Raw genomic sequence first — 57,671 nt, forward strand, 5'->3', positions numbered from 1 at the left:
CGCAGGATTTCCACCCGCCACGACGTTATCTGGTACATCCTTTGTGACAACTGCACCCGAAGCGATTACAACATTATTGCCGATTTTTACCCCTGGGTTAATAACAGCTCTCCCGCCAATCCAGACATTATGACCGATTATGACTGGAATTCCGTATTCCGCTCCCGATATTCTTGTATGTGCATGGAGCGGGTGAGTCGCAGTATAAATATGAACTCCTGGTGCAATAAAACAGTTATCCCCTATTCGAATCTCATGAACGTCAAGAAACACACAATCAAAATTAGCAAAGAAATTTTCTCCAACGTGTATGTTGTAGCCATAATCACAACGAAATGTCGGCTCTACGTAAACATGTTCCCCAGTAGAACCAAACAATTCTTTTAATAAACGGGTTCTTTTCTTGCTATCCGTTTCAAGTGAATCATTAAAAATTCTAGTTAATCTTCTAGCATTCATTCTTTCAATTCTTAATTCAGGGTCGTCTGCGTTGTAAAGTTCGCCATCTAACATTTTTTGCTTTTCAGTTTTCATGATGTAATCTCCTTAGCCTTTTCACTATTCATACTGCTATATTCTAACTTGTATATACAAGTTAGTTCAAGTTTTCAGAGTACCGATAACATGTTTTTTATGCTCAAGCCTCTCCTTGATCTGCTTATTAAACGTCTCAGCTGTTCTGGCAAATCCAAAAATATAAACATAAAAAACCATACCGATAATACTTGGTATGGTTTCTTTAAGTAGGCCACCTAAGAGAGGGCCTATCTCAATATTACTTTTGATCCGAAGTTAATTGCATTTGTAACCGACAGGGCCGTCTGAACCTGTGTACACATATGTGTCAGAAACATATCCAATATTCACGATCCCCCGGGAATCTTTCCACTGGATTTGGTCCCAAATATTACTCGTTCCATACTTCCCAGTAACAGTCGTTCCATAAGCGTAACAATAGTAAGGAACACGCGAGCCGCTAGGAATGGAAAGCATAATAGGATAGTTTGTACCTGGACCGCTGCGCATATTTACAGGCGCACCGCTGCTTGTTGAAACAGTAAAGTACTGAACGGCAAGTGCTTGACTGGAAAAAATGAATAATGATGCAATCATAACGGTTAACATACTCAGCATTTTCAGTTTAGTCAATGTCATCCCTCTTTCTTCAATTCCTTCATTTTAAGAATGATAGAACATATGCTACCAGCTGCATTTAGGAACAACCGGACCGTCTGAGCCTGTATACATATATGTATCAGAGACAAATCCAGGAACGATCTCCCCGCTGGCAAGCGTCCGCTCTGTGTAATTCCAAATATTACTCGTTCCATACTTTCCAGTTACAGTTGTACCGGTTTTGTAGCAATAGATCGGGATGCGGGTTCCGCTCGGAATAGTCGTTACGATCCCCCAACTTGTACCTGGGCCGCTGCGCATATTTACAGGCGCACCGCTGCTTGTTGAGACCGTATAATACTGAGCGGCAAGTGCATGGCTAGAAAAAATGAGCAATGATGCAATCATCACCGTTAGTGTACTTAGCGTTTTTAATGTCTTCACCTTATATCCTCCCCCTTAAATGTCGTGCGTTTGACTTTCTTACATCCAGTTAAGGAAAAACCGCGCCCCCTCTCTCTGCCATATATTTATCAATGTACCATAAACTAGATCTTTCAAAAGTGGAATTATTCCTATGTTTTCGACAAAAAACTCGTGACATCGTGCATTTTCAAAATTTGCAAATATGACCTATCCATTTTTAATGAGACAAGGCAGTAAATCACTTTTTTGTGATCATTTCATTAAATGTACAACAGAAGCTGTTTAATTAGAAACGAGGATAAACGTCACTGCGTAAAAGCGCTTTGTGTGTTTGATGAGAATAAAGCGACTTGTGACCATTCCGAATATGCCATTTTTATCGGAGAAAAGTTCTTTCTGTATGCTTCATCTTATTTTCGGGAAATGTAACGTTGATTAAAGGAGGGTAATTAAAGATGGATCATCAAACATTAGCTGCTCACGAGGCTGTAGACTTACATGAAATCGTTAACTTTAAAACACTTTGTGTAGCGAAATCGAAATTAATGCAGGGACTTGTGTTTGACCAAGACCTTAAGGACTTGATGCAAAAAGATGTGCAGCAATCCATTCAAGACCTTACTGATTTACAAGCGGTTTATGAGCGTGCGCCATTTCAAGCCCCCGTCCCTCAAAGCCGTCCAACGCCAATCATCAATTGAAAGGAAGGTAAGCCCCTTTGAATCATGATCACTTAGACCCAATTAATTCGCTAAATGTGCCTGAACTTGCAGATACCACATTTGCGATGGATTTTCTTATTCGAGCAAAAGAAGGCGTGAGGAATACTGCTGTTGCCTTGACTGAAACCGCATCACCAGATGTAAGAGCTTTGTTGCGGAAGCAGCTGATGCAAGGAATCGCGATGCACCAAGAAATTACGGAACTGATGATAAGCAAAAAATGGTTCCATCCATATGAACTAAGCGAACAGTATAAGTTGGATCAGCTCTCTGCAAAAAACACGATCATGGTCGGCAACATGAACCTCTTTCCTGAGGACACAAATCGAAAAGGGATGTTTGACCGGACACCTGATGAACACTAACACTGGAGGTTTTACAGCATGAAGGCAGTAACGTATCAAGGCATTAAAAATGTTGTTGTCAAAGATGTGCCAGATCCAAAGATTGAAAAGTCCGATGACATGATTATAAAAGTCACAAGTACAGCCATTTGCGGATCAGATTTACATTTAATCCATGGATTGATTCCTAATCTGCAAGAAGACTATGTTATCGGCCATGAACCGATGGGAATCGTGGAAGAAGTTGGACCAGGGGTTACACAGGTGAAAAAAGGTGACCGCGTCATTATTCCTTTTACTATCGCCTGCGGTGAATGCTTTTTTTGTAAAAACCAACTGGAAAGCCAATGTGATCAATCTAATGACAATGGAGAAATGGGCGCCTATTTCGGCTATTCAGGGCATACCGGCGGTTATCCAGGCGGGCAGGCAGAATATTTAAGAGTGCCGTTTGCGAATTTTACCCATTTTAAAATTCCTGAAACCTGCGAGGAACCCGATGAAAAATTAAGCGTAATTGCGGATGCCATGACCACCGGCTTTTGGAGTGTTGACAATGCCGGGGTAAAAGACGGCGATACAGTTATCGTTCTCGGCTGCGGACCAGTCGGCCTGTTTGCTCAAAAGTTTTGTTGGCTAAAGGGCGCAAAACGCGTCATAGCAGTTGACTATGTAAACTATCGCTTACTGCATGCGAAACGAACAAACAAAGTAGAAATCGTTAATTTTGAAGACCATAAGAATACAGGGAGTTACTTGAAGGAAATCACCAAAGGCGGAGCGGACGTTGTCATTGACGCTGTTGGGATGGATGGGAAAATGAGCGACCTCGAGTTCCTTGCCAGCGGATTAAAGCTTCATGGCGGAACGATGAGTGCATTGGTCATTGCTTCCCAGGCCGTTCGAAAAGGAGGAACGATACAAATTACAGGTGTGTATGGCGGCAGATATAACGGTTTTCCATTAGGTGATATTATGCAGCGAAACGTCAATATACGCTCTGGACAAGCCCCAGTGATCCACTATATGCCATACATGTTTGAATTAGTGTCGACAGGTAAAATTGATCCGGGAGACGTTGTAAGTCATGTCCTGCCGCTCAGTGAAGCCAAGCACGGCTATGACATTTTTGATACCAAAATGGATGATTGTATAAAAGTTGTGTTAAAACCTTAAGAAAACGGAGGTGACGGGAATGGAATACGCCTTACACGAAGTGCTAGAAGTCCAAGAAATGACTGCATTTAAGACACTTTGTTTAACGAAATCCAAAACAATGAAGGCGCTGGTGTCTGATCCGAAGCTTAAAGCAATCATGCAGCAAGACGTTGACATCACCACACGGCAGCTGCAGGAATTTGCCTCTATTTTATCTAATGCAAAGCATGAATGAGGAGATGAGTGAATAATGAATCCTATCATTGAATATCTGACCGGCATGAATGTTCTAACAGACCAAATCATCGCCATGGACTTATTGATTGCAGCAAAAAACGGAGTCAGAAATTATGCGATGGCCGCAACGGAAGCGGGAACGCCTGAAGTGAAAGAGATCCTTATCCGTCATTTAGAGGAAGCCCTCGATATGCACGAACAAATCTCAAGCTATATGATGGAAAAGGGCTGGTACCACCCTTGGAATACAGACGAACAAGTCAAGCTGAATTTACAAAATATTGATACGGCGATTCAATTGCCAACCCTTTAACGGACAATGATTGATTTGCTGAGGAACAGTCTTGATTGACCATAACTGTGCCTCAGCTTCTGTATGGTAAAAGTTGAATCGTAATGAGACTGGCAATAATAAGGCATCATTTTCATCAGTTTTTGTAACAGTTCCTTTAGTTTTTTCGGCTTCTTCTTCTTTTGGGAACCGTTTTTTTAACTCTTCGTGAACCCGCTTCTTCCCAGCTGGTCTTCTATCGTTTGCAAGGCCTGTTCCTCGTCAATCCCTTCAGCTCTGATTTGAATGTGAGTTCCAGGTGTAATGCCTAATGACATCACATCAATAAGGGACTTTGGCGGTTTTTTCAGATTAACGCATTTCTTCTGATGTAGAAGAAATACGTGAGAATGAAACTTGCAGGCTGCACGAACCAGCAAGGTTGCTGCACGGGCAAACCCTGTACTTGCAATAATTGTATACTGTTTTTCAATCATGCTCCCATGCTCCTTATCCCCATAGTAACGGCATTTTAATGGTGGCCGACTATCGGATGGGGTACATATGGTTCTTCTAAAAGCGCGATTTCTTCAGATGTTAACTTAACAGATAGAGCTCTGACAGCATCTTCGAGGTGGGACATTTTCGTAGCACCAATAATAGGAGCTGTTACTGGTTCCTTCTGCAGCAGCCAAGCAAGCGCGATATGGGTTCGGGAAACTCCGTGTTTTTCTGCGATTGCCGCAAGCCGCTCCACGACCAGCCAGTCAGCATCAGCAGTCGCATCGTATTTGGATTTCTGGATTTGATCGGTTTCGGAGCGATGCGTTGTTTCAGACCATTCACGTGTCAATCTTCCAGATGCGAGCGGGCTGTACGGAGTCACTCCCATTTTTTCTTCTTTGCAAAGCGGCAGCATTTCCCTCTCCTCTTCTCGGTATATCAGGTTTAAGTGATTCTGCATCGACACAAATTTGGTCCATCCATTCTTCTCTGCAACATGTAACGCCTTCTGGAACTGCCACGCATACATCGCAGAAGCGCCAATATACCTTGTCTTCCCGGCCTTCACCACATCATGCAATGCTTCCATCGTTTCTTCAATGGGTGTATGGTAATCCCAGCGGTGGATGATGTAAAGGTCTACATAGTCTGTTCCCAGTCTCTTAAGACTTTTATCAATTTCACTCATGATCGCCTTCCGTGAGAGGCCGGCACCATTTGGGCCCTCATGCATTCGCTGATGGACCTTCGTCGCAAGCACGATTTCATCTCGATTGGCATAATCCTTTAACGCTCTGCCAAGTATTTCTTCACTTGCTCCCATTGAATACACATTCGCCGTATCAAAAAAATTGATGCCAAGCTCAAGTGCTTTTTTGATGATGGGGCGGCTCTTTTCTTCATCGAGTACCCATTGATGAACCCACTTTTCTGCTGCACCAAAGCTCATACACCCCAGACAAAGCCTGGAGACATCTAAACCCGAATGTCCAAGTTTTACATAATCCATTTCTTGAGTCCCCTCTTTCCTTTTATCTGCTTCTCATTATGCAATGAATGCAAAAGCAGCCGTTATCCCATTTGTATCAAATGATTGCCTAATCCTCTCACAGCCAATGACACCACTTGCAAACAAGCATTATAATGAAAAATATCAAGTGAAGGAGAATGACGTATGTCTGTACGAATAGCCCAACAACAGGAAGAGCTTGCCGAACTCATTGAACGTTATTCATGCCGGGACGGTGTTCACAAGACTGCTGTTCCGTCTTTATTTTTCATCAGTGAATCTCATGCTTCCGAACCGGTTTATAGCGTTTACAAGCCATCATTTTGTGTGATTGTTCAAGGTGAAAAAGAAGTATTACTTGCAAAGGAGCGCATGAGGTACAGCCCTGCTGATTACCTTGTTGCATCTGTTAACTTGCCGGTTGCCGGGCAAGTGATAAAAGCCTCATGTGATGAGCCTTATTTGGCTCTTAAGCTAGAATTTACTCCGAGCCAAGTCTTAGAGGTTTTAAGTGATTCTGACTTTCAAGCAGGGCCAAAAAAACACACGGAGAGGGCAATGTTTGTCAGTAAAATAGAGCCAGCTTTGCTGGATGCAGTTCTCAGGTTAGCCTTTTTGCTGGACACCCCGAAAGACATCCCGGTACTTGCCCCTATATTTACAAAGGAAATTCTCTATAGGGTTCTGCAAGGGCCGCACGGACGAACTCTGGAGCAAATTGCGATTGAGGAGAGCTATACCTATCGAATCAAAGATGTCATCGAACACATCATGAGGGAATTTGACCGGCCCCTTCGAACTGAGGAGCTTGCAGATATAGCGAATATGAGTGTTTCCTCCCTGCACAGGCACTTTAAAACTGTGACAGCTATGAGCCCGATTCAGTTCCAAAAACAGCTGAGACTGCAGGAAGCCAGACGCCTGTTATTAACGAAGTCAACAGATGCCGCAGATGCTGCATTCCGGGTCGGCTATGAAAGCCCATCACAATTCAGCCGTGAATACTCCCGCATGTTTGGTTTTCCGCCTAAAGAAGATATTAAACGGCTGAGGGGAAGATCTGACTAAATGAGCAACGGGGATTTATATTTTTTAAAGACCATACTAACTGTTTTTTTGATAGCTAAAGTAAGTTTTCGACTTAACGTCAAATATAAAAGCTGCTTTCCTCCTCATTCCTAAACAATAAAGGCTGAAGAGATTTTTTATTTTTAAAAATCACCTTCAGCCTTAAACCATTTGTTTTTATGGCTTTCCCTCTTCATTTGGATAAAGGACAAACTCATATTGATCCCCCTTTATCTGGTCCTTGTAGAATTCAATCTTACGGTTTAATACATGCAGGTTTTGCTGTAAAGCTTGAATTTCTAATTCTACAAAGTGCTTACGCTTTTCAAGTAAATGCATCCTATCATGAATCGTTTCATCACCCATTGCTCGCCATGTTGTATATTGTTTTAGCTCTGTCATCGACATTCCTGAATCTTTCAAATGGAGCAAAAACCGCACCCAGCCGATATCATGATCCGTAAATTCCCGTATATTATTCTCATTTCGATGAGGAGTCAGGAGCCCTTCCTTTTCATAATACCTGAGGGTACTTGTTGTCACACCGATGATGTTTGCAAATTCTCCAATGGAATAAGGAATCGTAACCACCTCTTTTGGTATGATTTCTTGCGGGGTAAATTTTTATTTTTATCCTGCCCCCTCGGACGCAAAGAATGCTATCTTGGGTCACTTATCCTGAAGACTTTCCGTTTTTGGCCTGCTTTTGAGCCGAGCCTCATTTTCACGCAATTTCCCATCATAATCTTCAATTTTTGTATCTAATCTTTTAATTGTTTCATCAATTTCTTTTCGCTTCTCTATCAGCCGCTGTCTTTCATCAGCCAGGATATTTTTGCGGGCTTTTACCGTACGATCTCCTTCAGTAAATAACGTTGTATATTCAATTAACGCTTCTATTGATAGGCCCGCATTTCGCATGCATTTAATGAATTCAATCCATTTGATATCTTCTTCATCATAATCGCGAATGCCGCTTTCTTTTCGTTTTACCGGCGGGATCAATCCGACACGTTCGTAATATCTGAGTGTCGCCGCTGTCAGGCCAAACTGCTTGGCTACCTGCGCAATATTCATACTCTTCACCTCACTGTCCTGTATGTTTTGAAGGTAACACTTAAAGTTAACTTTAAGTCAAGCATCAAACAAGTTTTAGCTGCTGAACTTTTTTCAAAAACCAGAACTTGCCTTAAAGCACACTTTAAGCTCTATACTTCTCCATGCAATAAAAACAGTTTAGACGGAGGGATTATTGTATGGCAAAAAAACAAACTGCTGGACGAGATATACTAGGAGAATTTGCGCCAAAGTTTGCTGAACTTAACGATGATGTCCTGTTCGGTGCCATTTGGGCAAGAGAGGAAGAATTGTCTCCGCGCGATCGCAGCATGATTACAGTTTCTGCGTTAATTGCTGGAGGAAACATCGAACAATTAACTCCGCACCTTCAAAAAGCGAAGGAAAACGGATTAACAAAAGAGGAAATTGCAGAAATCATCACTCACCTCTCGTTCTATGCCGGATGGCCCAAAGCTTGGTCAGCATTTCATATCGCAAAAGAAATCTTTAAAAATGAAAAGAAAGAAGGTCAACTGATGACATTTGATCAATTAAGCAACAGCACAATCTTTCCGTTAGGTGAAAAAATTGAAGCGAACTTTATCGGGGATGCATATTTACAAATGATATTTACCGATGAGACGCCCCTCAATGCCTCAATCGGGAATGTCACTTTTGCTCCGGGAGCCCGCAATCACTGGCATTCTCATAAAGTTGGGCAAGTTTTGTTAGTGACAGGCGGTGAAGGCTGGTATCAAGAAGAAGGAAAATCAGCTCAATTACTCAAAACTGGAGATGTCATCAATATTCCGCCCCGTGTAAAACATTGGCACGGTGCGACGAAAGACAGATGGTTTGTGCACTTAGCCATTACGCCGGGGGAAACGGATTGGTTAGAGCCTGTTCATGATGAGCTGTATCATACCTTATAAAATTGTTCTCGTTTTGCGTTCAGCAATTGAGATGAAGTTTTTTCAAAAAACCCCTTGCCTTAAAGCGGACTTTAAGATTTATCGTTATGTTGAAGACACCATAAAACATAAATTAGTGCATGTTTTTTATTTACATCACTTATGTTGAAGAAAGGATAGGTTCATATGTGTAATCAACATCAAACCCGTGTATTACGCGTATCACATGCAAAAGCTAAATTTGAACAAACAACGATTGAGCGAAGAGAATTACGGCCGCATGACGTTTTAATCGATATTCAATTCAGCGGTATTTGCCATTCCGACATCCATAGTGCATTTGATGAATGGGGCGGTGGCATCTTCCCAATGGTGCCCGGGCATGAAATTGCCGGGGTTGTCGCAGCTGTTGGGACAGAAGTGACGAAGTTTGCTGTCGGGGACCGCGTCGGTGTCGGCTGTTTTGTTGACTCCTGCGGAGAATGCGAATACTGTCTCAGCGGTGAGGAACAGTTCTGCACAAAGGGTGTTGTTCAAACTTACAACTCACTAGACTACGATGGAAATCCGACGTATGGCGGGTACAGCCAAAAAATCGTAGTCACTGACAGATTTGTTGTTAGAATTCCAGACAGTTTGGAAATGGATGTTGCCAGTCCGCTATTGTGTGCAGGCATCACAACTTATTCCCCGCTGAAACACTGGAATGTTGGGCCTGGTAAAAAGGTTGCCATCGTAGGCGTGGGCGGTCTTGGACATTTGGCAATTCAATTTGCACATGCAATGGGTGCAGAGGTAACCGTCCTGAGCCGTTCCATGAATAAGAAAGAGGAAGCTCTGGAACTTGGGACAGATCATTACTTTGCAACAAGTGACCCAGCTACATTCACTGCATTAGCCGGGCGGTTTGACGTAATCTTAAATACAGTATCCGCGAATCTTGATGTAGATGCCTATTTATCAATGCTTCGTATAGACGGAACACTTGTAAATGTCGGTGCACCTGCCGAGCAGGACACATACAGTGTGTTTTCCTTAATCATGGGCCGCCGCAGCCTAGCAGGTTCTCTTGTCGGCGGAATTTCAGAAACTCAAGAGATGCTGGATTTCGCCGCTGAGCATGGCATCGCACCTAAAATCGAAGTGATCCGCGCTGACCAAGTGGACGAAGCATACGAACGTATCCTCCGAAGCGATGTCAGGTATCGGTTTGTGATTGATATTTCCACATTATAAGTCTAAAAAATGGGTTAGTCCTTCCATGGGCTGACCCGTTTTTATTTAATGGACCTCACAGAAAAAGATCTCCTTAAGCAAATGTTTTGAAGGCCGGTCAATCTATCTGTTATCCTATAGGCATAGAGAGGTTATAGGAGGGTTTTTATATGAGCAAAAAAATTGCAGTTCTCGTTACAGACCAATTCGAAGATATCGAATATACAAGTCCGGTAAAAGCATACGAGGAAGCTGGCTACAGTGTCGTAGCTATCGATTTAGAAGCAGAAAAAGAAGTTACCGGGAAGCATGGCGAGAAAGTAAAGATCGACAAAGCAATCTCTGATGTGGATGCTAGTGAATTTGATGCACTTTTAATTCCTGGGGGATTCTCTCCGGATTTGCTTCGTGCAGATGACCGTCCGGGTGAATTTGCTAAAGCCTTTGTCGAAAATGAAAAACCTGTTTTCGCTATTTGCCACGGCCCGCAAGTATTGATTGATACGGATCTTCTGAAAGGCAAAGATATCACAGGCTACCGCAGCATCCGCAAAGATTTAATCAATGCCGGCGCAAACTACAAAGATGCAGAAGTAGTCGTCAGCCACAACATTGTCACAAGCAGAACACCTGATGATTTGGAAGCATTTAACCGCGAATCATTGAATTTGTTGAAATAATGAGAAGGCACAGACCGTTTGGGTCTGTGCCTTTTTTCAAGAGAAAATGTTGCAAGTCAGGGAATTGAACTTGATATGTCACATGAAAATCCCCCTATTTTAGGACCCCTTGTTTACATTCTGAAAGACAGCAGTCGCATCCCACACATTCAAGCCAAATTGACCTTCTGAGAATGTGGAATCATTTGCATCGATCACAAGACGATCATCTAAATAGATTTTAAAGTGACCGCCTTGTGCTTCAGTTTTCAGATGATACTTTTTATTTACGTCTATCGGCGTTTTGTATTCGGCAATGACAGAAGCAACACCGTTCTCAAATTTAAAGAATTTCACCAGGTCATGCTTCGCATCCACGTTGGCAAGATAACCGTTTTTGGCATCTTTGTCAGAGCGGAACATAAGCGCTCCTGCCCCTCTTCCGTTTCCATCCTTAATGGTGATATCAGATTCATAGGTGAAGTCTGATCCGGATGCTGAAGACAAGATAAAGGAATCGCCGTCCGACCTCCCTTGTTTCCCCTCAATTGTGTCGGCCCACGTGCCATTTACAGTCGTCCAGCCAGTCAAATTAGAGATAAAAGGCGACGTTCCCCACACCTTTTTTAAAGGATATATCGTTAAAGATTTTAGCTTTACACCTCCATTTTCAGCATATAATTCAAGACCTTTGCTTGATCTATCCGGGAGAATGATATCGGTTATGACCTGCTGTCCGTCATTCCCAAATACCTCAACTGAAGAGCGGTCGACAAAAATGCGCATCTTTATGTTTCCATTTACCGGCTTTAGCGGAGCTGTTTGTATCCCAGTGTTAAATGTTGGATTAAAGGTGACGTTTCCCGATTCGCTCCGGTCAACGAACAGTTTGGTGTTCTTTCGGTCATAGCCGACTTTCGTGAATTGATTTTCGCCTGTTCGAACCTTAAAACCAAATTCAGGAGCTGAACCTGGAGATACTTGAAATTCTGCATGTAATTCATACGCATCTCCAGACAGGCCTGCTAACACATTTTGGCTTGCGGGCGATATGGTCTGATTCTTCCACTTCTTAGAGGTCCCGCGAATGGTTTGCAGCTCTTTTACTGGTGTTTGGACGACCCTAACTCCCCCGGTAAGCGTTTTCAATTTTAACTCTCTTGGAATGGACGCTGCACTTCTCCATGGGGATGTAGGAACATCATTCGCATATTGCCAATTGCTCATCCAGCCTAACCAAAGCCGCCGGCCGTCTGAGGACGGAATATCGGACCAGGATACAGCCGCATAAAAGTCTTTGCCGTAATCTGTCCAGAGAACTTTGTCTGACGGATTTTCGTTTTTAAAATGTGTTCCATCAAAGTCCCCTACGAAATACTGCATGCCTGATCCTCCCGAGACTGCTCCGTTTCCTACACTGACCTGCATCACCCATTTTTTTTGATTCGGGTTTCCGTCTACCGGAAGCTCAAACAAATCTGGGCATTCCCATACTCCCCCATGGCTTCCTTGTCCCTGGCCAAACTCACTTGCATAAGTCCACTGCTTCAGATTTTTGGATGTATAAATAAGGATTCGGTCACCGGCCGCAAGCAGCATCACCCACTTATTTTCTTTTTCATACCAAAAGACTTTTGGATCGCGAAAATCTTTTTTTCCCGGGTTCGGAATGACAGGGTTGCCTGCGTATTTCGTCCATGTTCTTCCTTTGTCATTGCTATAAGCAATGCTTTGCACTTGATGGCCTTCCCGATCCTGTGTATAAATGGCCACAAGCGGCTTCTCTTCGCCTGTCTGAAAACCGCTTGTGTTATTCCTATCTACAACTGCGCTTCCGGAAAAGATCGTGCCTTTTTCATCCGGATACAGCGCAACAGGAAGGTGCTTCCACGTAACCAAATCTTTGCTCACGGCATGCCCCCAATGCATGGGGCCCCACTGCATACCGTATGGATGGTATTGATAGAACAAATGATATTCTCCAGCATAATAGACCATTCCGTTTGGATCATTCATCCAGTTTGCCTCCGGCGTGAAATGATATTGAGGACGATAATCCTCATCATAGTAGCTTGAATCGGCTGCCTCAGCTGGAAATGCCAAAGTGAACAGCAGGGTGAACATGATGACGACTTGAATAAGTCTTTTTTTCATTTGTTTCTTCGCTCCTCTCTTCATGTTTGAACAATTTCAAGAGAGACTGCTGCGCAAGTTGATCCGTTTCTGGCACTCTTTCTCTGTTTCGCTGCTATCTGAATGATTCATATATGAAAAGACGCCTGCAGTTTCCCTCTTCTTTCTTACGTCACACAGCTTATGCTAAGAATCCAGCCCAATACCCAAGAATCCCGATGATAAAGATGCCGCATATAATGAGAAGAGGATTCACCCCTTTGCGCAGCATCCACGCCACCAATAACGTTAATCCGAGAGGCAGCGCACCCGGCATGATGCTGTCTAATATATTTTGTACGGTTTGAACATCCACTTTTCCGCTTTCATCCTTAATCCTGGACACAACGATTGGAATGTTGATGGTGGTCCATTTGGAAACGAGAGCTCCCATTACAAATAATCCGAGAATCGAAGCACCTTCTGTAAGCTTTTGAATGCGATTCCCCGCTAAATCCTGAAGAATCTCCATTCCCTTTACATAGCCATACTTTAATCCATAATATTTTGTGCTTAACCTTATGGCATTCAGCAAGAAGAAGAATAGCAAAGGGCCGGCAATGTTTCCTCCTAAAGCAAGTGATGCCCCTAACGCTGCTAAGACCGGACGAATCGTTCCCCAGAAGATCGGGTCGCCTACACCCGCTATCGGGCCCATCAAACCGATTTTCATTCCGCTTATTGCTTTTCCATCAATTCCTTTATTGTTCGCCATTTCTTCTTCCATGGCTGCCGTCACGCCAAATATAGGCGCTGTCAGCCACGGATGTGTATTAAACCATTCCAAATGCCGCTGCAATGCTTCATTTCTTTTCGCTCCGGGACCGTACAATTTTTTGATCGCCGGTATCATGACATAGCAATATCCCATGGCCTGCACACGTTCGAAGTTAAAGGAGCCGAGCAAAAAATTTGAACGAATAAACATGCTGAAAATTTCTTTTTTCGTTAATCGTTTTTCTTTCTCCATCTTTTCATCACCCCTCATTGTTTAGGCATCAAGATCGTCATCATCGTCATCATAAACAGCAACATTCCCACTGTCTGAAGCGGCGGCCACCGCTCCGTGCGCGTTATGTCTTTGCATCACCTGCTGGTATAAAAGCGCCAGACAGAGACCAAGTGCTCCAAATCCTACTAAGTTGAAATCGGTAAACGCCGCTAATAAAAATCCAATATAGAAAAATGGCTTTAAGTAAGGGATATTCATCATATTGATCACCATGGCATATCCGACTACAACGATAATGCCTCCGCCTATTTGCAGCCCTTTTGTAATGACATCTGGAATATTTCCAAGGAACGCCTGAACAGCGCTGACACTAATCAAAGCTACAATCAATGTAGGAATCATGACGCGCAGCGCTTGAAACACCATCGCGGTAATATGCATAATTTCAATTCCTTTTATATTCCCTTCTTTTGCATATCGATCAGCGCGATGAATGAAAAAGACAGTGATCGTCCGCACAAAAATAGTCAGCGCCTGACCCGCAGCTGCCAAAGCAACAGCGACAGCAATGCCTTCGCCAATTCCCTGATCAGCGGTAATGACTAAAATGGTTGAGATGACAGAGGCGATCGCTGTATCAGGCGCCATGGCAAGGCCGACGTTCATCCAGCCCAGCGCCATCAGCTCTAGTGTGCCTCCGAGAATAATGCCTGTTTTTAAATCCCCAAGCACCAAACCGACTAGCGTGCAGGCCACAAGCGGCCGGTGTGTCTGCCCTTCATCCAATACACTTGCGATGCCGGTGATTGCTGCAATGATTAACAACAAAATAATTTGTAATGAAGACATATTCTCATCCCCTTGATTATTTTGTTACGTTCCGTAAAATCTGTACAAAGTCCTCGCTGGCATCTGAAGGCAGCTGCCTCAATTCCAGTTTCACACCCAGGTCACTTAATGTTTCAAACGCCTTTATGTCTTGTTCTGTGACACTGACTGATTTTGTAATTTGCCTGCGATGATTTTCAAAACGCATTCCCCCGACGTTTACGGTTTTGATCGGCACGCCTGCTTCTATAAGCGATACAATATCGGATGGATTTTCAAACAAGAGCATTGCCGTTACCCCTTCATAGCGCGGACTATGAAACGCTTTTGCCATTTTTGAAACCGAAACGGCACTCGCCTTTACATTTGAAGGCGCAACAGAAAGGATCAGCGTTTTTCTCATTTCGTCCTGTGCAACATCATCGGAGACAACGATGATTCGGTCTGCCGCATGGACTTTAATCCACCTTGTCAGGATTTGGCCGTGAATAAAGCGGTCATCAATTCTTGCTAACACAATGTTCATCACAATTCATCCTCTCTTGTTTCTTGATTGGCTGTTTTCACTTTTTCTAAATGTTCACTGCACACTTGAAAGCTTTGCTGACTCATTGTTTTTAAGTTGTTCAGCAAATCTTTGAGAGTCACATGTTCTCTCAGGCTTAATACCTCCAGCAGAATCGGCAGGTTTACGCCGGCTGCCATATCCATTCTTTGATCCTCAGCAATGAAGGAAGCTGCCGCGTTATATGGGGTCCCTCCAAAAATATCAACTAAAAATAGCACTTCATTTTCTTCCGGAATGTCTTTGAGCGCCTGATGATATTTTTCTTGCAGCGTTTGAATGCCTTCTCCTTTAAAAAACGGCACTGCGATCAGATTATTTTCTTCACCGAATATCATCCCTGAAGATTCTTTTAATGCTATGGGAAAATCTCCATGGCCACTGATAATAACTGAAATCATATCCATTGCTCCTTTCTTTGTTTTGTACATCCATTTATAATGCAAGGATCGTGCCAACATAGTTGTGTTAAGCGTTTTCATTTAAATTTCAGCCAATGACAGTCTGCTGTTGAAACACTTGAGATCAAAAAAATAAACCTGTATTAAAATGGCGTTCCATTTAATACAGGTTCACTTGAAAAAACCGCTTTTAAAACAGCTGGCCATGCACTTCTTCAGCGAATATGGCGGCAATAAATAATTTTTCATCATCACTTATGCGAAGTCCAAGCTTTTGTTCATATGGGGCTAATGTCCGCTCTGTCACGTTAAACATTTCTTTCAGCTGATCATTTATTTCTTCTTCCTCTGAGAAAGCAATCGGATTCTGCTTAATTACCCTTTCAAAAGCGAAAGCCGTATGCATGATGACTTTGATCAAAACTGCATTATTGAAAATGACTCCCAGCTCATCCTGAACGGTTTGCAGCCACTCTAATAACATTTCAATAATATGGTGAGGGTTCAAGAAGACAAGATACTTTTTCAAGCTATCCTCGCAAAGCTCCCTGACAATGATATTTGCTCCGTTTAATCCGCTGCTTAACGGAATGCTGACTTTTGTAATCGCCTGTTGAATCAGCTTCTCTCCCTCCCCTTCAATTAACACTTCTAAAGATACATGCGGAGCATTGATTTTAGGGTCTTTCGTTCCGACTGTCGCAAGGATCTCATACTCTTTTTCAATTTCTTTAATGCTGTTTGCCAATTTAATGGATGAAACGGTCAGTATGTGAATCGGGGTATCGGAGGCCTTGTTGACGATCGTTGTCAGGATGTCTTCCAGCTTTTTGGCCGTTCCGCTGCCTGTCGTGCAGATGGAGACCAATGCCTTCTGTTTGCCGGATGCCGCTGGCTGCCGCTCCCATAACTCGATAAAATCTTTCGTGACCGATTGATATATTGCATGCAAATTTAAATTCAAATAGTTCACCTTTCTGACGGCATCCAGCACCATTGAGGTTGTAACATTGCTGATTGTTTTGACGGCAATGCCTGTCTTTTCCTCCAGCTTGCTTTCCAGCATTGCAAGTGACCCCATGTCTACCAGCATTAAAACACCTTCGCCTTCATCAACGTGTTTCATTTTTTCCGCCAAGCATTCGATAATTTCCGAAGGTGAAACAGTAAGCGGCATATCAACTGCTGCGATTGGAGTGCTGCCTAACAGTTCTGTTGCGACTTCCACCATTGAACTCGCCGTGCTGTTTCCATGAGCAGCCACGATAATCCCCACTCTTTTGTTCTCTTTTAACGATTTGATGGAATGAATCAGCATCGTTAAGTAGATGACTTCTATTTCCGGAATGGCGACTTTAAAATATTCCTGAATTTTATCTTTAAAAATCATCGCCACCCGATATTCTTTCACATGAGTCTCACGGATTTCATCAGTCTCCTGTGTATTTAAAACATCAATTTGCTTTCCACGCTTTAAAAAAGCGTCAATATGCATACTCAAAAAATAAATAAATTTACGGTCAAATGAGCAATCAAGCTCATGTTCAGCTATTTCTTTTAATTGTTTTGTCATTTGAATCACGTCGTCTTCAACGAATGTCAGCAGGCTGTCCTTTTGAAACGCCCGGTGTTGAAAAAAACTTCTGACATGCAAATGGACATCAGTCAAGATGTATTGGTTAATATCCTTTTTAGATAATCCTTCTTTCATGAGGGTTTTCACTTTTTCCTCGATCAAATGATACAAGTTAAATGAGAGGTCTTCGTCAATTTTTGTTGTTTCATCTTCTACAATCGGAGATATAATCGTTGTAATATTGACATATTCAGAAATGGCTTTGCTTCTTTGCATGTTTTTGCTGCTGGACATCCATTCTTGCTTGATTTCATCTGGCAGATCCCGGACAGTCAGTTCAATAACCTCATCTCGGTCAAGGTTGTGCAAAAATCCGTGTGCGCAAACTAACTGGACATTTGATTTCAGCTGCCCCACATTCCCAAATTTTGCAGAATGAATAAGCGCATTATAGACATCTATGTGCACACTCAGATTTTTCTTAATTCGCTCTGCTTCTTTCCCTAATAAAAACGTCGTCAGATCCACTCTTTCTTTAAGCGATCGTTCTTCAAGCGAAGGAATATGAATGGTCATTGGGATTCTTCGCAAAAATGTTTTCAATAGTGCAGAACTCGGATTTTCTGTAGTAGCGCAAATAAACAATACGTTCGATGTTCGTTTATGTTCAGATTCTCCAAGCCGGTTATAAGAACCGCTGTCAATAAAATAAAACAGCATTTCTTGTCCCTCAGGAGGAAGACGGTGGATTTCATCCATAAAAAGAATGCCCCCATTGGCCTGTTCGACTAAACCAGCCTTATCCTCCCCTGCGCCTGTAAATGAACCTTTTTTGTGCCCGAATAATTGAGAAAGCAATAATTGAGGATTGTTGTAGTAATCTGCACAGTTAAATGTAATAAACGGTGCGCCCGCCTTCAAAATGTCAGAGTAAATGGCAAACTGGTAAATCCGGTTCGCAAAAAGGGATTTACCGGAACCTGTAGGCCCTAAGAGGAGCATATGCAGACCGTTTGGCGGATAAAAGACAGCTGCTTTTGCCTGGGAAATTGCTTTCTTCAAACTGCCTTTTGCCCCAATCATAAGTTCTAGAGGATTCGTGGAAATATGTTGATGATTCTGTTTTGGATTCCCGGAAAACGGCTCAAGGTCTTTCACTTCCATCATCTCTGTATCCCATTTCTTGTTACATAACCTTTCCGCTATTTCGACTGGGATGTATCGTACAGGAAACGTTTTAATTTTTATGACCTTTTTGGACCGAACGAGATTGTTCAATTCAAAACTGACATTGGACCGCTCCATTTTCAGCTGCTCAGCAATTTCCTTTGCTGAATTCCCCTGTACTTTTAAAAGATGATCTAAGCTGGAGTCATGAAAATTATGCATGAGCTGAAGGTATATTTTATCTATTCTTTTCACGTCTATCATCCTTTGTCCTTATTAGATAAGCCCTTAACAAGAATATTCCGAATTTTTATGGCGGACAGCCTTGAAATTATCTATTGATACACTTCCAGAAAGGTCTTTATAGCAGATTGACATACTGACCTTTTATGCCTATGTGTTTATCACTTCGAATCATTTATATTTCATATTAGTATTTTAGATTCGCAGTTCTTCAAGCCTGCGCCCCTTCCAAAGTAATAATCAGTAAACAGTTTATCATTCTTCTGGAACGTAATGATGGCAAAATCATGAATGACAAAAAACAAAACTTATGAACCAGGACAAACTTCCCAAAATACATTCCCATCCATGACATCAATTGAATAACAAAAAAAGGCAGACACTTTATGTGTCCGCCACAGTGATTCACAATAAAAAATCAGGATTCAGCAGCTGCTCGATCTTTCTCTTTTCATTGTGCAAAACTTCTCCATCCTTACAATACATCTGGAAGGTCAATGAATCTGTAAACATAAAAACTTTATCTCCATCAGCAAAGAATAAATAATGATAATTCCTTGCAGCCATCTTGCCCAGGATTGAAAAATCACCGATATGATCGATTTGATATCCCCTGCAGTTTTCAATCAAAGTGGGCGTAAGACCATATAATCCGTTACCTATTAAAAAAGCCTTGTACGCTTTATAAGCATCAGCAAACTCATCATCCATTATATCGTCCAGATGACATTCTCCCTCCCAGTCATTACTTAGAAATGGCGTAACAATCGTTAGTCTGAAAGTTGATAGATAAGGAGATATCCATTGAAAAAATAGATCCTCCATATGGACCCACTGTTTTTTTGAGATTTTTATGTTTGAATACGGATTCTCGACTGAGTCAAAACCGAATGATTGATTAAAATCTTTTATGATAAGCATATTCTCCGGGAAACCAATCATGATGCGATGTTTATTATTCTCATGATGCTCCCAATCAAAAAACTGGTATTCAGATAAGATAGTCAATAGCTGTGCTGTTTGTAATTTCATTCTACGCCCTGCCTCGTGTCATACATTTCGCCTGTATCCTTATAAATGAGCTGGCCCTCATAAGTATACTGTCATCATATATCCTAGCAAAACAAAAAAGACACCGTCAAAACGATGTCTTTTTGATTGGTTTCCTCCTTTCTGGCTAAGAATACTTTACATTTTTTCAATATGCACAACACTGATGATTTTCATGTTTTTCTACTATTCAATATAACTGGCAAGTAATAATAGAAAGTAAAAGGCATTTAACAGCTTTACGAACAAGGAAAATTTATTTTTAAAATTTAAAAATTAAACATTATATTCTCTTAAATGGTATAATATCCGATAAAACTTTATTCATCTTTTATTATTGGAGGAAAATAAAATTGACAGGCAATTCTAACAAAGACAATTTGGGACAACAGCAAAAATTGTCTAGAGGCCTTAAAAACAGGCATATACAATTAATGGCGATTGGGGGTGCAATCGGAACAGGCTTATTCTTAGGTTCAGGGAAATCCATCCACTTTGCGGGACCATCCATTTTATTTGCTTATTTGATCACGGGAGTCTTTTGCTTTTTCATTATGCGTTCGCTCGGAGAACTGCTCTTATCAAATGCGGGGTATCACTCTTTCGTTGATTTTGTAAGGGACTATTTAGGCGACATGGCAGCGTTTATCACTGGCTGGACCTACTGGTTCTGCTGGATTTCTCTCGCGATGGCTGATTTAACGGCGGTCGGTATTTATATGCAATATTGGCTTCCCGATGTGCCTCAATGGCTGCCGGGTCTTCTTGCGCTGATCATCCTGCTGATCATGAACCTTGCCACCGTTAAACTTTTCGGGGAATTAGAATTCTGGTTTGCATTAATCAAAGTCATTGCCATACTGGCTCTTATCGTAACTGGTATTTTCTTGATTGCGAAAGGTTTTTCTGCAGCTTCCAGCTCAGCCAGCCTCACGAATCTTTGGAGCCATGGCGGCATGTTTCCAAATGGATGGCATGGATTTATTCTTTCATTCCAAATGGTTGTCTTCGCTTTTGTGGGAATTGAACTTGTCGGACTGACAGCAGGTGAAACTGAAAATCCCCAAAAAGTGATCCCTAAAGCCATCAATCAAATCCCTGCCCGGATTTTACTTTTTTATGTCGGCGCACTTTTTGTGATTATGTGTATCTATCCTTGGAATGTTTTGAATCCAAATGAAAGCCCGTTTGTTCAAGTGTTCTCTGCTGTAGGCATTGTTGCCGCTGCCAGTATGATCAATTTTGTTGTATTAACATCAGCTGCATCAGCGGCCAATAGCGCTTTATTCAGCACAAGCCGCATGGTCTATTCTCTTGCCAAGGATCATCACGCACCTGGCTTGCTAAAGAAACTGACTTCATCTAAAGTTCCAAGCAATGCGCTGTTCTTCTCAACCATCGCCATTCTGATTGGCGTTAGCCTGAATTATATAATGCCGGAGCAAGTCTTTACACTGATTACTAGTGTTTCTACAATATGCTTCATTTTCATTTGGGGCATTACGGTGATTTGCCATTTGAAATATCGAAAAACAAGGCCGCATGAAGCGAAAGCAAGCAAATTTAAAATGCCTTTTTACCCATTATCCAACTACTTAACACTTGCATTTCTCGCGTTCATTCTTGTCGTATTGGCACTGGCGAATGATACACGTGTTGCTTTGTTTGTCACTCCGGTCTGGTTTGTTTTATTGATTATTTTGTATAAGGTGCAAACCATCAGGGGACATAAGATAAAATAACAAAAAAGACAAGGGATACTCACTCCCTTGTCTTTTTTGTATGCGCCAAACACTAAATTCATTTTGGTCTCCAACACCAACGGAACCGAAAATTAATTCAAACCAGTTTTGATGCCGAAACCAACTAATATAATGCCAGTTACTTTTTGAAAAGCTTTCTGAAACTTCGAGTTTTTCATCCATTTTTTTGCGTAATCAATAATATAAACGAGAAAGAGGAACCACAACACCGCTATTAAGGTTAAGATTGAAGCTAAAATAATGAGTTGCTGGTTTATATTTCCCTTCAGATTGATAAATTGGGGCATGATTGTAACATAAACCAAAACAGTTTTAGGATTGAGAATGTTACTAAGTGATCCCTGCATAAAGGAAGTTTTATAATAACGTTTCGGAGAATTTGCCGTGGTGTTTGCTTGGGATTGCATGTCATCTATAGAAAACATACTTTTGGCAAAAAAACTTTTTACACCTAAATAAATTAGGTATGCTGCTCCCAAATATTTAATCGTTGTGAAAAGAATCACTGACTTTGCAATCACCACTGATAATCCTAAAATGGCAATAACCGTCCAAAAGGAAAGTCCTGTTGCCAATCCGAGAATGTTGTAACGCCCAGCCTTTGCGCCATATCTAAGGGTATTCTTCATAACAAGCATCGTATCTGCTCCCGGTATGATAACCATCATGGCAGCGATCGGAATGTATGCGAGTAAGCTATGCATTTCTTCTCCCCCTTTAAAAATCTCTCCGACATATAGTGACTACGAAAGTAACTACTTAAAAAAATTGTATCAATACGTTTGGAATAAATCAATATGGTTTGTTAAAATAGCGATTACAAAGGCAGGCGACTGCTCTTTATATTGGAGGATATATGAAGGAAAATATGTTAGACATTTTAAAAAACCTCAATTTTACCGAATATGAATCGAAAGCATATCTTGCTTTATTGCAAGAATCGCCTTTAACAGGCTATGCCGTCGCCAAAAATTCCGGAGTGCCCCGCTCAAAAATTTATGAAGTTTTGGAAAGCCTTGTCTTAAGGGGAGATGTTTTTGTAAGTCACGGAAATACGCCTCAGTATGTGCCTGTCCCCGCTAAAGAACTGATTAAAAACCGCCGGCTCAAAGCGGAAGAGCATTTTGACCAGGCTGAGAAATACTTTGAAAACTTCGAGCAGACCGCAAATGACCGGGAAAATATCTGGAATATCACCGGACGCAGTGAAATTCTTGAAAAGGTGAAGGCTTGTATTTTATCCGCAAAAAAAAGAATTCTTTTAGAAATCTGGAAAGAGGATTATGAAGAAATAGAAACAGAGCTGAGACAGGCGGCAACTAAAGGTGTAAATGTCACCATCATTGCGTACGGAGATATCGCATCTGATTTTGCTACTGTGTACCTTCATGATATGAGCAGTGAAATTACAGAAGAGTATGACGGGCGGTGGCTTGTATATAGCGGAGATGATTCAGAAGTTGTAGCAGGTATCGTCTCTCTTGGTAACGACAGCCGTGCTGCATGGACGATGCATGTAGGTTTAGTCATGCCTATTACTGAAGTGATCATTCATGATCTGTACCTCATGGAAATTTTGAAAAAGCATAGAGGGCTTTTAGAAGAAAGCTTTGGAAAAAATCTCATCCAGCTGCGCCGCAAATTTTCTATCCACTCAGATTTCAAAAAACATTATCTGGAATAGAGCAATAGTATAAAAACATGGCTTGTATCAGCAAGCCATGTTTTTATATGCATTCCTTTCTGCAAAGTTTTTGCGATCTTCCCCCGTTCTGATCACTTCTTTAAAAAAATGTGATTCTGCGCAAACTATTTTTCAGCCTGCCGCGTCTATCCTAGGTAACAGCCTATGATATACGTATATTCAAAAAGGAGTCCTTTATTGCAATGAAGAAAAAACAAACAACAAAAGCGTTGCTTGTCACATGCATAACTGATCATAAGCAAGATTTCTACAGGTTGGCTTTCAGTTATGTAAAAAATCAAGATGACGCATTAGATATTGTTCAGGAATCTATAAAAAAAGCACTGAGCTCAGTTGAAACGGTCAGAAACCCTGAGACGATAAAAAGCTGGTTTTATAAAATTTTAGTACGGACAGCTATTGATTTTTTGCGCAAACAAAAAAAGGTAAAAGTGATGGATGACGAAACGTTAGAGTTTTTAAGCAACGGAAAGGAAGACCATTACAAGGACACTGATCTTCATGAGGCGCTTGATGCATTGCCGTACCGTTATAAAACCATTATTATTTTGCGCTTTTTTGAAGACCTCAAATTAGAAGAAATTGCGGAAATTACAGGGGAAAACATGAATACCGTCAAAACGCGCTTATACAGAGCATTGAAGCTGATGCGCATTCAGTTGACGAAGGAGGATCTTTCTTAATGGATAAGAGATTGCAGCAATTAAGAGAAGAATATAAAAGTGTTCAGATTCCTAAGGAACTTGATATCATTGTTGAAAAAGCCCTTCAACAAGAACCAAAAAAGAAAAGAATCGTCATGTGGCCGACATCAGCAGCTGTCGCGGCGGCTATTTTATTCACTGCACTTGTCAATATCAACCCAGACGCAGCTCAAGCGATGTCAAGAATCCCTGTCATCGGCAAGATTGTCAAGGCCATCACTTTTATTGAGATCAAAGAGGAGAAAGATCAATCGAGCATCGATGTCAAAACACCTGCTCTGTCCGGACTTTCTAATAAAGAGCTTGAAAACAGCATTAACCAGAAATACTTGAAAGAAAGCAAGCAGCTGTACAAAGAATTTATACAGTCTACATCCAAAAACAAAAAAGGACATCTCAGTATCTACAGTGATTACGAGACAGTAACAGACACGCCAGATTTACTCTCTATTCGGCGTGATATTGAAAAAACACAAGCATCATCTTACACACAAAGCCGCTATATCACGATTGACAAAAAGAATGATATTTTACTTACATTAAAAAGCTTGTTCAAAGATGAGAGCTATATTAAAGTCATCAGCCAAAACATCAAAGAACAAATGAAACAGCAAATGAAGGAAGATCCAAATAAAATATATTGGCTCACTGACGAAGATGCAGAACCGTTCAAAACGATTTTGCCTGATCAAACGTTTTATATTACTGAAGACCATAAACTTGTGATCTCATTTGATGAATATGAAGTTGCCCCCGGCTATATGGGCGTTACCGAGTTTAAAATTCCAACCAGCGTCATTTCAAGCTTGCTCGTGGGAGAACGTTATGTTCGATAATATAAAAAACATCCATCTCATATCATGGATGTTTTCTCTCTTCTCTATTTGAGGTCGTAACCTCGCTGCCAAAACAACGAGAATCTCTGCACACTATTGGAGGAATACCCATGTATCACAAGACAAAGCATCATCGATATATCCCTGGACTCGATGGCCTTCGGGCTTTTGCCGTCCTGTCAGTTATCGCTTATCACCTAAACTTCAGCTGGGCTAACGGAGGCTTCATTGGAGTTGATATCTTTTTTGTTTTATCCGGCTATTTAATTACATCCATTCTATTGCCGGCACATGGAAATGATATCAGCCTTGATTTTCGGGACTTTTGGGTGCGCCGAATTCGGCGGCTTCTGCCAGCGGCTTACCTCATGATCTTTTTTACTGTTATTTGGGTTGTATTGTTTGACAGGGAACTATTGCACACTATACGCGGAGATGCCATTTCCTCTCTTTTTTATATGAGTAATTGGTGGTTTATTTTTCACAAACTATCATATTTTGATAGTTTCGGTTCCCCATCACCTCTGAAAAACCTTTGGTCGCTGGCGATTGAAGAACAATTTTATATGATATGGCCGATGTTCTTGGTTGTTGGAATGTACATATTTAAAAACCGCGCCAGATTGGCGGCGGCGGTGTCATTGCTAGCGCTTTGTTCAGCCGTGATGATGAGCATATTGTATGAACCCGGCGGAGATCCGAGCCGCGTGTACTACGGCACAGATACTCGTTCGTTTGCGCTTCTCATCGGGTGTGCCCTGGCTCTTGTATGGCCGATGAAAAGACTGTCTTCCAACAGGCTGTCAAACAAACTGAAGCACACTTTGCACGCTACTGAACTTTCGGCGTTTTGTATTTTAGTGTTGTGTGTCTATTTCACAGATGAATATGAGCCTTTTCTTTACAGAGGCGGAATGCTTTTGATTAGCATGATTGCCGCAATCCTTATTGCATGTGTATGCCATCCGAGCAGCTTTTTAGGCAATCTGCTTTCATGGAGGCCGCTCCGTTGGCTTGGAACGAGGTCTTACGGTATTTATCTTTGGCACTACCCTGTTATTGTGTTAAGCACGCCAGTTCAAGAAATCGGAAACCCTGTTTTTTGGCATATTGTGCTAAAGGTCATTGTTACATTTATACTCGCCGAGCTTTCCTATCATTTTATTGAGAAGCCGATACGGACACAGGGATTTAGATCATTTTTCCGCCGTATTTTTATACATAGAATCAGAGAATGGAAAACGACATCTGTCATCAGCAAAACGTCAATTGGTTTCGTCATTCTCGCTATACTAATTTTTGCGGGAGGGCTGTCTGGGCTAGCCGGAGAGCAAAAGCACCCCACCAAATGGACGTATAGCTCACAAAAAACAAACGCTGATACCAGCCAGGCTTCTGAGGATAGAAAGAAAGCTGAAGCTGATAAAGACAGGGAAAACAATCCTGAACAAAAGACAACAGACTCCAATCAAGATCAAAAGGAAAACAAAAATAATGATCAAGAGACTAGTAAAAATAAAGACAAGCAATCTCAGCAGGCGAAAGAACCAGCAGACTCTGATAAAGAAGTGTTAGCTATAGGAGATTCCGTCATGCTTGATATTGCCTCACACCTCCGCCAGTCACTTTCACATGTTACGATTGATGGAAAGGTGGGGAGACAAATGTCTCAAGCTCTGGAACTCGCAAATGAATACAAGTCTTTTAATCAGCCGAACAAGGCTGTCATCATTGAGCTGGGAACCAATGGCTACTTTACAAACAGCCAAATCGAACAATTGCTTCAATCTTTCTCAAAAGCTCATATCTATCTTGTCAATACACGAGTTCCCCGCCAATGGGAAAGCAAGGTAAATGAATCTTTGCAGCAACAGGCGCACGCACATCAAAATGTTACGTTAGTTGACTGGCACACAGAAGCTCTTCAGCACCCAGAATACTTTACACCTGATGGCGTACACTTGGTTCCTCAAGGGGCTAAAGCTTTGACTGGTCTTATTGTTCAGGCGATGAAATCGTTTTTGTAAGATAAGAGGTCCTATTTAAAAACATTGTTGATCTTTCTCTCATCATCTCCATTTTTTCAAAACAATTCTTATGTTTACATGTCGTTTACGTGAGGGTAAGCCAAAATAGAATGGAGGGATGATAGTGGCAGCTAATGAAGAACATGACATCAAAAAAGAACTCAATCGATACGAGCTTTTTTTCAAAAAACGATATAAGGTTCTTTATACAGTAAATGATTTTATCATTGGTGCTTTGTTTCTTGTCGGAAGCTTTTTCTTTTTTTATGACCAATTAATGTCGGCAGGGATATGGCTGTTTGCTATTGGGAGCTTGCTGCTGTTAGTCAGGCCCACAATTCGGCTGATTCATGACTTTCATTACCGAAAACATGTGGAACGCCAGTTTAAACATCGATCTTCAGCCGATTAATCCTCATGCTTGTGGTCTTGAGGAATAGAAATATTTGCTTAACGAAAACAAACTGACAAGAAAATCTGAAGCACAATATACAAAAACAAGACTTTTTGACTATTTATTTTTAAAAATAAGGCAAAAAACCTAAACCTTTGTCCCTGTATGACGATATTAACAATAAGGCCGGCGCGATACTCCCTATAACATCCTTTTCAGTAGATTTCAATATCGTGCCGGCTTTTTCATATGCAAAATAACCCCGCCATTCTGATTGATGGCGGGGTTCGATTTTTTATTACATACCTGACCAAACGTCTTTGACATAGCGTTTTTGGTTTTGCAGATTCATCAGCCATTCAGCTGATTCTTCCTGATTTGCTCCTTTTTCAGCTTCATACGCCAGTCGCAAAGTATTCTCTACATCAGGAGCCATTCGCGATCCATCACCGCATACGTAAATGTGAGCCCCTTTTTCAATGAGTGATATCAGCTTCTGTGCATCTAGTTTGAGCAAGTGCTGGACATATTCTTTTGATTCGTTTTCGACGCGTGAATAGCACCGGCGGACTGTAACCAAACCATCCTGTTCCGCCTGATCCAGCTCTTCTCTGTAAAGATCGTCATGATCGGGGCGCCGGCAGCCGAAATAGAAAAGAGCTTCACCAAGCGTGTTTCCTTCCTTCTTCAAAACAGATCTTGTCTGAATAAAGCCCCTGAATGGCGCAATTCCTGTACCCGGCCCGACCATAATCATAGGCGTTTCAGGGTCATCTGGCATTTGAAATCCGGATTGCGGCGTTCGGATGAAGCAGGCTGCTGCATCACCTGTATTCAGCTCTGCTAAATAATTAGAGGCGACTCCCCGGTACTCTCCGCGCCCGCTCCAAGCTGAGCCTTTAACAACCCCTACTGTCATGCTCACGATATTAGCATGCACTTTCGGTGAGCTTGATATGGAATAATATCGCGGTTTTAGTGAAGGCAAAAGTTCTAAAAACCGCTCAAACGGCATTTCGCAGGCAGGGTAATCCTCTAAAAGATCAAGCATGGTGAGACGTTTTTCCAGTACCTGCTCTTTATAAATGCCATCTGCTGAAACGAGCTGTTCCAGCTCTTTTTTATGCGGCGGACAAACTGTATAAGAAGCCAGCTCCCGAAGCTGAAGCCTTGAAGCCGGTTCCTGCAGCTCCACATAGGACGACAATAAATCCGCCACTTTGATCGGCCGATCCATCGGAAGATGAGCCATATGAGGGCTTCCGCTCATTTTTATCACATGATTGGACTGCAAACCGAATCTGCTGAGAACCCGCTGAACAAGCTCCTGGCTGTTTTTCGGCAATATTCCGATATGATCGCCTTCTTTATATGTTTTGGCGTCAGGAACCTGCAATTCAATATGGCGGGTGGAACGCGGACTATCAGCTGTCTGGAGCTCCCGGTTCTCTAAGACAATCCCTTCAAACGCACCATATGCTTTGGCAAGCGGCGTTTCCGTCGCTTCACTGAGAAAAGTAATCGATAATGAAGGCCTGTCTTCTTTCTGAGATATTTCGTTTATATCAAATGCTTTTATCGTTTCCTTCCAGAAGCGGTTTTCCCAAGACTCGCGATGGCTTTCAAAATCATCGGCGGCATCACCTTCCCCAATCGGTGTTAAACGTGATGCCCCTTTCGCTTGCATCATGTCATCTATAAGGCGCGGAATCCGCTGATACGTGCTGGCCCAACTCCGGTTTCCGCAGCCGAATACCGCATAGGAGACCCCTTTTAATCGGCCTTCCTCAAGCTCTTCCAGCCACTCTACAAAGCCGGCAGCATTATCAGGCGGCGCCCCATTATAAGAAGCCGTAACGATGACGACAGCGCCTTGTTCAGGAAGCTTGCCAATATAATCATCAAGCGGAGCTGTTTCGGCTGTAAATCCCAGCTGGCGGCCGTAAGCAGCCAATTCTCCTGCTATTCCTTCCGCTGTTCCAAGGTTTGAACCGTAAAGAACGAGTAAAGGTGTGCCGTGTTTAGGTTTTGTTTCTTTTGGCTTCGTTTCTGTTTTGTTGTCAGCCTGTTCTCGTCTCTGTACATTAATTGCTGCTGTTTTCCGCGGTTTCACAGTAATTTTAAATTCATCCGGCTTGATCGTTAATGCCTCTTTGATTTTCAGTTCGTATCCAGTATGGTTCATCAAATCAAAATGCTTTAATACAAGACCGAGAACCATCGTCGCTTCTTGGAGAGCAAACTGCATGCCAATACAAGCGCGCTGCCCGTTTCCAAACGGCTTATAAGCATGGTGAGGAATACTCGAAGGGTCTTCAAACCGTTCCGGACGAAAATCTTCTGCATCTTCTCCCCAAGCATTTTGATCCCGGTGCAGCTTCGGAATCAAAACAGTGACAGGCTGACCTTTGCTGATCGGGTATTCCCCGCCTAGAACAGTATCCTCCTTCGCATAGAGAGAAAAGGCCGGAGCTGTTGGATATAGCCTGAGTGTTTCATTTAACACCATCCGAATGTATTTCAGCTGCTGGATTTGTTTATATTCCGGCGTGTCTGTTAACACGCGATCGGCTTCCTCTTGCGCTTTTTTCAGTTTTTCCGGATGTGTAAGCAGACAGTAAATCGCAAAGGAAAGCAAACCGCTTGTTGTTTCATGCCCTGCAATTAAAAATGTGATGATTTGGTATCGAATATTTTTATCATCCAGCGTTTCACCTGTTACAGGATCTTTTGCATAGAGCATGAGCGATAAAAGATCCTTAATGTTTTCATCCGGATTCTCTTTTCGCTCCGCTATCATTCTATCGACAAGGGAGTTCATGACTTCTATATCCTTTTGGAACTGCAGCTTCGTTTTCACCATCATCTTATCTTGCAGGCCCAATCTTTTCGATTGATTCATCGCCTCTTTTAAGGCACTGAGCATGCTGGTGATAAACGGATGCTGAGAATCACGGTAAAAGCTGTTGAAGCGATAGTTAAACCCGCATAATCCGATCGTATCAAGCGTCAGACGGGTCATGTCGTCCGCTACATCAATTTCTTCATTAGGATTAAGCCGGCTCCATTTTTGAATCAGCTGGGTTGCGATATCCAGCATCATAGAATGATAGCCTTTCATCGCTTTTTGACTGAAACTTGGCAGCAAAATGCGGTGGGCTTTTTGCCAGTTCGGTTCGTGGGTCCAGCTTGTAAATAAGCCGTCTCCGCCGAACTCGCGCACCTTTAGCAAGCCTTTGCCAAGGTTTTTGTCAAAACGGCTTTCATCACACACTTCAGCCACAAGATTGTGTCCGGATACAAAAACACTGGACACCCCTGGAAAATCGAAGCGGAAAATCGGTCCCAATTCATCAGCTAACCTCCATAAGGATTGAGAAAGCTGCTCTTTTTCCAGATGCGGAAGATTTTTTAAAGGTCCGTATGTTTTGGGCTGAGGTATGGCGCTTGCCTGTTTCATTAACATCTTCCTTTCCTATTTTTGTGAAGTAAATGAATGAAGCTTGATGGCGTCCCAGCAGCATTGTTCCAATTCAGTAATTAAATCAGTGTCCATCTCTATATCACCCGTTTGGACAAGCTGATATATCTTGAGAAACGCCCCTAACACAATTGCAATTAACACATTAGAGGGCAGGCCGCGTATCACGCCTTCTGCTTTTCCCTTGTTAAAATAGTCATCAAGCATTTGAGTCAGATTTTCTATCATTTTTCTGCTTGTGTCGTTTAAGTAATGAGCGTCTTTTTTCGTTTCAAGAAAAAAAAGCGCATAATCGCTCTCTTTCGTAAATTGAACGAGACAGCAAAATACGTGGCGAAAGCCTTCTCTGGCAGGCAATTCCGAAAAATCCTGCTTCAGCTTTTCGGTAAAGCGCTGGATGCTTTCTTGAAACAATACGTTGACGAGTGTTTCTTTGCTGTCAAAATAGCGGTAGATCGTTCCTGTCCCAACATGAGCTCGTTCAGCTATCATAGGGATAGTGGTAGCGTTAAATCCCCTTTCCGTAAATAGTGAAACCGACGCTTTCATAATCATGTCGTACTTACTGCTGGATGCGGATAACATGTATGTTGCAACCTCCGATTCTTCGTCGCGGAATGAACATTCATTCCTTTTGTTCATAATAAACATGTCCGATCTGTCTGATATCACCTCTTTACCCTTGCTTATGTTATCAGTTTATATGAAAAAAACTTTTTTTAATATAAAGTATATGCAAAAAATAAAAAATTAAGAAAATATACCCAAAACCAAAATGAGGGCCCTGGATATATTTCCCGAGAAATTTTTTATTTAACAGCCACAATGCACAGACAGGAATCACGCCTGATGACGGAAAGATCCCTAAAATGCTGATCTTTCAGCAGCTGAATATACGTTTTCTCTTTCTCACCGGTATTTGTATCAATACTGATGTAAAACCGGCCGTCAATTTGAAGCACCCGATAAATTTCTCTTAATGCAAGCCTCATATCAGTGCAGCTCTGAACCGTATGTAAGGAAAACACTTTATTAAAGGTACGGTCATCAAAGGGAATGTTCTCAGGATAACCATGAAAAATCTCCCCTTTCCCCATGTTCTTTCGATTCGCTCGTGATATCTGTCTTACCTTTCGCTTTGACGGGTCAATGCTTTTTAAGCTTCCCTTTTCCAGTTTCTCGGTTATGTTCTTAAAGACAGTGCCATTTCCAATTCCAATTTCTAAAATTCTGTCATTTTCCTGTATGTCTATAGAGTCAATCATCATATGCTCAATGGTTTTTGTTTGCTTATATTTCCGAGAAAATAATTTCAAAAGATTCGATCGTTTATAGAGTCTATTTTCTAGCATTTTAAACACCTGCTTTTGGTTTCCTATGCTTATTTATTATATTAAAAAAATAAACATCACCTTCATTTTAAAATGTGAATGAAGATATCAACTAGACGGCAATGTGTTTAATAATGTTTCAATAGAACTGAACTTTTTCATTTTTTTCCGCAAAAAAAGCAGAAAACAAAATGTTTTCTGCCCTCTTTCTAATGCCAATAATAAGGGAATACATACAGCCTATGCTGCTGCATGGCCATCAGCCTCTGCTGGCGGAATGGATTTCCATAACCATGTTTGAAGGAATGCGGCATGGACGCATAACCATGGCCAATCGACGGCAGCCTTTTTTGATAATCGTTCATCATGCCATCACCTGCCTTACCCGTAACGTTGATCTATCATATGCAGGCAGGCATTTTCTTGACAGCTGTTTTTGCTAAACTTGGTCCTTCTCCATCGTATAATGCATCAATAATTCCATTCTAAGCATATGCCATCTCCCCCTTCAGTATTTTTCATTGTTTTTTAGCGCCAGTTTGTCAAATAAAGATGCTTTAACTGAGACTCTTTCATTTCATCATAAATCTGCTCAATCTGCTGTTCTCGTTCGAATTCTTCCGGGCTTTTAAACCGTTTGTTAATCGTTAACGTTAAAAAGAATAGGTTAATCGTCATATCACTCACCCCCTTTCAAATTCCGCTTCAAGCGAAATAACCCGCGGCATCATTCCTTCTGCCGCGGGCAAATAAAAACCGCAGACAAAAGAAGACACCAATGCCTCTACTGCCTGCGGGGAGTTGCGTATGTCCGACTATTCCCAATTTAATGCGTGCGATAAGCATCGGTTAAGGAAGGACACGAACTCTTCCACAGGCTGAATGAACCATGAATTTTCACTTGTGTTTCACGTACAGGTTGACGTCGTTGTCTCATTGTCATTTTGTTCAGCCTCCTTTGCTTTTTTCTTACTTTGTAAGTATATCCACCAAATTCCATTTTGTAAACATCTTTTTCTAAAAATGGACGGAAATTATGCAAATCATCGAGTGGATTTCCCCTTTGTTCATGACACCTGCTTCATTTCTTTTCTGGAGCGTTCTTTCTTATGATATGCAATAAAATAAATGAGACCGACAAACACCGCTCCGCCGATGACATTGCCGATAAAAGCAGGAATGATGTTTCCGATAAACTGCCCCCACGTGAATGACCCTGCAAAAATGGCAGCAGGAATCACAAACATGTTGGCGACAACGTGCTGAAATCCGATTGCCACAAATGCCATAATCGGGAACCAGATGCCAAGAATTTTCCCTGCTCCGTCTTGAGCGCCGAAAGAGAGCCAAACGGCAAGACATACAAGCCAGTTACAGCCGATGCCGGAAATAAGAACCTTGCCGAAGCTCATATCGAGCTTTCCCTGCGCCACGGCGATCGTTTTTTCTAAATAAGGGCCTGTTTCAGTCAATCCAACTAAATGCCCGAAAAAGTAAGCAACAAACAATGCGCCGATTAGGTTCATAATCGTGACGATTCCCCAGTTAACCGCCAATTCTTTAACTGATATTTTTCTTGAAAATAAAGCCATCGCAACGGACATCATATTTCCTGTGATCAGTTCAGCACCAGCGAGAACCACAAGTATCAGACCGACAGGAAATACTGCAGCCCCGATCAAGCTGGACAGACTTCCCCATTCTTTCGGAAGGTCGCCGATTACCCTGATATCAAGCAAGTACCCGAGCGCGATAAATGCGCCGCCTAAAAACCCCAGCACTAGCAGAGACGGCAGCGGGAGCTTTACTTTGTTCATCCCTGCTTCAATTGCTGCATCCGCTATTTCATCCGGTTTCCGAAAAGCCATACTAAAACGCCTCCATTATTTCTTCTATTCTTACAGTTATGGCATAAAGGCAATAAAAAAGGCAGCACTCAAATAACCTGTGTCAACCAGGCGTTTGAATGCTGCCTAACTTGTATGCATACCCATACAACAATATCAAGCAGAATTAAGATATTGAAAGAGAATATATACAGTTCGTGCATACATTCCCATCGCTTTTTGCCTTCTATAACTGTAGCAACATCATATCAAATGTGACAAATTTGTGTCAATGGCAAATATGCTAGCTTTGCAGGGCTTCTTTTTGATCATCTATTTTTTTGTCAAAGACAAACACAGATACAGCGATATTTTCCTCAATTTTAATATCAGAAAACAAATGGACAAGCTTAGCCCCCATCAGCTCCTCCATTCCTTCCGGCGTTTGTTTGGAATAAAGATCTTGAATCAGGCTTGTCCGGGCTGCATGTACCATTTCTCTTCCTTCAGGCGTGCGGGCGATAAACTGCTCGCTTGCACTCAGGTTTCCATATAATGTTGAGACTGCCATGTTTTCTACAAATACAGTATGAATCCGTTCAGGCCCTTTGCCGAACAATTCTTTGCGAAGTTTTCGAATAATATCATTGAACTCATGAATTTTTTTAGACATGCTGATTACCCCTTCCGATATTGCCTCATAAAGCTTTTCCCGGTTCCCCTTAGGACATTTCACTTGGTTAAAATTTTCCTGCCATATTGTATTATAATAAATATCACTTTATAATAAAAGCAGTGTTGATGGATTTGTAATAGGATCTTGTTATGAGTCTATCGTTTTATAAAAATCAAGGATTGGTCTGTTAGTAAGACTTGCTAGTGAACTATTCCGCCATGTGTGTTTACACCTTCAAGAATTTTAGGACAGGTGTATCTATACATGGCTTTTTTGACTTCTTGAAAGAAAGATGGAGGGGAATATGAAGATGATGGACGTTAAGTCGATCAATGTCCGTGTAGACGGAACAGAAATTCAAGCACGAGCAGGGGCCACAATTTTAGATATTTTAAATGAAAACGGGATTGAGTACCCGCAGATTTGCCACGTTCCAGAGGTTGACCCGATTCAAACTTGTGATACATGTATTGTAGAGGCAAACGGCAAGCTGGTCCGTTCATGCTCTACAGTCGCAGAAAATGGAATGTCAATTGATCTTTCGGGCAATCGGGTGAAAGAGGCCCAAACCGAAGCGATGGACCGCCTTCTTGAAAATCACTTGCTGTATTGTACGGTTTGCGATAACAACAATGGGAACTGTACACTGCATAATACAGCGGAAATGATGGGGATCGAGCATCAAAAATACCCATACACGCCAAAAGAAGATCCGTCTTGCGCGGTTGATATGTCTCATCCGTTTTACCGCTATGACCCAAATCAATGTATTGCCTGCGGCCAGTGTGTTGAGGTGTGCCAAAACCTTCAGGTAAATGAAACACTTTCAATCGATTGGGAACGCGAACGCCCTCGCGTGATTTGGGATGAGGGAGTTCCGATCAATGAATCTTCTTGTGTCAGCTGCGGCCAGTGTGTCACCGTATGTCCATGTAATGCGCTGATGGAAAAATCAATGCTTGGGCAAGCAGGTTTTATGACTGGCATTAAAGAGGATGTCATGGAGCCGATGATTGATCTCGTGAAAAACGTTGAACCGGGGTACGGCAGCATTTTTGCCATTTCTGAAGTTGAAGCGGCAATGCGTGAAACGAGAACGAAAAAAACAAAAACTGTATGTACGTTCTGCGGTGTCGGTTGTTCTTTTGAAGTATGGACAAAAGGACGGGATATTTTAAAGATCCAGCCTGTTTCTGACGCTCCGGTTAACGCGATTTCTACATGTGTGAAAGGGAAATTCGGCTGGGATTTCGTCAATTCTGAAGAGCGGATCACAAAACCTTTAATCCGTAAAAACGGGGCTTTTGTTGAATCTTCTTGGGAAGAAGCCCTCGATCTTGTCGCAAGCAGATTAGGATCGATTAAAGAGCAGTACGGCAAAGGCTCTGTCGGGTTTATTTCTTCTTCTAAAATTACGAATGAAGAAAACTATGTCATTCAAAAATTAGCGCGTCAGGTCTTTGAAACAAACAACGTCGATAACTGCTCACGCTACTGCCAGTCTCCTGCCACAGACGGATTGTTCCGCACTGTCGGCATGGGCGGTGACGCCGGCACGATTAAAGATATTGCCAAAGCCGGTCTCGTCATCATTGTCGGCGCCAATCCGGCGGAAGGACATCCCGTGCTTGCAACACGTGTCAAACGGGCGCACAAGCTCCACGGTCAAAAACTGATCGTTGCCGACCTACGTAAAAATGAAATGGCTGAGCGGTCAGATCTGTTCATCAGCCCTAAACAAGGCACAGACCAAGTTTGGCTGATGGCTGTTACGAAATATATGATCGACCAAGGCTGGCACGATCAGGCGTTTATTGATGAGAACGTAAATTACTATGAAGATTATAAAGAAACGCTTAAAACCTATACACTTGATTATGCAGAACGCATCACAGGCCTTCCAAAAGAAAATATCATTCGAATAGCTGAAATGATTCGTGACGCTGACGGCACTTGTGTCCTTTGGGGAATGGGTGTCACACAAAATACAGGCGGTTCTGATACGTCAGCAGCGATTTCAAACCTGCTTCTCGCTACGGGCAACTATCGCCGTCCGGGTGCCGGCGCTTATCCTCTGCGCGGACACAATAACGTTCAGGGCGCTTGCGATATGGGAACATTGCCTGGCTGGCTGCCGGGATATCAGCATATTACAGATGACAATGCCCGCGCTAAATTTGAAGAGGCTTATGGTGTCAAGATTGACGGAAAGCCTGGTTTAGATAATATTCAAATGCTTCATTCCATTGAAGAAGGCAAAATGAAGGCTATGTATCTTGTCGGCGAGGATATGGCACTTGTCGATTCAAACGCAAACCATGTGCATGATATTTTATCAAGCCTTGATTTCTTCGTGGTGCAGGACATCTTCCTGTCAAGAACAGCTCAATATGCCGATGTCGTCTTGCCGGCCACTCCTTCACTTGAGAAAGACGGAACATTTACCAATACAGAACGCCGTGTGCAGCGATTATATCAAGCGCTTCCGACGCTTGGTGACGCAAAACCGGACTGGTGGATTATTCAAGAGGTGGCAAACCGTTTAGGAGCGAATTGGAATTACAGCCATCCAAGTGACATTTTCTCTGAAATGGCGAGTCTTTCTCCTCTGTTTGCCAAAGCAAGCTATGAGGTGCTTGAAGGCTGGAACAGCTTCCTATGGGGCAGCTTCACAGGTGAAAGCACACCGCTTCTGTATGAAGACGGATTTAATTTCCCTGACAAAAAAGCCCGCTTTGCCCTTTCTGATTGGACCGAGCCAGCGGCATTTCCGGAGGAATATGACCTTCATATCAATAACGGCCGGATGCTGGAGCATTTCCACGAAGGAAACATGACAAATAAATCGAAAGGCATCCAAGCTAAAGTGCCGAATGTATTCGTTGAGATCTCACCTGAACTTGCACAAGAGCGAGGTGTTTGTGACGGTTCGCTTGTACGGCTCGTTTCTCCGTTCGGAGCAGTCAAATTGAACGCGCTGATCACAGACCGGGTACGGAAAAATGAACTCTATCTGCCAATGAACTCGACAGACAAGGAGTCAGCGATTAACTTCTTGACGGGCCCTGCAGCTGATAAACGGACGAACACGCCTGCTTATAAACAGACAAAGGTCCGCATGGAAGTGCTTGGCGGCTGTGAAACAGCGCCGCTTCCAAAAACAAATCCGCGCAACAAAAAACGGCACCCGCAAAACGGGGTCGAAGCAGAAAGAAAATGGAACCGTCCGGGCTATGTCCATCTGACTGATTAAACGAAAGGAGGAAAACGAATGGCCACTCCGATTACGACGATCAAAAAAGAAACAAAAACAGCAGAGCAAATGAAGCTTGAAAAAATAGAAGAGCTGAAAGAGCTGCTGGCGGAAAATGAGGATGCTGTCTCAAAAACGATGACATTAATGAATGAACTCAATGAACTTGGAATCTTTGACGCGGCAACAAGCATGCTGAGAGCGAAGGAAGACATCGCCAAGATTGCACTTGGCCAAGTTTCACGTGAGCCTGTCACCAATCTCATCAACACGATGATGGCCGCCGGAGGCGCATTGACTAAAGCCGATCCAGAGTTTACAGGAAAGCTTTTAGAAAGCGTGATGGCTGGTACTGAACAGGCGCAGAGCTTTTTAAAAGAAGACAAGAAAGTCGGGATTCTCGACCTTTTAAAAGTAATGAACGATCCTGATATTAACAGAGCCGTCGGCTTCGGCCTTCAGTTTTTAAAAGGCATGGGAAAAGAACTGCAAGAAAAATAACAAAAAACAGCCATCGCTGAGTTGATGGCTGTTTTTTATTCGTCGGCTTCTTCCAATCGCTTCTTGTAAATCAATGAACGATCAGCGCAAAAGAAAGCACCAGCTAAAAATACGCAATCCGCTAAAAACATCGTCGATTTCTGGCCTAACGTTAAGCCTTGATCGGGAAGAACTGCGCCTATATATAAAAAAGTGCTGACTGCAAGCAATGTAAAAGCAAAATGCTTGTAGTCTTCTTTTAATGATTTCATTCTATTTTTGTTCAAAAGAATCACCTGCCAGATTCATAGTATACGACTATTATAATATAATCTGGCAGCTTACAGAGAAAGTAATTCTATCCATTTGTTATACATTTTTAAGCGCTTGCTCGATATCTTCCAGCAAATCTTCCGCATCTTCAATCCCTACAGAAATTCTGATCAAACCATCCGTAATGCCGAGCTCAAGCCGGCGTTCTCTCGGAATAGAGGCATGTGTCATTCTTGCCGGAACAGAAATTAAGCTTTCTACCGCGCCCAGGCTTTCAGCAATTGTAAACAGTTTTAGATTTCCTAAAAACGCATCAACTCGCTCTTCACTGCCGATATCAAAGGAGATCATGCCGCCGAAGCCAGATCCTTGAGTTTTTGCGAGCTCGTGTCCGGGATGATTTGAAGAACCAGGATAATATAACGTTTGGACAGCAGGGTGACTCTCAAGAAAACTTGCGATTTTCCGCGCGTTTTGATCGATCGCTTCCATTCTGAGTCCCAATGTTTTGATTCCTCTCATTAACAGCCAGGAATCTTGAGGGCCAAGCACGCCGCCTGTGGAGTTTTGCACAAAATGAAGCTCTTCCCCAAGCTCTTTTGAAGCTGTCACAACTAAACCGCCGACGACATCACTGTGTCCGCCAAGATATTTTGTCGCACTGTGAAGCACGATATCAGCTCCTAAAGTAAGCGGCTGCTGAAAATAAGGGGTGTTAAAGGTATTGTCTACGATAAGCAGAACACCGGCTTTTTTTGCGATATCAGCCATGAGCGACAGATCGGTGATTTTCAGCAGCGGGTTTGTCGGTGTCTCAATATAAATGGCTTTCGTGTTAGGGCGAATCGCTTTTTCCACTTCTTCTCTGCTGCTTGTATCGACAAATGTTGATTCAATGCCAAGACGATTGAGCACCTTTGTCATTACGCGGTATGTTCCGCCGTACACATCATCAGTCAACACGACATGATCTCCGCTGTTAAACAGCATCATAACTGCTGTAATGGCAGCCATTCCAGAACTGAACGCATAGCCTGCTTCCCCGCCTTCCAGCTCTGTCACAAGTGCCTCGAGAGCGGTTCTAGTCGGATTGGCCGTTCTTGAATACTCATATCCTGTATGCTGCCCTGCTTTCGGCTGCTTGTACGTGCTTACTTGATAAATAGGCACAGAAACCGCACCTGTTTTCTCATCACCTGTGATTCCGCCGTGAATCATCAATGTTTTTTTCTTCATATCAGATGCCTCCTTCATATATTTGTTTGCTGATATATCGATCGCTGCTGTCAGGGAATACTGTGACAATGTTTGTTCCTGCGGCTGCTTTTTTCGCTTCCTCCAATGCTGCATAAAGCGCTGCACCTGAAGAGCTTCCGATCAGCAGACCTTCTTTTTCTGCCGCTTCTTTCACAAGTCTAAACGCATTCTCATCTGTTACAGTGTAGATCTCATCAAAATGGCTTTCATTCATATAGTCGGGGATAAACTCCATGCCGATGCCTTCTGTTTTATGAGCGTGAGGCTCTCCTCCGTTTAAAATGGAGCCTTCCGGTTCCACAATCACTGTTTTGACTGCTGGATTTTTTTCTTTCAAGAAAGAAGCAGTTCCTGCGAATGTGCCTCCTGATCCTGCCCCTGCGACAAACGTATAGATATTGCCGTCTAACGCTTCCCATATTTCAGGTCCAAGCGTCTTGTAGTAAGTCGATGGATTTACTCGGTTTTTAAATTGCAAAACGCAATAAGAATTTTCAATTTCAGTCTCCAGCTGCATGGCTTTTTGAATGGCTCCCTGCATTCCGTCTTGACGCGGTGTATGAATGATTGATGCTCCAAGCGCTTGCATAATTTGCTGTTTCTCTGTACTGAAATGTTCAGGGACACAGAAAATCGCTTTTAACCCATATTTTCTGGCACTCAGCGCAAGGCCGATTCCTGTATTGCCTGCCGTAGCTTCTATAATTACTCCGCCAGGATTCACCTTGCCTGAATCCAGCGCGTCACGGATCAGCATATCTCCCAGTCTGTCTTTAATGCTTCCGCCGGGATTCATCATTTCAAGCTTGGCATACACTGCGACTCCTTCAGGAACATCAAAGTTCTTCAGGCGGAGAAGCGGTGTATTCCCAATCAGCTCGGTAATGTCCGTAATGACAGTCATATATGTCCTCCTCCTTGATAGAGGTTGTTTTTAGGGAAAACGGAGGAGAACTCTCCCCCGTTTTAATGAATTCGTTTGATCACCTTTAACACAAGCTCTGTTGAATTGACAGCTGCCTGTTCTAAAAATTGGTCAAATGATACATGTGATTCTTTTCCTGCGATATCGGATAACGCTCTGATAACGACAAACGGCGTTTTAAATTGAAGGCACACTTGAGCTACTGCCGCAGCCTCCATTTCAACCGCGTACAGATCAGAAAATCTCGCACGCACTTCTTCAACCCGCTTCGGATCGTTCATGAAAGAATCGCCTGTTGCGATCGTTCCTTTTGCAACCTGAATGCCGTCGAGTTCAGAAATCGCTTCTTCAGTGATGCTGATCAGCTTTTCGTCCGCGGCATAAGCAGCCGGAAGACCCGGCACCTGCCCGTATTCATAGTCAAAGGCCGTTACATCTACATCATGGTGGCGAACATCAGTGGAAATGACGACATCTCCTACATTCAATGTATGATGAAATCCGCCCGCTGAGCCTGTGTTAATGACATAATCAGGCTTGTAACGATCAAGCAAAAGCGTCGTGCTGATCGCAGCATTTACTTTTCCAATTCCTGATTTTAAAAGAATCACTTCGGTTCCTTCATATTCGCCTGTTGTAAATTCACAATGTGCGATTGTTTCTGTTTTTGCATGTTCAAGTTTGCTTCTTAGGATGGTGACTTCCTCTTCCATTGCTCCGATGACTGCTAGTTTCATCTATTCACATTCCCTTCACTTTACCGTTTGATCGCCTCCATTATCCACACGAAATCGTTGTGCTGAGTGAATTGGACTGCAAAACCTTCAGCTGTAAACATCTCTTTCAACGCATCCAATGTAGGATAATGCTCCGTCTCTAAATCGTTTGCCAACTGATAGAAGCCTTGAGAACGTGCTTTATCAATAGCCTGTTGATATGCTTGCACATCTTCAAAGACGGTATCGGCAAACACTATTTTATCATGCAAGTGAAGGTATTTGCCATATTGCTTTATAGCAGCCCGCTTTTCTTCGTCGGTCAAATGATGAAAAGCATATGAACTGACAATCGTGTCAGCTTGAAATGGCGGCTCAGGAAATGTCAGGAAGTCTCCGTCAACGAATTCTGCCCTGCCTGAAAGCTTGTCAGAAGCCAATTTGCGCATTGCGGGAGACGGTTCGATTCCAAATACAGATTTGCCCGCATCCAGCAGCTTATCTGTCAAATTCCCGGTCCCCGGGCCAAATTCTAACACATGCGTTCCAGACCTGCTGACGATGGCATCAAGAATATCATCATAGCCTCTGAACGCTTCTTTATACTGAATATCAAAACCTTGTACTGTTTGATCATAAGTTGCTGCCCAATCTTCAAAGAGAGGGATAAATTCACGTCCCATATTTGTCACACTCCATATTTTATAATTCCTATAAGCATACTATGAATTGATGATGGAACAGTTCCTATAATACCACATCTTCTGGAAAGCAGGTACTAAAACACTTTGTGTATTTTATGCCATCTATATTGCGCGTTACCCGTCAAAAAGCTTATACTTCATATGACTTGTGAAAGCTGGAGGGTCGAGATATGAATTTTCAATTAGATCTGATAAAAGACAAAGTGGAATTTTTTGAAGCGGCTTCATTGCAGGAGCTTGAAAAGAAAATCAATACACAAATTGAAAACAATAAAGCCATCATGCTCCGGGTGAAATCTGTTTCACACCAGACTGCTGTGGCAGACGGAAGAATATTGTACAGCGCGGTTGTTCATTTCGCAGCTGAAGCCTAAAACAAAAGCAGCCGGTTCTAATCCGGCTGCTTTTGTTTATTTTAATTTTTCTACTTTTGTCGGCTTCCAGCCTTTTTCATCAACCCATGTAATCGTGACTTGATATTTATCTCCAGTCGTCTTGTCTAAAATCTTGCCTTTGGCATCCTGCGGGCTGCCGTTATTTCCGAGCCAAAGCACCGTCATGTGATCTGTTGAGACTCCGGTTGCATATGAAATGGCTTTAAGCATCTCAGCCCAGTCTTGTGAGCTTGAGTCATAAGTGGCGGCATGCTCGCCCGTCTGCTCAGTTCCGACTGCTTTCCAGTCAGGGTTTTCATACGTTTTTTCCACATTGCTTGATGAGCCGCCTTCTGTTACTTTTGCGTCTTTAAGCGGGTCGTCTGAGCTTGAGTCTGAATCAGAATCTGATTCATCACTTTTAGAAGAATCATCTTTTTTGGAATCTGAATCTGAGTCAGAAGACTTCTCAGAATCCTTTTCGCTGTCAGATGTATCTTTCTTGCTGTCTTTTATATCCTCATCCGATTTCTTTTCCGTCTTTCCTGAAGCCGGAGATTCCTGTTTTTGCGCCGTTTCAGAATCCTTGCTGACATCTTTGCTAGAAGGACTGTTAATGAATAGATTAGCTGCTACTACGACAATTAGTATGGATACGATTGCGATTAAAATGTTAAGCACTAAATTAGCTTTCCTGCGCTTATCACGGTTTTCATAACGAGATTGATTATTGCTCAATAATTCTGCACTCCTTTATCCCTCTTGGCTCAGCATATATTTTACCATGTGCTGAGAAGTTGTTCTATTTCTGATTGATTTCAATTTCGTGTACTTTTTTAACAATATCATAAAACACCGAATTTGTCAGAGCCTTATCCCCCGGTGTATCCATGTGTAAAACGACAAGAGCGTATTTCGGCTTATCCGCAGGAAAATATCCGGCAAACCATTTTTCATAAAGCGTTTCTTTCTCTTTTGAAAGCTTGCCTGTCTGGGCTGTGCCTGACTTCCCTGCTACAGTATACGGAAGATCCTGAAACCTTCTGCCCGTTCCGGAAGGAGATTCCACCACCCGCCGCAGCATTTTTTGAAGCTGCTGTGCCGTATATTTGTCTATCGTTTCTCCTTTGAGCTTCTGGTCTTTAAACTTGACGAGCGTTGTGCCGTTTTTATATTCAATCTGTTCAGCGATTTTCACCTGCCGCTTTTCTCCGCCGCGGGCGATCGTTGCCATCATATTGGCTACCTCGAGCGGCGTTACCTTTACATTTTTCTGCCCGATTGCTGTTTGCGCAATGGCTTTTTTGACTGATTTGTCTTTTTCATCCCCCCAAATCACGCCGCTTTTTTCGTTATACAACTGGCGGAAATCTGTTTCGTGATACAGTTTTCCTTCCCAGCCTGCCCGATCAGTGAGAGCCAGCTTTTCGGACATGTCTTCAATAACTGAGCTGTCTTTTTTCATTAATTGTTCAGCAAGACTCGTAAATGTGTAATTGCAGCTTTGGGCAAAACTTTCATCAAAAGACAAGGTTCCTTTGTCGTCGCCCGCTTCCCCGTACAGGTTTAAATTGCAATTAAAGGTTTGGCTCGGCTTCACTGTATCATTTTCGATCGCAGCTGCGGCAATGACTGTTTTAAAAACAGAGCCGGGATAGATTGGCGTCAGCATATAATTTTGAAGCGTGTTTTGCTGTGAAATATCGGTATCAGGTTTGCTCACAATTCCCAAAACACTGCTATTTTCGATATCCAGCAGCACGGCTCCTCCTTTTTTTAGCCCCTGTTCATCCAATACCTCCTCCATCGCTTTTTGCATGCTTTGGTCGATCGTTGTTTTGACCTGGAGCGGATAAAATGTATTGGCTTCAGCTGTATATTTGACGTCCATGCCAAACAAAGGGTTTCCTTTTCCGTCCACATGATATAAAAGCTTTGTGTCCTGTTCCGGAAGCAAAAATTCATCGAATGTCCGTTCTAAACCGGTTGTTCCGATTTCTGTTGTAATCGGAAGGTTCTCCTGATCAGGATATTTCTTACGGAGAAGCGCCGGGTCTTGATTCGTGCTCCCGATCGTATGTGAAGCAAGGCTGGGCTTGTCTTCATTCTCCATATATACGCCGTAAATTCCGGGATATTTCAAAGAATTGATTTTTGTGATGGATTGTTTCGAAAGTGTTTTGATTTTCTTTTGTTGCAAAATGACCGGTTTTTTTGCTTTTGCGAGTGTCTGGTGCAGTTCATCTTCAGACATGCCGAGGATGTCTGCAACTTTTTTGATCGGCCAATCCTGCGTCAGCAGAAAAGGGAACAAAACAACCGCAGGCTCACTTTTGCCGGTCAGCGCCTGCCCGTTTCGATCTAAAAAGGAACCTCTTCCATCAGAAATGAGCACTTCCTCCGTCCGCTGTTTCACGCTTTCTTGGATCAAATTGATTTTCTTTTTAGAAAATGATTCTGTGAAAAACAGCTGGATTTCCGCCAGCCTTAGCAGAAGGAAAAAAAACACGATCAAAAAAGCGATGACTGTCAGCTTCATTCGTTTCGATATCTTCATAAAAAAACACCTCACCCACATTGTGGACGAGGTGTTTCTTTGCTAAACGGATATTATGAAATTTTCACAATTTTCACGAGCATTTCTCCGCCTGGTGTTTGAACAGTAACTTCATCATCTACTTTTTTGCCCAGCAGGCTTTTGGCGATTGGAGAGTCGTTTGAGATTTTTCCTTCAAACGGGTCAGCTTCAGCGCTTCCAACAATTGTATAGGATTCTTCGTCACCGTCAGGCAGTTCGACGAAAGTGACGGTTTTACCTAAACCGACAACGTTAGAGCCGCCGTCATCTTCAATGATTTTCGCATTGCGGATCATATTTTCAAGAGTCGTCACACGGCCCTCTACGAATGCCTGCTCTTCTTTTGCTGAATCGTATTCAGAGTTCTCGGAAAGGTCTCCGAAACTTCTCGCAATTTTGATGCGCTCTACTACTTCTTTTCGTTTAACCGTTTTCAAATATTCTAATTCTTGTTCAAGTTTTTGTTTTCCTTCTGCAGTCATAGGAAAAACTTTCTCTTGTGCCATGTCCCTTCACTCCTTCTGGTTGTCCCTCAACATCTTCGATTATGTATGAGAGCATAAACTAAAAAATACAAGAATGAGAACACAGGACAGTCCTCGTTCTTCTCTCCCATATAGGTACTGTTTATCTTAAACTGAATCTCGTCGTTCTGCAAATATTTCGCGTTTATAAACAGGGAAAGAAGGGAATTCGCGCATCCCCTTCCTGCCTATACATAATATGGTCAGAGTTATTTATGTCTATGCTATGGTATTACAAAATCGCGTTTTGTTCAAGAATGGTTTGGATTTTTGTGACCATCAGATCAATTGTTCCTCTAAAGTTTTGAATACAACTCATTTATAACTAAATCCTATTATGTAAGGCTTTTTGCAAGGTGTCATTATATGTTAATTTGCACTGATTTGCACTGATTTATAAAAAAGTGTGGGCAAACCGTGGGCAATATAGGCATTTCACTTCTGTTATAATTAATGTATGAACTTGATAAGGGAGTGACCATTTTGAACCTTAACAAAGCCCGCGGATTTTTATATACTTTAGCACGCATCTTGGGTGATGTGCAAGCTGCAAGAAAAGGAACGCTCGGGAAAAGAATTGCTCGCCGTGCTGCTGGTAAAGCCACCAACAAATTAATGAGGAAAATCATTAAGTAGGCTTGTAACATGAATGATTTTGAACGTAAGTTATATCGGATCATCATAAACATGCGTTTATATGGAAAGAACCCGACTTTGCCAGAACTAAAAAGAAAGACCGGGAAAAGCGAACAAGAAATACGAGAGGCCACAAAAAGCCTGATCCGCAAAGGCGCTCTTTCATGGGATAAAGAAAAGAAAATATGGATTATTTAAAGCCCGCCTTATGAGACGGGCTTTTCGGGCGAGGTTATTACCTTTACACTTTCTTAACGCCTCCGTAAACACTTCCTTTTGCAGTAGACCCTATAAACGCCTCAACAAGAGCTGAGTTTAAAACGATGCCGGCCCATTTAAAACCTACAATGGATTCAACATATATACGTGAATAAACCTCTCTATAGGCATATCCTCCATGGCTGGCGTCCCGGTCTTGTCCTAATACCCTAGGAGAGATTGCCAAAGCTGTCCCCATCGGGTGGCGCTGATAGTCGCCATCTTTATAAGTAGCCCAAACTTTTTTGCCGTCATATTTAAATCTTCCTTCGGCCCAAAGTGTGAAGAGCTTCGGTCCACCAAGTCCATAAGCAATACCAGTGGTCCTTTCTGTTTTTGTAGTGCCTTGGACGCTTGCATCAGAGTCTGGAGAGTCAGTTAAAGTTTTTTGCTCAAGTATCTGGATATCCCCCAGATCACCTAGATAAACCTTAACCGTACTGTTTTGTGTTTCAAAAGTAAGCACATCCCCATAGGATTTGCTTTTTTCTTGTTCAGCCATAAAGCTGTTCATATTGAAAGCTTTACCGTTGAATTTTTCTAGTTCTGATTTCATTTCTGGGAAAACATCATAAAGTGATATGTCTGGATTGCTGAATGCTTTTGGTGCTGGATTGTTTTTGTAGTGATTTGAAATAGTTTTTTCAACTTTTTCCAAAGAAGAGTTTTTGGGTAGATTTTCTAGGTTGGATTTTAACAAAGGAACTGTTTTTTCAACGTAATTTCTAATGTCATTTATATCTTGCTGTGACTTTTGTTTAGGTGCTGCGCTCGCAGCTCCTCCGAAGATACTAAATACCAACGAAAAGGTCAGACAGAAAAGCAATATTTTTTTCACAATAATCTCCTCCTGTTTATTTTCCACCTCGCCCCCTTATATACATTTCTTTACATTTTTACTTTTTCCTGCCTCTAACTTTTTGGGTATAATGATATATCAGATAAACAATCAGAAAGACCAATGCTGCTATGGCAATATAGTATAACGGCATCGCTAGGAATGGTGCAAAATTCGCTATGACCAACAATATAATGATGGCTATCCCATACAGACTTATAAAGCGTAGTAATGCCATATTATCCCCCCTTGCTGTTTCCATCATTTTAACAAAAAAAGTCAGCTACTAAAGGGCTATTTTTGATCAGTGATGTCACAATTAGCAAGGAAGGACTATAAGATTATTTCAATAATGCTTCAATTTTCGCTTTGGTCTTAGGACCATAAATGCCGTCAGCAGTCAGGCCATTTACTGACTGGAATCGTTTGACTGCATTTGCTGTTTTCGGACCATACACGCCATCAATGCCGTTATTCTTCGCCCCTTTATCCGGATAGAAATAAAGAGCTGCCAGCGCTTTTTGAATCCTCCTTACGTCATCCCCTTTTCGCATAGGACTTGTTACTTTAAAGGTGCCAGAAGGCAGCGCATATGACGTTTTTTTACTGCTTGGTTTAGTGCTGGAACCTTCAAGCTTTAACTTTTGGCCAACTGTGATTTTATTAGGGTCTTTAATGTTATTCCAGCTCTGAAGATTTGCCACACTCACCCCGTGCTCTTTTGCAATTTCGGAAAGAGTATCGCCTTTTTTGACGGTGTAGGTATCTCCGGTGTTTTTCTTAACTGTTTTTGTCGGCGAAGATGCAGCACCGTTGATTCCTGCTTTAAATGAATCCCAACGGTCCAGCAACTTCCGAGGGCACTCTTTACCTGACCAATGTTTATGAGGCACGACATTAGCAAAAGAAATCCCCTGTTCTTTCATCAATTTCTTGATAAGCCACTGAGCATTTGAAACAGCTTTTTCAAAGTCCCCATCACTATTTTCACAGATTTCAATACCAATTGTTTTACGGTTTCCTGTCCCGTTTCCGTCTCCTGCGTGCCAGCCATTTTCATTTAAAGGAAGGTGCTGATAAATCTTTTTATCATCCACAGTAAAGTGCCAGCTGGTTGCTGTTTCCGGATTTTTAACATACCTACCATGACTGGCAGCGTCCGCACCTTTCGCAGTATTCGAAGTATTATGAACCGTAATATACAGAGGATTCATAGGGTAAGCTGGTCTGTTTTTATTTCCTTTCGGAATGAAGTCTTGGATAATGTTTACCATGTTTCATCGTCTCCTTTGTTATTTATAGAAAAAGCCGCTGGGTTATCCAGCAGCCTGTTCATCCTTTTCGTTTGTTTGTTCGTTGTCGTTTTCAATTACGTGGAGCCTGTCCGTAATGGCAGCCGGAATCTTAACACCGATCTGTGCAAGGTTCTCAGTAATAGAAAGCCCTTCATTGGCGATATAAAAAAGAACGGTTCCAAATGTCAGGACCCCGTTCAGATTAAGAATTGTATCTATGATGTTTGCCACGATGACCACCAGAAAACTGAGCATCTTACGCACATAACCGAACCAAGCGCTCCGGCTCCGGAGCTTTTTGAATTTCCAAGCTTTGATCACGCCCGTTATTACATCGAGAATACTGAGAACTAGCAGTAAATCAAGGTACTTCACACCCCCAAACAAGTAAACTCTCGCTAAATCCAATGTTTCAAAATTAATAAACACCGTTGTCTCCTCCATTTCTTGTTATCACCTCCTTAGAGGCAAAAATAAAAACGCCTATTAAGCGTTTATCCTTCTTTGTTCAATTCAACCCCAGCAGGCTCGTCAGTCTCCCCAGAAGGGACGTCGCTGGGAAAAGGGTATTCCTTTCCGGTAATTTCTTTATATTGAATATCTGTTATCTTGCCTAGTTCCACATATTTAGCAACATCTTCATCATTGTAAGCCTTCCAGCTGTAGCAGTATTGAATACATTTAAACCATTCCATTTACAACACTCCTTTTTCAGTCAAAGACATTAATAAGCTCGCTATTGTCTCGGCTTGCTCTTGCGATTGTTTTTGCGTTTCCGCCAGCTGCATGAGCAGCAACGCGTTTTGTTCTTTTAATTGGCTTACCGGCGACACTTCGGATGTCCCGGCGCTTAGAATCTCGTCAATCTCTTCCTGTGTGGCTGTCTCCGTCCATTCCTGATTCTCCGCATCAAACTTTGGCTTAAATAAAGAAGGAGAGTCAGGCAGCTCTACGGTCGTGCAATCTGCAGGAATGATATAATTACCTTTTTCGTCTATTTCAGTGACTAATATGGGTTCAATAAACATATAATTCTCATCATATCTATAAACCTGTAACATTCTTAACCTCCTTAGTTTAAAGCAACAACGGCATCCATGTAGTAGCCCGTCACATTGCTGTCATTGTTTGAGTGAATACCGGTCAGCTTCATATCTCCGCTCGCATTAATAAATAACTTACTATATCCCGTTGTACCTGAAACCGGGACCATCACGGCCGCACCGTTTGCCGGCAGTCTGTCAGCTGGGATTGTCCCGCACACAACCTCACGTGTTGCTGTGATATGCCCACGCAGCAAAAGAAGAATTCCACATTTCGCATACTGGAACGGCCTGTCTCCTGTAGCAGCCCCATTTTTAAGCGTGACGTTTTGCCACACAATAGTTTCAAAGTCTGCATCTGTTATGAATCTTTTCCACCCTTTAAAAACACCGTTAGTGTGGATTGTAGCGTGCCAAAGGGTGTTATCGTAACTTCTCCATGCTAGGATTGACTTTCTACCAGAATCACCTTCTATGACGTCATAATTGAACCAAGAGCTGTCATTTTCAACCGGATTGTTTTTAACTAGATTTCCGGAAGCAAAATAAAACCCTGAACTCAATGTTAAAACATCTGCCCCATCAGCTAATTGGGTCCGTTTCCCGTCATCCTTTGTCAGCTTTGCCAACTGGCCGCCGTTCCATTTATCTCTCTCATTTTGTGAGATATGCCGGATGGAATTGTAGTTATGAGCATTAAACTCGGCTAAAGAAGCTTGCTGCACATTGTCTACCTTATCCAAGCCTACTTGCGCTTTTGTTACTGCATGGGGGTTGTCCTTTCTATTTGCGTGAGCATCTACCTTTGACTGAGCACCCGCGATGGTCTCAGCAGGGAACCAGTTGATCTTCGTATGATTCGAGTTGTAATAGAACCACCAAGCATTCCCATTCACGTCCACGGCGTACCCCATGCCAATCCCTGGCTGACCTACAAGCTGCATACCGCGCAAGCTTGATGATGACGGGTTATCAGTAACGGCATTTGTCCCATAAAAAGAGACAGTCCCAACATCTTTAAGCGAATCATAAAAAGAGCCCTCTGTGAGGTTGTATTTCTGTGTTCCGTTCTCTGCTGTTATCCTAAAGGTTTGACCGCTATTCCACTTGGTTCTCTCACTAGAAGAAATGTGTTTAGTTGCATCCGATACATGCAGGTCAAAATCTTGTTTAGAAGCTTGCTGCACATTGTCCACATTGCCCAATCCTATTTGGCTTTTCGTCACCCCGTGAGGGTTCGACTTATTCCTTGTGTGAGTATCCAGATTCGCCTGGACAGCGTCAGCTTTCTCCTGTGCGCCTGCCTTTGTCTCAACATTATCCAAGTCTTTAAATTTCTCCTGAAGGTCCGATACTATCGCCTCAACTGACTGCCTCAATGTCTCAAAATCTTCAATGTAATACTCAGCAATTGGGACAATATCCGAATCAATAAGGTCTTTGTCTATCTGAAAAGCAAACTGAGTGACGCCCAGTGACTGTTTATTGTCGTAATACAAATTAAGAGACGCTTGAACCTTGCCGTAATGCTTGATTTCTTCACTTGTCAAAACGTATTCAGCAATGCCGTTCAACTTATCGACGATCGTTATATTCTTGATGAACTTACTACCGTCGGCCATTACCAAAACAAGTTTCCCAGTCACCGCGGACAAAGGTAAAGGGACGCCATCTTTGAACACTTTAAATGTCAATTTGGCCGTCCCTATATCTTGCGTACTAAAATGTATGTTTGTTGTCCTGCTGCTTGAGCCAGTACCTACATTGGCACTGATCGCAGCATCTTTATAGATCATGAATCCCCCTCCTTACCCTATCGGGAAGACAATATTTAGGTATGTGTAAGTGACCGCGTCCACACTGTTGACATTAAAGCCCCATGCAACAATCTCACCGTTGGCACGCACATCTATTTTCCGATCCCCAGACGTTCCGGCAACCTGGCAACCGGTAAACCAAGCCTTCCCTGGCCTAGCACCTGCCGGCAGGACTGCAAATATTACCCCGTCCGTTTCCGGGATTTTAACCCTCCCACGCAAATAAACAAGACCGCCGTTAATGGCATACTGCAGCTTATCATCTGAATCCGGATTTGAAGCCCCGTTTTTCAAGGGTAGATTTGTCCAATCTAAAGCCTGGCTGGACATAAGCTCCGTCCAATCCCCGGCAACACCTGCGTTAGTGACAACACGCGTATAAATTTTGATGGGACGCCCTGTAGAGTTTCGGGTCAGTGTCTGAATAACAGACCCGGATATGTCAGCCGGCGCAACATGAAACCACCAGCCCGCGTCCCCGCCCGCTGGGTGATCTGTCAGTTTGGAAGTCTCGGCCGTAGTCATGTAATAATAGCCGACTTGGCGAAAGTCTTTTAGTTTCGTTATTCCATCGGGCAGCCGCATTGCATTTCCATTGTTTTTCGTTAACGGGTAGCCCTGAAACCCTTGTGATAGGTCCGTGGCAAAGGCAGCCGCATTGTCTTTTGAATGGTAGGCATACACTTTTGCCAGGCGCTTTCCGACTGAACCCGTTGCAATCGCAGCGAATAATGATTTCTTCCCTGTCATTGGGTCTTTATAAAGAAAAACGGATTCAGGCTCCCGAAAATCCCCCTCGTATTTCCCATCAGGACCTCGGCCAAAATCACACGTAATACGTTTTTTAAGCTTCCCATCTTTGAAGCTAAACAAAGACAATTCCGCCGGATAGGTGACGCTGTTTGTGTCTCCTGTGTACCAATACAAGTCATATCCGTCGATCGTAAAGCCTTGCAGGTAATGTAAATCGTTTGGAACTGTCACTTCTCCCAGCAGGTTATCAATACCGTTTTTCACATCATTCAATTTACGCAGCTGCACAACGCTGTCATCGTTGCTGTCTTTTAAACGTAATGCAATTAAGCCGTTTTGTTGATCAATTACAGGGATAGCATACAACTCAGTAAATTTGTTGAATCGTTTAATCCCACCGTTTCCGCCGTTGATCGTCGCACCGGCTGTGTACGGGAAACGAACCAAGTCATGACCAATCGTGCTGCCGTTTGAATCGACAACATCATAGTTTGACCAGATATACATTCTGTCGTTTTCTCGTTCAAGTCCGATTGTGGTGCCGTGCCCCCCATGAACGACTGTCATGCAATCAAGCATTACTCCGTTTTTATTCATCCTGGTAATAACGAAGTTTTGACTTTGATCTGTGTTGCCACTCCCCACCTGGGTCGCGTAAATATCGCCTGTTTTCTCGTCGATTACGAAACATTGCAGCACCGTTTTATCTGCAAGGTTCAAACTCGTGTGATAAACGGGCGGAATTGTCGTGTAATCGAACCCGTATTCTTTTTGAACAGAGGCGTCAAGGGCAGAGAGTGATTTCTCAATCTCTACAACACGCTCATTGGCTGTGTCAAATTCTTTACCTTCACGATTTATGCGGAGGTCCAGAACCTCTTTTACATTCGTGCCGTCTGCTTTGGTAATCACGTTAGCGAAACGCTTTTTCATCGTTTCTAGTTCTGTAGAGACAGAAAGACCGCCATGATCAATTTGACTTGATTTGTGGGCGGTCGTTGAACTTTCATGATATTTAAGTTTATTGTTTAGCAGGTTGACTTCCGTTTCTGTTGCCTTGGCGTTATCGTCCAGCTGAGTAAAGAGTTTGGCGTTTGGAGCATCCCCATGCCTCTTATTAAGATAAAGCGTCATGTTTTCACCTCTATTTCTGTCCTACTATGAGGATTTTTACTTTTGAACCTTCTGGAACACCCAGAGGATCACTTATTTTTCCGTCTTTATAAAGGGATATATTAATGATGTTTGTGTCCACATCTTCCGCGTACAACGTATAGCCCGCCTCTTTCATAATGGAATTGGCATCGCCGGTCACATACTGGATTGCATAATCATCATCCGTATTCAATGAAAGAATGCTCGCCGCCAAGGAAGCAAAACCATCACCAGAAGATACAGACCATTCACCATCTAAGAATTGCAAAGAGAAAGTGTATGTGGTCTGCTGTGAAGCCTGCGTATTCGCAAGGCTTTGCTTTATTTGATTGATCTCAGCAAGCCCAGAAGCCAATTGATTTTGATATTTCTTGATGGCCTGCTCCTGATTCTTCGCGCGCCTTTTCTCCTCAATTTCCATGTCTACGCGGCTTTTTCGTTTTCCGTTAATTGTCAGGTCAGAGGGCTGTTCTGGTCTTAATGGGTTGTATGAGGCCGCTGTTGCTCTCAGCTTCCCATCAAAAGTGATCCCGTTCAAAGGCGTATCAGCATATACACGAATGGTGTCCCCCGCCATAACCGGCTCTTCTATATCAGCCAGGGCCTGATCTAGCAATTCCACATAGTCGGCATCATAGGACACCTCTGCATAAGGATTGACTTTGGTTTTAAGTAGCTTAATCATGTCATCCTTTGTCTTGATTGAATCATCCGTGACCGGTTCCGCCCAGGATGGCTGCCCGTTAATCAGAAACTTTTTTTCTTCTGGATGAACATAGGTTACCGGAGGAAAGACATATTTTTCATCCTCATTCTTGAAAGTTCTGTACACCCCGATAATGTTGCCGCGCAGGAGATACATGACCGGGTCAGCTTTCTTTGTGCCTTTGGTATTTGGGTTATTGCTGTCCCTGCCTTTAAAGGTAGCTACTACCTTATAAGTCTTGCTGTCCAGGCCACGAATGATATCAAACTCTTTTTCTGTTGGGGCTGAATCTTTATAGACAGATATGGTTTTCGTCTGATCGCCTATCTTAAATTCCCATTTACCGCCCAGCTTCGACACAAGTGTTTTAAATTTAAAGCCTGTCCCTGTGAAAGAGAAAGAAAACGCGGCTCCTATTTTCTTCGTATAATCTGCTTTTAGTGAACTATCATACGCCCAGGTGCCTGTTTTGGAATCATAGGGAATGGACTGATCGCCCAGGATGTCTTTATCTTCCTTGAGCTTCCCGTATCCTTTCACCCGTGTTGTTGTGTTATCTTCCGTTGTTGTGATCTGTAAGGACGTGAGATTTGAAAGGTTATCCAGCCTTTTTACAATCTCTTTGCCAGCTTTTTTGTAAATGTATAAATGCGTGTTATTCGGGATAATTTCAACCCCAAAGGTAGAAATGATTTCGTCCATCAGTTCAGAGGTCTTTTTATTGCCAAATCCCTCTAGCTTTTTAGCTCCGATTCCCTTTGCATCCGGCATAATTGTAAATGTGATTTCACTGCCTTTCACTGCGTGCTTAAGTGCTTCATTGAGAGTTTTTGTACCTTCTATCGTCTCGTGAACAACATGCTTGATCGCCCTAAAGGAATAGATGTGCGTGGCTGTTATGTCTTTAGTTAGCAAGGCCCCTTCCTGTTTGATCGTGGGCGTGTTAATGAAATACTGCTGCTTTTTATATCGCACCTCGTCGATAATAATAAAATTTCTTCCGACTAAAGCATTGAAAGGGATCTGATTGTACTCAGTCAAGGTAATTGAAAAAGACAAATCCTTTTTCCCCGTGACGTCATCATTCACTTTAGGCTCAACGTGAATAAGCTCATGTTTTTGACCGGTTTTAATGTCATGGACAAACATCTGATTCAAAGAGCCTCACCCCCTATTTATAATAAAAGTGTGTAATGAATCGGATATCGCTGTAGGTAGCTCCGGCAATCCTAAATTGATTCTGGCCGGCTGCAAGAGTCGGGAACCGCCCACTCCTATCGGAAATAGGCGCAGAGTTCTTCAAAATGTGATGCTTCAAAAGCGTTATCTTATCCGTTTTTGAAAATTTCCCGTTCAGCGTCAGGGTCTCATTTGTTGTGATATTAGTGATTGAAATATCAGTACCCTGCAGATACATTTCGACGTTGTAATTGTAGTTAATCGGGTCCAGTCTTACGTCCCCTATGTTATCCACTACAAAAGAATTTTTATTTTGAAAGTGAAACACAGGTGTTGAGTCCCGCCGGATATTCATGCCCAAGTGAAACTTTTCGTCCTTCAATTCCATAGATGCAGTGCTGTCATTTAAAGACTCAGCAAGTCCCTGAATGGCCGTTAATGTAATATCCACTTCCTGATACTTTTTGCCGTTTTCTTGATAGATGGAAAATGCGTCATCACACGTAACAAGCCATCGTTTATAAGGCTGCTGCGTATTGATCACATAATAGGGATCCTCTCTTATAAAAAGGTTGTACACGGCGTCCCTTTTAATTTGGAACTGGTAAGAGCTGTTTGCCTCCACGAGCACTTTTATGTTGATTTTTCTTTCTGTGTATCGTCCAGTGTTCCCCCGCTTAAGCATCATCGTCCCATTAATGAGCGCGTTTGTTCCTGCCGTCTGCCTTTCGAACACTGGCGCCTCCGGCCTAAATGAAGAAAGCGAGACACCTGGAAGAGTCTCGCTTAAATACTTGCCGTCTATTATTAGATCATAGTTTATCAACCTACCACTCTCCTAAGAGAAGCTTACATTATTCAGCAATCCCTTTTGGTTTCTTTCCTTGTTGTATGCTTCGTCTTGAATTTTATTTAATTCTTGGACGCTTAGTATTACATTTGGGTCTTTCGCTACAAGCTGCGTTAATAGTCTTACCGTTTGGCTTAACAGATTAATTTCCGCTTGCTGATTGCTGTTTTGTTGCTGCAGCAAAGTCACCATGGTTTTCAATGCGTTTGCATCGCTTGAGCTTGACCGGATTTCCGGCTCATACCCAACCATTTTACCCGCCTGGCTGAGAACCTTATGAGCTTGGCTGCGCCTAAATTGACGCAACGGCAGCAGCATTTCCCCTTTATGCACCTCAGCCATATGATCACGCGTAATCAATCCGCCTGTATCGTAACCAATGTAACGGCCGCCGCGCGCCATAGACTTCAAGCCTGGATGATTTAAGATTCCGCCGTATCTGCTGTTCAGATAGTTAATGGAGGCAAGGATCTGATCAACTGGATTTTTGATATTTCCGTGCCCTGGTTCCTTATTGGCGTTAAAGGTACTCGGGATAAACTGCATAAGCCCCTGGGATGGGTGGCCTGCTTTCCAGTTTGAATCCCATCTGTTTACAACATTCGGATTGCCGCCTGATTCCTTCATAGCTATTGTCTCTAGCGCTGAGGCATATTCTGAACCCAGCCCTTTTATCTTTAAGGCTTGAGCAACCCACTTTTTGACGGCTTCCGTGCCGCCCTCACCAAAGTTGCTTGATTCTCCAAACTTATCTTTGATGAAATTAACAAAATTCTTTTTGATAAGGGAGAAAGAACCCTTTAGGACATCGCCGGTAATGCCTTTTACTTTAGGCAGTTTTAACCCCAGCTTTTCAATAACCTTTTTGACGAGTTTCGACGGGTTGCTGATATAGTCAAACACATCTAAAGCAAGGTCCTTCACTTTCCCAACGGCTGCCTTTGCTCCATTCCACATCTTTGAAATAAAGCCTTCTTTCTTCTTTGTTCCGTTTGCATAAGCCGGAACCCCTGAAAGAAAAGCTCTAGTGTCAATTGCTGACAAGACTTGTGTTCCTTGAGGGAGGTTCATAAGCGTATCAGTCGCAGGGCTCAGCCCCATGTGACCCGAAGGGGTTATAAAAGCTTCCGGTCCAGCATTTGAGCCCTTACCATCACCGAGAATGGCTAGACCTCCCGGATGCCCGCCTGTACCATTTGCATACTGCGGCACTTCCCATTTAGGGATTTTAGTATCAACCCCGATTTTTCCCAAAATCCAGTTGATACCCTGCTGAGTAAAGCCGTTGATGATTTTACCGAAGCCACGGAGCGTTCTGTTTCCAAAGGCTTTTATTCCGTCCCAGGCTTTGCCTGCCATGCTCTTAATTCCGTCACCCATTTTCTTAGGTAGCGCCTTCGCTCCATCTACAATGTCAGTGAATTTTTTAGAAATACTAGTTTTCATGTCAGTGACAATTTTTAGAGCTTTATCTTTCAAGAAACTAAACATTTTTCCCGCATTTGTGGCGCCATCTTTAAACAAACTTTTGATCCAGCCCCACATTTTTGGGAATATACCTTTTAAGCCAGCGCCGAGAGCCTTGGCACCGCCAAGAATCTTGCCGAAAAACGAAAGTTGGATTGCATTCCAGACAACTTTTATCGCGCCCGAAAATATTT

General features: G+C 42.6%; 61 protein-coding genes and 1 pseudogene (2 of these 62 only partly in view). 21 read left to right on the forward strand and 41 right to left on the reverse strand.

Going from position 1 to position 57,671, the window contains the following annotated elements:
• From BSI_RS0120875 to BSI_RS15085, 3 genes are all read right to left on the reverse strand, one after another.
• Positions 1-534, reverse strand: partial view of a sugar O-acetyltransferase gene (locus tag BSI_RS0120875; protein WP_032731897.1) — the 5' portion only. The gene continues 27 nt to the left of window position 1, outside the view; the window shows 534 of its 561 coding nt (coding positions 1-534); its start codon is at positions 532-534; its stop codon lies off the left edge, out of view.
• A 258-nt stretch (positions 535-792) separates the two neighbouring features.
• Positions 793-1,149, reverse strand: coding sequence for an SH3 domain-containing protein (locus BSI_RS0120880; protein ID WP_014664754.1), 357 nt, complete (start codon positions 1,147-1,149; stop codon positions 793-795).
• Between the two features lie 51 nt (positions 1,150-1,200).
• Positions 1,201-1,560, reverse strand: coding sequence for an SH3 domain-containing protein (locus tag BSI_RS15085; RefSeq protein ID WP_003237274.1), 360 nt, complete (start codon positions 1,558-1,560; stop codon positions 1,201-1,203).
• A gap of 437 nt (positions 1,561-1,997) precedes the next feature.
• Between BSI_RS15085 and BSI_RS15080 the strand changes: the two genes are divergently transcribed.
• The 5 genes from BSI_RS15080 to BSI_RS15060 are packed head-to-tail and all read left to right on the forward strand — an operon-like array spanning position 1,998 to position 4,316.
• Positions 1,998-2,243, forward strand: a complete 246-nt coding sequence (locus BSI_RS15080) for a hypothetical protein (RefSeq protein ID WP_003237277.1) — start codon at positions 1,998-2,000, stop codon at positions 2,241-2,243.
• Positions 2,244-2,260: 17 nt separating this feature from the next.
• On the forward strand, positions 2,261-2,629 hold the full coding sequence (locus BSI_RS15075; RefSeq protein ID WP_003237279.1) for a spore coat protein: 369 nt from the start codon (positions 2,261-2,263) through the stop codon (positions 2,627-2,629).
• An 18-nt stretch (positions 2,630-2,647) separates the two neighbouring features.
• A complete protein-coding gene (locus BSI_RS15070) occupies positions 2,648-3,784 on the forward strand; it encodes a zinc-dependent alcohol dehydrogenase (protein WP_003237281.1) in 1,137 nt (378 codons plus the stop codon).
• A gap of 19 nt (positions 3,785-3,803) precedes the next feature.
• Entirely contained in the window at positions 3,804-4,001 is a 198-nt protein-coding gene (locus tag BSI_RS15065) for a hypothetical protein (RefSeq protein ID WP_003237284.1), read from the forward strand.
• Between the two features lie 15 nt (positions 4,002-4,016).
• Positions 4,017-4,316: a spore coat protein gene (locus BSI_RS15060; RefSeq protein ID WP_003237286.1), complete on the forward strand. Its 300-nt coding sequence runs from the start codon at positions 4,017-4,019 to the stop codon at positions 4,314-4,316.
• A gap of 176 nt (positions 4,317-4,492) precedes the next feature.
• Here BSI_RS15060 and BSI_RS15055 read toward each other — a convergent pair whose 3' ends face one another.
• Entirely contained in the window at positions 4,493-4,771 is a 279-nt protein-coding gene (locus BSI_RS15055) for an HPr family phosphocarrier protein (protein ID WP_003237287.1), read from the reverse strand.
• A gap of 35 nt (positions 4,772-4,806) precedes the next feature.
• Positions 4,807-5,787, reverse strand: a complete 981-nt coding sequence (locus BSI_RS15050) for an aldo/keto reductase (protein WP_003237289.1) — start codon at positions 5,785-5,787, stop codon at positions 4,807-4,809.
• A gap of 165 nt (positions 5,788-5,952) precedes the next feature.
• Here BSI_RS15050 and BSI_RS15045 point away from each other — a divergent pair, with 165 nt between their 5' ends.
• Complete coding sequence (locus BSI_RS15045; protein WP_003237293.1) at positions 5,953-6,855, forward strand: AraC family transcriptional regulator; 903 nt, start codon at positions 5,953-5,955, stop codon at positions 6,853-6,855.
• 177 nt (positions 6,856-7,032) lie between these two features.
• Here the strand turns inward: BSI_RS15045 and BSI_RS15040 are convergent, their stop codons facing one another.
• Both BSI_RS15040 and adhR read right to left on the reverse strand, forming a co-directional pair.
• The gene (locus BSI_RS15040) at positions 7,033-7,446 is read right to left on the reverse strand and encodes a MerR family transcriptional regulator (RefSeq protein ID WP_003237296.1); all 414 of its coding nucleotides are present in this window, start codon (positions 7,444-7,446) and stop codon (positions 7,033-7,035) included.
• Between the two features lie 78 nt (positions 7,447-7,524).
• Positions 7,525-7,932: an aldehyde stress transcriptional regulator AdhR gene (gene adhR / locus BSI_RS15035; protein WP_003237298.1), complete on the reverse strand. Its 408-nt coding sequence runs from the start codon at positions 7,930-7,932 to the stop codon at positions 7,525-7,527.
• A 179-nt stretch (positions 7,933-8,111) separates the two neighbouring features.
• Here adhR and BSI_RS22980 point away from each other — a divergent pair.
• The 4 genes and pseudogenes from BSI_RS22980 to yraA form a co-directional block, all read left to right on the forward strand.
• Positions 8,112-8,405, forward strand: a pseudogene (locus BSI_RS22980) (carboxymuconolactone decarboxylase family protein); the annotation flags it as partial.
• A 45-nt stretch (positions 8,406-8,450) separates the two neighbouring features.
• Positions 8,451-8,846, forward strand: coding sequence for a cupin domain-containing protein (locus BSI_RS22985; RefSeq protein WP_225514261.1), 396 nt, complete (start codon positions 8,451-8,453; stop codon positions 8,844-8,846).
• Positions 8,847-9,011: 165 nt separating this feature from the next.
• The gene (locus BSI_RS15025) at positions 9,012-10,061 is read left to right on the forward strand and encodes an NAD(P)-dependent alcohol dehydrogenase (RefSeq protein ID WP_003237302.1); all 1,050 of its coding nucleotides are present in this window, start codon (positions 9,012-9,014) and stop codon (positions 10,059-10,061) included.
• 149 nt (positions 10,062-10,210) lie between these two features.
• Positions 10,211-10,720 (forward strand): cysteine protease YraA, encoded by a 510-nt coding sequence (gene yraA / locus BSI_RS15020; protein ID WP_003237304.1) that lies wholly within the window; start codon positions 10,211-10,213, stop codon positions 10,718-10,720.
• A 99-nt stretch (positions 10,721-10,819) separates the two neighbouring features.
• Here the strand turns inward: yraA and sacC are convergent, their stop codons facing one another.
• The 8 genes from sacC to BSI_RS14985 all read right to left on the reverse strand — a co-directional run bounded on the left by sacC (position 10,820) and on the right by BSI_RS14985 (position 19,635).
• Positions 10,820-12,853, reverse strand: coding sequence for a levanase SacC (sacC, locus tag BSI_RS15015; RefSeq protein WP_003237308.1), 2,034 nt, complete (start codon positions 12,851-12,853; stop codon positions 10,820-10,822).
• Positions 12,786-12,929, reverse strand: a complete 144-nt coding sequence (locus tag BSI_RS22675) for a hypothetical protein (protein ID WP_119914074.1) — start codon at positions 12,927-12,929, stop codon at positions 12,786-12,788. The genes sacC and BSI_RS22675 overlap by 68 nt, the downstream gene beginning before the upstream one ends.
• A gap of 84 nt (positions 12,930-13,013) precedes the next feature.
• The gene (levG, locus tag BSI_RS15010) at positions 13,014-13,841 is read right to left on the reverse strand and encodes a PTS fructose transporter subunit IID (protein ID WP_003237310.1); all 828 of its coding nucleotides are present in this window, start codon (positions 13,839-13,841) and stop codon (positions 13,014-13,016) included.
• Between the two features lie 21 nt (positions 13,842-13,862).
• Complete coding sequence (gene levF / locus BSI_RS15005) at positions 13,863-14,672, reverse strand: PTS fructose transporter subunit IIC (protein WP_003237312.1); 810 nt, start codon at positions 14,670-14,672, stop codon at positions 13,863-13,865.
• Positions 14,673-14,688: 16 nt separating this feature from the next.
• Complete coding sequence (gene levE / locus BSI_RS15000) at positions 14,689-15,177, reverse strand: PTS fructose transporter subunit IIB (RefSeq protein ID WP_003237315.1); 489 nt, start codon at positions 15,175-15,177, stop codon at positions 14,689-14,691.
• Positions 15,177-15,617, reverse strand: coding sequence for a PTS fructose transporter subunit IIA (levD, locus tag BSI_RS14995; RefSeq protein WP_003237317.1), 441 nt, complete (start codon positions 15,615-15,617; stop codon positions 15,177-15,179). Before levD ends, levE begins: the two co-directional genes overlap by 1 nt.
• A gap of 190 nt (positions 15,618-15,807) precedes the next feature.
• The gene (levR, locus tag BSI_RS14990) at positions 15,808-18,615 is read right to left on the reverse strand and encodes a transcriptional regulator LevR (protein WP_003237321.1); all 2,808 of its coding nucleotides are present in this window, start codon (positions 18,613-18,615) and stop codon (positions 15,808-15,810) included.
• A gap of 393 nt (positions 18,616-19,008) precedes the next feature.
• Entirely contained in the window at positions 19,009-19,635 is a 627-nt protein-coding gene (locus tag BSI_RS14985; protein WP_003237323.1) for a hypothetical protein, read from the reverse strand.
• Between the two features lie 371 nt (positions 19,636-20,006).
• Here BSI_RS14985 and BSI_RS14980 point away from each other — a divergent pair, with 371 nt between their 5' ends.
• Positions 20,007-21,395, forward strand: coding sequence for an amino acid permease (locus BSI_RS14980; protein ID WP_003237325.1), 1,389 nt, complete (start codon positions 20,007-20,009; stop codon positions 21,393-21,395).
• Between the two features lie 92 nt (positions 21,396-21,487).
• Here the strand turns inward: BSI_RS14980 and BSI_RS14975 are convergent, their stop codons facing one another.
• Positions 21,488-22,120, reverse strand: coding sequence for a LysE family transporter (locus BSI_RS14975; protein ID WP_003237327.1), 633 nt, complete (start codon positions 22,118-22,120; stop codon positions 21,488-21,490).
• A gap of 152 nt (positions 22,121-22,272) precedes the next feature.
• On the opposite strand from BSI_RS14975, the gene BSI_RS14970 reads away from it, so the two are divergent.
• From BSI_RS14970 to BSI_RS14950, 5 genes are all read left to right on the forward strand, one after another.
• Positions 22,273-23,100: a TrmB family transcriptional regulator gene (locus BSI_RS14970; protein ID WP_003237329.1), complete on the forward strand. Its 828-nt coding sequence runs from the start codon at positions 22,273-22,275 to the stop codon at positions 23,098-23,100.
• A 203-nt stretch (positions 23,101-23,303) separates the two neighbouring features.
• On the forward strand, positions 23,304-23,804 hold the full coding sequence (gene sigV, locus BSI_RS14965) for an RNA polymerase sigma factor SigV (RefSeq protein ID WP_003237331.1): 501 nt from the start codon (positions 23,304-23,306) through the stop codon (positions 23,802-23,804).
• Entirely contained in the window at positions 23,804-24,661 is an 858-nt protein-coding gene (rsiV, locus tag BSI_RS14960) for an anti-sigma-V factor RsiV (RefSeq protein ID WP_003237333.1), read from the forward strand. The genes sigV and rsiV overlap by 1 nt, the downstream gene beginning before the upstream one ends.
• 110 nt (positions 24,662-24,771) lie before the next feature.
• Positions 24,772-26,688 carry a peptidoglycan O-acetyltransferase OatA gene (oatA, locus tag BSI_RS14955; RefSeq protein ID WP_003237335.1) on the forward strand — a complete coding sequence of 639 codons (1,917 nt, stop codon included), beginning with the start codon at positions 24,772-24,774 and terminating at the stop codon, positions 26,686-26,688.
• A 124-nt stretch (positions 26,689-26,812) separates the two neighbouring features.
• Positions 26,813-27,100 carry a YrhK family protein gene (locus BSI_RS14950; RefSeq protein ID WP_003237337.1) on the forward strand — a complete coding sequence of 96 codons (288 nt, stop codon included), beginning with the start codon at positions 26,813-26,815 and terminating at the stop codon, positions 27,098-27,100.
• Positions 27,101-27,380: 280 nt separating this feature from the next.
• Here BSI_RS14950 and cypB read toward each other — a convergent pair whose 3' ends face one another.
• The 7 genes from cypB to BSI_RS14920 all read right to left on the reverse strand — a co-directional run bounded on the left by cypB (position 27,381) and on the right by BSI_RS14920 (position 34,393).
• Entirely contained in the window at positions 27,381-30,542 is a 3,162-nt protein-coding gene (gene cypB, locus BSI_RS14945) for a bifunctional cytochrome P450/NADPH--P450 reductase CypB (RefSeq protein WP_003237339.1), read from the reverse strand.
• Between the two features lie 15 nt (positions 30,543-30,557).
• Complete coding sequence (gene fatR, locus BSI_RS14940; RefSeq protein ID WP_032731971.1) at positions 30,558-31,148, reverse strand: transcriptional regulator FatR; 591 nt, start codon at positions 31,146-31,148, stop codon at positions 30,558-30,560.
• A 224-nt stretch (positions 31,149-31,372) separates the two neighbouring features.
• A complete protein-coding gene (locus BSI_RS14935) occupies positions 31,373-31,915 on the reverse strand; it encodes a class I SAM-dependent methyltransferase (RefSeq protein ID WP_003237342.1) in 543 nt (180 codons plus the stop codon).
• Positions 31,916-32,103: 188 nt separating this feature from the next.
• Positions 32,104-32,262 carry a hypothetical protein gene (locus BSI_RS22680; RefSeq protein WP_003237346.1) on the reverse strand — a complete coding sequence of 53 codons (159 nt, stop codon included), beginning with the start codon at positions 32,260-32,262 and terminating at the stop codon, positions 32,104-32,106.
• Positions 32,263-32,422: 160 nt separating this feature from the next.
• Entirely contained in the window at positions 32,423-32,572 is a 150-nt protein-coding gene (locus BSI_RS14930) for a YrzI family small protein (protein ID WP_003237348.1), read from the reverse strand.
• A 389-nt stretch (positions 32,573-32,961) separates the two neighbouring features.
• Positions 32,962-33,762: a formate/nitrite transporter family protein gene (locus tag BSI_RS14925; protein WP_003237350.1), complete on the reverse strand. Its 801-nt coding sequence runs from the start codon at positions 33,760-33,762 to the stop codon at positions 32,962-32,964.
• A gap of 262 nt (positions 33,763-34,024) precedes the next feature.
• The gene (locus BSI_RS14920; RefSeq protein ID WP_003237353.1) at positions 34,025-34,393 is read right to left on the reverse strand and encodes a Na-translocating system protein MpsC family protein; all 369 of its coding nucleotides are present in this window, start codon (positions 34,391-34,393) and stop codon (positions 34,025-34,027) included.
• A gap of 313 nt (positions 34,394-34,706) precedes the next feature.
• Here BSI_RS14920 and fdhF point away from each other — a divergent pair, with 313 nt between their 5' ends.
• A complete protein-coding gene (gene fdhF, locus BSI_RS14915; protein WP_080030811.1) occupies positions 34,707-37,649 on the forward strand; it encodes a formate dehydrogenase subunit alpha in 2,943 nt (980 codons plus the stop codon).
• A gap of 18 nt (positions 37,650-37,667) precedes the next feature.
• Positions 37,668-38,150 carry a helical membrane plugin domain-containing protein gene (locus BSI_RS14910; protein WP_003237356.1) on the forward strand — a complete coding sequence of 161 codons (483 nt, stop codon included), beginning with the start codon at positions 37,668-37,670 and terminating at the stop codon, positions 38,148-38,150.
• Positions 38,151-38,185: 35 nt separating this feature from the next.
• On the opposite strand, the gene BSI_RS14905 is transcribed toward BSI_RS14910, so the two are convergent.
• The 5 genes from BSI_RS14905 to BSI_RS14885 form a co-directional block, all read right to left on the reverse strand.
• Positions 38,186-38,416, reverse strand: coding sequence for a YrhC family protein (locus tag BSI_RS14905; RefSeq protein ID WP_003237358.1), 231 nt, complete (start codon positions 38,414-38,416; stop codon positions 38,186-38,188).
• 82 nt (positions 38,417-38,498) lie between these two features.
• Complete coding sequence (locus tag BSI_RS14900; protein ID WP_003237360.1) at positions 38,499-39,638, reverse strand: bifunctional cystathionine gamma-lyase/homocysteine desulfhydrase; 1,140 nt, start codon at positions 39,636-39,638, stop codon at positions 38,499-38,501.
• A gap of 1 nt (position 39,639) precedes the next feature.
• Positions 39,640-40,563: an O-acetylserine dependent cystathionine beta-synthase gene (locus BSI_RS14895; RefSeq protein WP_003237362.1), complete on the reverse strand. Its 924-nt coding sequence runs from the start codon at positions 40,561-40,563 to the stop codon at positions 39,640-39,642.
• Positions 40,564-40,625: 62 nt separating this feature from the next.
• Positions 40,626-41,321 (reverse strand): 5'-methylthioadenosine/S-adenosylhomocysteine nucleosidase, encoded by a 696-nt coding sequence (mtnN, locus tag BSI_RS14890; protein WP_003237364.1) that lies wholly within the window; start codon positions 41,319-41,321, stop codon positions 40,626-40,628.
• A 20-nt stretch (positions 41,322-41,341) separates the two neighbouring features.
• Positions 41,342-41,983: a class I SAM-dependent DNA methyltransferase gene (locus tag BSI_RS14885; RefSeq protein WP_003237366.1), complete on the reverse strand. Its 642-nt coding sequence runs from the start codon at positions 41,981-41,983 to the stop codon at positions 41,342-41,344.
• Between the two features lie 191 nt (positions 41,984-42,174).
• On the opposite strand from BSI_RS14885, the gene BSI_RS14880 reads away from it, so the two are divergent.
• On the forward strand, positions 42,175-42,378 hold the full coding sequence (locus BSI_RS14880; protein WP_003225924.1) for a YrzA family protein: 204 nt from the start codon (positions 42,175-42,177) through the stop codon (positions 42,376-42,378).
• A 36-nt stretch (positions 42,379-42,414) separates the two neighbouring features.
• On the opposite strand, the gene BSI_RS14875 is transcribed toward BSI_RS14880, so the two are convergent.
• From BSI_RS14875 to greA, 3 genes are all read right to left on the reverse strand, one after another.
• Positions 42,415-43,116, reverse strand: a complete 702-nt coding sequence (locus tag BSI_RS14875) for a YrrS family protein (RefSeq protein WP_032731900.1) — start codon at positions 43,114-43,116, stop codon at positions 42,415-42,417.
• Positions 43,117-43,180: 64 nt separating this feature from the next.
• Positions 43,181-44,935 carry a peptidoglycan D,D-transpeptidase FtsI family protein gene (locus tag BSI_RS14870; RefSeq protein WP_003237371.1) on the reverse strand — a complete coding sequence of 585 codons (1,755 nt, stop codon included), beginning with the start codon at positions 44,933-44,935 and terminating at the stop codon, positions 43,181-43,183.
• A gap of 53 nt (positions 44,936-44,988) precedes the next feature.
• Positions 44,989-45,462 carry a transcription elongation factor GreA gene (gene greA / locus BSI_RS14865; protein ID WP_003237373.1) on the reverse strand — a complete coding sequence of 158 codons (474 nt, stop codon included), beginning with the start codon at positions 45,460-45,462 and terminating at the stop codon, positions 44,989-44,991.
• A gap of 501 nt (positions 45,463-45,963) precedes the next feature.
• Here greA and BSI_RS22685 point away from each other — a divergent pair.
• A complete protein-coding gene (locus BSI_RS22685) occupies positions 45,964-46,116 on the forward strand; it encodes a hypothetical protein (protein ID WP_170117170.1) in 153 nt (50 codons plus the stop codon).
• Between the two features lie 9 nt (positions 46,117-46,125).
• A complete protein-coding gene (locus tag BSI_RS0120885) occupies positions 46,126-46,314 on the forward strand; it encodes a hypothetical protein (protein WP_032731901.1) in 189 nt (62 codons plus the stop codon).
• 43 nt (positions 46,315-46,357) lie between these two features.
• On the opposite strand, the gene BSI_RS14860 is transcribed toward BSI_RS0120885, so the two are convergent.
• The 10 genes from BSI_RS14860 to BSI_RS14815 form a co-directional block, all read right to left on the reverse strand.
• A complete protein-coding gene (locus tag BSI_RS14860) occupies positions 46,358-47,239 on the reverse strand; it encodes a hypothetical protein (protein WP_249033899.1) in 882 nt (293 codons plus the stop codon).
• A 314-nt stretch (positions 47,240-47,553) separates the two neighbouring features.
• Entirely contained in the window at positions 47,554-48,486 is a 933-nt protein-coding gene (locus tag BSI_RS14855) for an N-acetylmuramoyl-L-alanine amidase (RefSeq protein ID WP_032731903.1), read from the reverse strand.
• A 42-nt stretch (positions 48,487-48,528) separates the two neighbouring features.
• Positions 48,529-48,951, reverse strand: coding sequence for a phage holin family protein (locus tag BSI_RS14850; RefSeq protein ID WP_003237379.1), 423 nt, complete (start codon positions 48,949-48,951; stop codon positions 48,529-48,531).
• Between the two features lie 50 nt (positions 48,952-49,001).
• Complete coding sequence (locus BSI_RS14845; RefSeq protein ID WP_003237380.1) at positions 49,002-49,202, reverse strand: XkdX family protein; 201 nt, start codon at positions 49,200-49,202, stop codon at positions 49,002-49,004.
• Positions 49,203-49,568, reverse strand: coding sequence for a YomQ N-terminal domain-containing protein (locus BSI_RS14840; RefSeq protein WP_003237381.1), 366 nt, complete (start codon positions 49,566-49,568; stop codon positions 49,203-49,205). It lies immediately after the preceding gene.
• Between the two features lie 11 nt (positions 49,569-49,579).
• Complete coding sequence (locus BSI_RS14835) at positions 49,580-51,346, reverse strand: phage baseplate upper protein (RefSeq protein WP_003237382.1); 1,767 nt, start codon at positions 51,344-51,346, stop codon at positions 49,580-49,582.
• 12 nt (positions 51,347-51,358) lie between these two features.
• A complete protein-coding gene (locus tag BSI_RS14830) occupies positions 51,359-53,254 on the reverse strand; it encodes a phage baseplate protein (protein WP_003237383.1) in 1,896 nt (631 codons plus the stop codon).
• A 10-nt stretch (positions 53,255-53,264) separates the two neighbouring features.
• Entirely contained in the window at positions 53,265-55,130 is a 1,866-nt protein-coding gene (locus tag BSI_RS14825) for a phage tail protein (RefSeq protein WP_249033934.1), read from the reverse strand.
• Between the two features lie 22 nt (positions 55,131-55,152).
• Entirely contained in the window at positions 55,153-55,986 is an 834-nt protein-coding gene (locus tag BSI_RS14820) for a phage tail domain-containing protein (RefSeq protein ID WP_032731904.1), read from the reverse strand.
• Between the two features lie 12 nt (positions 55,987-55,998).
• Positions 55,999-57,671: the 3' end of a phage tail tape measure protein gene (locus BSI_RS14815; protein ID WP_003237386.1), read on the reverse strand. 2,104 nt of this gene lie beyond the right edge of the window; 1,673 of the gene's 3,777 nt are visible here — the last part of the coding sequence; its start codon lies off the right edge, out of view — the gene reads right to left on this strand; it ends in the stop codon at positions 55,999-56,001.

This window comes from Bacillus inaquosorum KCTC 13429 (assembly GCF_000332645.1).
Lineage (GTDB): Bacteria > Bacillota > Bacilli > Bacillales > Bacillaceae > Bacillus > Bacillus inaquosorum.

What these genes read in the sequence shown, in the direction of transcription:
- fdhF (WP_080030811.1), top strand. Translation starts at nt 34,707, where the DNA reads ATGATGGACGTTAAGTCGATCAATGTCCGTGTAGACGGAACAGAAATT.
- BSI_RS14885 (WP_003237366.1), bottom strand. Translation starts at nt 41,983, where the DNA reads ATGGGACGTGAATTTATCCCTCTCTTTGAAGATTGGGCAGCAACTTAT.
- greA (WP_003237373.1), bottom strand. Translation starts at nt 45,462, where the DNA reads ATGGCACAAGAGAAAGTTTTTCCTATGACTGCAGAAGGAAAACAAAAA.
- BSI_RS14880 (WP_003225924.1), top strand. Translation starts at nt 42,175, where the DNA reads ATGAATTTTCAATTAGATCTGATAAAAGACAAAGTGGAATTTTTTGAA.
- yraA (WP_003237304.1), top strand. Translation starts at nt 10,211, where the DNA reads ATGAGCAAAAAAATTGCAGTTCTCGTTACAGACCAATTCGAAGATATC.
- sacC (WP_003237308.1), bottom strand. Translation starts at nt 12,853, where the DNA reads ATGAAAAAAAGACTTATTCAAGTCGTCATCATGTTCACCCTGCTGTTC.
- BSI_RS14900 (WP_003237360.1), bottom strand. Translation starts at nt 39,638, where the DNA reads ATGAAGAAAAAAACATTGATGATTCACGGCGGAATCACAGGTGATGAG.
- BSI_RS22680 (WP_003237346.1), bottom strand. Translation starts at nt 32,262, where the DNA reads ATGATGAACGATTATCAAAAAAGGCTGCCGTCGATTGGCCATGGTTAT.
- BSI_RS14835 (WP_003237382.1), bottom strand. Translation starts at nt 51,346, where the DNA reads ATGATCTATAAAGATGCTGCGATCAGTGCCAATGTAGGTACTGGCTCA.
- BSI_RS14870 (WP_003237371.1), bottom strand. Translation starts at nt 44,935, where the DNA reads ATGAAGATATCGAAACGAATGAAGCTGACAGTCATCGCTTTTTTGATC.
- BSI_RS14920 (WP_003237353.1), bottom strand. Translation starts at nt 34,393, where the DNA reads ATGTCTAAAAAAATTCATGAGTTCAATGATATTATTCGAAAACTTCGC.
- levE (WP_003237315.1), bottom strand. Translation starts at nt 15,177, where the DNA reads ATGAACATTGTGTTAGCAAGAATTGATGACCGCTTTATTCACGGCCAA.
- adhR (WP_003237298.1), bottom strand. Translation starts at nt 7,932, where the DNA reads ATGAATATTGCGCAGGTAGCCAAGCAGTTTGGCCTGACAGCGGCGACA.
- BSI_RS14935 (WP_003237342.1), bottom strand. Translation starts at nt 31,915, where the DNA reads ATGCTAGAAAATAGACTCTATAAACGATCGAATCTTTTGAAATTATTT.
- BSI_RS14975 (WP_003237327.1), bottom strand. Translation starts at nt 22,120, where the DNA reads ATGCATAGCTTACTCGCATACATTCCGATCGCTGCCATGATGGTTATC.
- BSI_RS0120885 (WP_032731901.1), top strand. Translation starts at nt 46,126, where the DNA reads ATGAATGATTTTGAACGTAAGTTATATCGGATCATCATAAACATGCGT.
- BSI_RS22985 (WP_225514261.1), top strand. Translation starts at nt 8,451, where the DNA reads ATGACATTTGATCAATTAAGCAACAGCACAATCTTTCCGTTAGGTGAA.
- BSI_RS15060 (WP_003237286.1), top strand. Translation starts at nt 4,017, where the DNA reads ATGAATCCTATCATTGAATATCTGACCGGCATGAATGTTCTAACAGAC.
- BSI_RS15055 (WP_003237287.1), bottom strand. Translation starts at nt 4,771, where the DNA reads ATGATTGAAAAACAGTATACAATTATTGCAAGTACAGGGTTTGCCCGT.
- BSI_RS14850 (WP_003237379.1), bottom strand. Translation starts at nt 48,951, where the DNA reads ATGGAGGAGACAACGGTGTTTATTAATTTTGAAACATTGGATTTAGCG.
- BSI_RS15065 (WP_003237284.1), top strand. Translation starts at nt 3,804, where the DNA reads ATGGAATACGCCTTACACGAAGTGCTAGAAGTCCAAGAAATGACTGCA.
- BSI_RS14825 (WP_249033934.1), bottom strand. Translation starts at nt 55,130, where the DNA reads ATGTTTGTCCATGACATTAAAACCGGTCAAAAACATGAGCTTATTCAC.
- BSI_RS15080 (WP_003237277.1), top strand. Translation starts at nt 1,998, where the DNA reads ATGGATCATCAAACATTAGCTGCTCACGAGGCTGTAGACTTACATGAA.
- sigV (WP_003237331.1), top strand. Translation starts at nt 23,304, where the DNA reads ATGAAGAAAAAACAAACAACAAAAGCGTTGCTTGTCACATGCATAACT.
- BSI_RS14830 (WP_003237383.1), bottom strand. Translation starts at nt 53,254, where the DNA reads ATGACGCTTTATCTTAATAAGAGGCATGGGGATGCTCCAAACGCCAAA.
- BSI_RS15070 (WP_003237281.1), top strand. Translation starts at nt 2,648, where the DNA reads ATGAAGGCAGTAACGTATCAAGGCATTAAAAATGTTGTTGTCAAAGAT.
- BSI_RS15025 (WP_003237302.1), top strand. Translation starts at nt 9,012, where the DNA reads ATGTGTAATCAACATCAAACCCGTGTATTACGCGTATCACATGCAAAA.
- BSI_RS14925 (WP_003237350.1), bottom strand. Translation starts at nt 33,762, where the DNA reads ATGGCTTTTCGGAAACCGGATGAAATAGCGGATGCAGCAATTGAAGCA.
- cypB (WP_003237339.1), bottom strand. Translation starts at nt 30,542, where the DNA reads ATGAAACAGGCAAGCGCCATACCTCAGCCCAAAACATACGGACCTTTA.
- BSI_RS15050 (WP_003237289.1), bottom strand. Translation starts at nt 5,787, where the DNA reads ATGGATTATGTAAAACTTGGACATTCGGGTTTAGATGTCTCCAGGCTT.
- levG (WP_003237310.1), bottom strand. Translation starts at nt 13,841, where the DNA reads ATGGAGAAAGAAAAACGATTAACGAAAAAAGAAATTTTCAGCATGTTT.
- rsiV (WP_003237333.1), top strand. Translation starts at nt 23,804, where the DNA reads ATGGATAAGAGATTGCAGCAATTAAGAGAAGAATATAAAAGTGTTCAG.
- mtnN (WP_003237364.1), bottom strand. Translation starts at nt 41,321, where the DNA reads ATGAAACTAGCAGTCATCGGAGCAATGGAAGAGGAAGTCACCATCCTA.
- BSI_RS14840 (WP_003237381.1), bottom strand. Translation starts at nt 49,568, where the DNA reads ATGTTACAGGTTTATAGATATGATGAGAATTATATGTTTATTGAACCC.
- BSI_RS14930 (WP_003237348.1), bottom strand. Translation starts at nt 32,572, where the DNA reads ATGACGATTAACCTATTCTTTTTAACGTTAACGATTAACAAACGGTTT.
- BSI_RS14895 (WP_003237362.1), bottom strand. Translation starts at nt 40,563, where the DNA reads ATGACTGTCATTACGGACATTACCGAGCTGATTGGGAATACACCGCTT.
- oatA (WP_003237335.1), top strand. Translation starts at nt 24,772, where the DNA reads ATGTATCACAAGACAAAGCATCATCGATATATCCCTGGACTCGATGGC.
- BSI_RS15045 (WP_003237293.1), top strand. Translation starts at nt 5,953, where the DNA reads ATGTCTGTACGAATAGCCCAACAACAGGAAGAGCTTGCCGAACTCATT.
- BSI_RS14985 (WP_003237323.1), bottom strand. Translation starts at nt 19,635, where the DNA reads ATGAAATTACAAACAGCACAGCTATTGACTATCTTATCTGAATACCAG.
- levF (WP_003237312.1), bottom strand. Translation starts at nt 14,672, where the DNA reads ATGTCTTCATTACAAATTATTTTGTTGTTAATCATTGCAGCAATCACC.
- fatR (WP_032731971.1), bottom strand. Translation starts at nt 31,148, where the DNA reads ATGTTATCCGCATCCAGCAGTAAGTACGACATGATTATGAAAGCGTCG.
- BSI_RS14970 (WP_003237329.1), top strand. Translation starts at nt 22,273, where the DNA reads ATGAAGGAAAATATGTTAGACATTTTAAAAAACCTCAATTTTACCGAA.
- BSI_RS14910 (WP_003237356.1), top strand. Translation starts at nt 37,668, where the DNA reads ATGGCCACTCCGATTACGACGATCAAAAAAGAAACAAAAACAGCAGAG.
- BSI_RS14845 (WP_003237380.1), bottom strand. Translation starts at nt 49,202, where the DNA reads ATGGAATGGTTTAAATGTATTCAATACTGCTACAGCTGGAAGGCTTAC.
- BSI_RS14855 (WP_032731903.1), bottom strand. Translation starts at nt 48,486, where the DNA reads ATGGTAAACATTATCCAAGACTTCATTCCGAAAGGAAATAAAAACAGA.
- levD (WP_003237317.1), bottom strand. Translation starts at nt 15,617, where the DNA reads ATGATTTCAGTTATTATCAGTGGCCATGGAGATTTTCCCATAGCATTA.